This window comes from Weeksella sp. HMSC059D05 (assembly GCF_001809725.1).
Taxonomy (GTDB): Bacteria; Bacteroidota; Bacteroidia; order Flavobacteriales; family Weeksellaceae; genus Weeksella; species Weeksella virosa.
This window is the reverse complement of record NZ_KV798546.1, coordinates 178,048-220,336: the sequence shown is the minus strand read 5'-3', so window position 1 is coordinate 220,336 and position 42,289 is coordinate 178,048. Positions and strand designations below refer to the sequence as shown.

Below are 42,289 nucleotides of genomic sequence, written 5' to 3'. Positions count from 1 at the left end.
AAAGAAGCCTATCACGATACCTTCAATGAAAACGAACTCAATGTTTTGTTTTCCAACGAGTTCAAAACCATAATGATACAAGAAAAATGAAACTATATTCCATTTACAGTAAACTGCTCAATTCAGAGGCTTACATAGAGCTGATGAATCGCGATAGAACGGAGATAAAATTTTATTTCTTATATGATGAAGGCGAACTAAATACCAAGCCTAAATTTAGGGGACAGGAAGGTTTTAACACTAAGAATATTAAACTTACTGATAAATATGACAGCATAGATAGTCTGTTGGTGTTTTCTACTGATTTTTATGAAAAAATGAATCTTCTACTCAAAGACGAAATGCAGTTTTTTGAAGCAGAGCTAATGGTAGATAATGAAATCATTAATTGTTATATTGGGAAAATAACCAACATTCAAAGTATTTTAAATGAAGAGAAATCAGAATATGATGAGTGGTTGGGGGATGAAGATGAGCCTTTTGTAGAAACGCCAGTATTTATGAAAGAGATTCACAATACTGTTTATTGTGTTAAAAACACATCCAGACAAAATATTGTAGGATTTACAGAGTTGTTCAAACAACAGGTAGAAAATCAAGGTTTAAAAATTGATTTTCGGGAGGTTAAACAATAATTTCAACTTTTTGATTTAACGGGATTTAATCAATGCCAAACTTTTCATAAGTCTCACACTGATATGGTAATTGCTTCTCATTTGCTTACATAGTGCTGATGAATCACGATAGAACGGAGATAAAACTTTAACTTCTAAATTAAAAAAATAATGACGCACAAATTTTGGGGAACGATAAAAGAAGATGATTGGGCAGAGTTTACTTCCGATATTACTTTTTCTCACCCGTTTTTTAACGAACAAAATATTGAAATTTTTTTGGGCGATGAAGACGGCGAAGAAATAGAAGATTTCCCTACCGAACAGCAACTGACGGAATTTGCAGAAACCTACCAAATGTTTATTGAGGATATTGAGAGTAAACTCCAAAGCATCCAGAATAAAGCGTTTGAAAGATATTTAGAATTATATGCACATTTCTACGAAAATCCTGATAAATCTGGGAAACCAGCACTAAATATCGACAGTGTAGAAAAACACAACGACGCCATTAAAGACATGACGGCTTTGAGAGTTTCGGGTGGCAAAATACTCCGGTTATCCATCAGATACCTTTTGGATACAGAACATGGGCTTGAATTCAAATTCGTGGATAATCAATTGGTAAAGATGGGTGGAATTGCAGAAACATAACGATAAAACGGAAATAAAATTTTGAATACTAAAAAGGAAAAATATGGAAAACAAAATAAACTTCTGCGAAGAAGACATCAGCGAATTAAAAGACGGTTTAACTCCTTTTCCCGAAGAGGTATTCGTGGCAGAACAATCCTGGTTGAACGATTGTTTCCTGCCCTTGATTTCGGTGGATTTAGGAATATTACGCACCGATTTGGCAGGAACGGTAGTGCATTTTCTTAATCCGGTTGAGCCAGCAGACGGGCTTCTCGGCGAAGAAACAGAAGAATTTCACAATGAGTTTTGTGCAGAAAATTGGATTGCATTCAAACTGACCACGGATAATAAATATAATTTTTTAGCCGATAAAGACTATTTCCTTTCTTTATCGGAATGCGACGAAGATTTGGCAGAACACATACAAACCATGCGGGATACCTTCCAAACCGTAAAATCCAAATACAAGGAAAAAGGACAACTGCTGTCTTGGCAAGACTATCCCGACGCTCTGAATTTTATCGACAGACTGGGCGGCGAAATTTTAGGGGGCAATTGGGTAGATACCGTAGATATTCCGTCTGCATTTGAAATGAATTTCGAAACTCCACCCGAAGATTCAGACAGCGACGGCATCTCGATTTCTTATCAGGGAAAAGAGTTGATGTATGTTGGGGAAGTTGCCGGATATAACTACTGCTCGGAAGGTGCCGATGCTATTATGATATTTTACGAACCCGAAAACCGGATTGTATTATTCACTTACGATTGGTCATAAAATCATTTTCAAAAATCATAATTGGGGATTTTAATGCTTTCCTTCCGTTCGTAACTGTTTCGTAGAAATTACCCATACAGCAATAACATCGAACACAGAAAAATCAAAACACTATAAAGAATTTATAATAATAAAACATGAAACGAAATATTGCTATTGTATTTTTTATTGGTGGATTTTTGGCAGTGACTTCCTCCGACAAAATAAAAGAAGCCTATCACGATACCTTCAATGAAGACAAACAAACCAAACTGGAACGAATATATAATACGCCTGGTTTTGTTGATAATGAAGAGAAAGAAAAATTAGCCGAGTACCTCTACAACGAAGCTCTGAAACTCATGCAGGAAAAAGAATTGGAGGATCCTACAACTTTGAGAATTTTACAGGAATATAAAGAAATCAATTTTGTGGAACCCATGAAAAATAGAATAAACGAGTTGAAAGAAGCTCCAAAAAACTTTCTTGCCGATCCCGATAAGCTCAAAGCCATTCAGCAGGAACTGCAAGATCTTTTCCCAAACAAGCAGCTGCAGATTTCGGGAGGTGCTATCATGATTAATCAAAACATGGTTTATTTGGATTTGGTTGACCCCGAAAATCCAGAATATGTAGATAATTATACCTACAGGAAAGTAAAAAACGAATTCAAATGGGTAAAGGGCGATCCTGTAAAATCACACCGTATATCTAAAAAGACCCAACCGCTTGTTGATTTTTCCACTGCCAACATACTGTTTTTGGTTGCCAAAGAAAAGATGAAAACCATAGAAGGAGCCAATAAACCAAAAAATGTTTACTATTATCTGCACAACCAGAAATGGCAAACAACCATTGATGCGGCCCGTGAAGACTATATAGTGCAAACCGACACCAATGGAAATCTTACCGAATTTAAGAAATTATAAGAAGTTGTTTTTTTGTTCATGTAAAAAACAATACTGGTCAAAAGAAATGTTTACAATAAACGTAAAGAAAACGATTGGTATAGAAAATACAGAATAATTTCTTTGTTCTGTCTATACTATAATAATGTTTTATGGGTTTATACGATTTAATCTTTAATTAGCTTTTGGATAGTAGTACCCTTCTTAGAAAGAATTTTTATCAGGTATAGACCACGAGTAAGTTTGCTAACATTTATTTTGTTTTCGCCAGAATTAAGGTTTTCTGTGTGTACTAATTTTCCGTCGAGAGTATAAATACTAAGCGTTGCATTTTTTTCATTTTTTGCATCAACAATTACAAAATTCTTAGCAGGATTCGGGTAAATTTTTGTCTCTATTTTTTCGACAGAATTTTCAGACGTACCCATCGAACTCATCACAATACGTTTAATAAGCTGGGAACCGAATTCTACTACCAAGATATCACCATTCGCTTCGATGGCTACAGAAGATGGATAATTGAGGTCATTTGCCAGAATTTCAATGTTGCTTCCATCGGCATTCATTCGTTTCACTTGCCTGTTGAAGGTGTCGGCTACTACGATTTTGCCATCAGGTTGTATAGCTATACTATAAGGATACGAGAAGCCGTGGCCTATTTTTTCTAGATTGCTGCCGTCTTCGTTCATACGAATAATTTCGCTGTTGCCGGTATTGCATACTAGAATTTTGCCATCATTTTCTATTGCTGTTTTTCTTGGACTAAAGAATTGATCTTGGAGTATTTGAATGTTGCTTCCGTCGATATTCATCCGTTTCACTTGGGTATTGAAGTTGTCAGTTATTAGCAGTCTGTTTTGGTTGTCCACAGTCACAGAATAGGGATTATAGAATCCTGATCCGATTGTTTGGATATCTGTTCCATCTGCATTCATTAGTTTTACGGCGTTTCCATTATAATCTGCTACGGCAATTTTGTCGTTCTTCGTGTAGGCTACATCCCATGGATTTTTGAAACCAGAGCCAACTGTTTCCAAATTGGTTCCGTCTCCATCCATCCGAAGTATTCCGAGTTCTTGATCTGCTATAATGATTTTACCGTCTGGCTGAAGTGTTATGCTTGTAGGTGTATTATAGCCTTCGCCCAAGATTTCTACTTTATAGATTTGTGCAATGGCAAAATTAGAATATAAAAAAATAACCAGTGCCAAGGAGTAAAGTTTTTTCATCGTTAAAGTTTTTATTTGGTACCTGATAAGGTAGGAATATGTTTTTTATTAACAATGGATTTTATGAATTTTTTTTAAATAAAAAAGTATATAAACTTACATTAGTCTGTTTAGTAGGAGATGAAGAATAAAAAAAAAAAGCGTTTACAAAAAGTAAACGCTTTTTTCAGGAAGTGGTCCCAGTTGGGCTCGAACCAACGACTTGCTGATTATGAGTCAGCTACTCTAACCAGCTGAGTTATGGGACCTGAATTTTAGCGGTAAACAACCCCAGCCACTTGGGGTCTGATGCTTAATTCGAGTGCAATATTATAACATATTTTTTTAATTACAAAATTATTTTTTATCCATACAGAGTTCAACCAATACTCCATTGGTGGTTTTTGGGTGTAAAAAAACGACTAACTTATTGTCTGCTCCCTCTTTAGGCGTTTCGTTGATAAATTCGAAACCTTCTTTTTTTAGTCGATTAATTTCGTATTCTAGATTTTCAACCCCGAAGGCTAGATGATGTACACCTTCTCGATTTTTTGTAAGGTATTTTGCAATTGCACTCTTTTCGTTCGTTGCTTCAAGTAACTCTATTTTGGTGTTTCCTACCGAAAAAAATGACGTTAATACATGTTCCGATTCTACAAGTTCTTCTTTATATGGTGTATGTCCGAGAAGTTTAGAGAATAAGTCGTTAGATTGTTCTAGAGACTGAATAGCAATTCCGATGTGTTCTAGTTTCATTTTTTTGCGTTTAAGAGTTTAGATTATTTTCGGCATCTACCAAATGTTTTTGTTCCCATTTGCTGATAGAAGCTGTTGACAAAGCATTTCCTAAAACATTCGTCATACTTCTTGCCATATCACAAAAATGGTCGATAGGTAGGATTAGTGCAATTCCTTCTGGCGGAATTCCGAACATAGAACAGGTTGCAATGACAACGATCAACGAGGCACGAGGTACTCCTGCAACACCTTTACTTGTCAGCATCAATACCATTAGCATCAAGATTTGTTTTTCTATTGGCATGTGGATGTTGTAAACTTGTGCTATGAATATACTTGCAAATGTCATATACATCATACTTCCATCTAAGTTGAATGAATAGCCAAGCGGAAGGGTGAAGGATATAACTTTTTTATCGGCTCCGTAATCTTCTAGTACTTCTACTAGTTTAGGGAAAACGGCCTCACTACTTGTGGTAGAAAATGCTATTAACAGGGGTTCTTTGATATGTAGTAGCAAAGATACTAGCTTTTGTTTTCCTAAAATTAGATAGCCCACAAAAATCAGGACTATCCATAGTAGCGCTATACCTAGAACAAATGCTACTAAGAATTTTCCATACATGATGAATACACCGAATCCATGTTTGGCAATAGCAGCTGCAATTGCACCAAAAACACCTAGTGGGGCAGTCCACATGATGTATTCGACCATTTTTAGGACTACATGAGATACTTTTTCCAATGCATTGGTTAGCATTTCACCTTCTTTGCCATAGGCTGCTAGGGCAACACCAAAGAAGATAGAGAATACAACTATTTGTAGAATTTCATTGGTTGCGAAGGCTTCGAAAACACTTTTCGGAATCGTATGTGCCACAAAATGTTCTAGTGTTAGGGCAGAGGTAGAGTTCTTGAGCAAGTCGGCAGCATCTAGACTACTTATCGAGAGGTTCATATTATTACCTGGTTGTACTAAGTTGACAATGATTAAACCTATTGTTAATGAAACCAATGAGGCAGTAAGGAACCAACCCATTGCTTTTCCACCGACACGTCCTACAAGTTTCATGTCGCCCATTTTGGCAATTCCGACAACGAGGGTAGAAAATACCAAGGGTGCAATAATCATTTGGACCAAACGAATAAATATAGTACCTAAGAGTTTAATGTTTTTAGAAAAAGAATCTGCACTTTCTGGGAATACATAGAAAACGCCTCCTCCTAAGATTATACCGCCAATGAGACTGAAAATAATGGCTAAAAAAAGTTTGTTGTTTTTCATAATATAATTTCTGTGCGTGAAATTAAGAAATTGTTGTAGAATTTCGTTAATTATTTATTTTTTCTTCAAAAGGGATTTCTGGATTTAATATTTCTCGGATTAGATTTTGGAAATAAGTCAAGCTGTCTTCTACAATTTTATAAGTTATCATTGTACTTTTGTTGTAATGGAGGTAAATAGGTTCTTTGTTTAGAAATTTGATCGGGTAGATACTCAACTGAATTTCTTCTTCTTGTTGTTGAATTTCATTATAGTACAGGTGTGCATAAGTTATCAATTGTAAATATTTGGCTTTATTATCCATCTCGAAAACCTCTTCTATCTTGTCCGAAGCTAAATTTAGGTTGTCGATTTTTCCTGTTTTATAATCGATTATTCGTTTTGTCCCATTTACAGAATCTATCCGGTCGATAAATCCTTTTACTTTTACTTTCCGATCACCAATATCCATCAAGAAATTGTATTTTTTCTCAAGAAATAAAATCACCAATTCATTCTCTTGTGCTATTTTTTTATCACGCTGTAAAACGCCTTCGACGATTTTTCTAGCTACATTTTTGATGAGTAAGTTTTCGCCTCTATCTAGTTCACCTTCTTTGTACTCTTTTTTTAAGTTGGCTTCTAAAACCTCATCAACTTTATTTTTTATTTCTTCAAAATCTTTTTCATGTAGAGCGATATTAAGATAATCTTGGTATAAAGTTTCTAGAGTACCGTGTACGATTTTTCCCAGTGTCTTCGCACTAATTGTTTCTTCGGCCTCTTCTGTTTCATCGTTCGATAAAATTACTCGTTCATAAAACTCAATCGGATTACGAATATAGGTTGATAGTAAGGTGGGTGAAATTCCGATATTTTCTGCCCAGTCGATAAGTTTCTCCATCGTTTTGGGCGTTTTTGGTATCACTAATTTATTTTTTGGGATAATTTCGAAATGCGGTTTTGCGTAATTAATCACAACTTCGTGTGAGCTTTCATAAGCAATTTGTTCTAAAAATCGACTTTTTTCTCCTGATCCCATCGCATCCGAATCTGTATTGTAAAGGAAATGTACTGTTTTTGCACGTGATAATAAGCGGTAAAAATGATACGCATAAATCGCATCATTTTCTGTAAATGTATTAAGGCCTTTTTCCTTTCGGATATCGTACGGAATAAATGTATTGTTTTGTCGCCCGAGTGGCAATATACCATCATTTACAGAGGTCATAATTAGATGATCAAAATTAATTAATCGTGTTTCTAATAAACCCATAACTTGCAATCCATCAAGTGGTTCTCCTATGAAACTTAAAGTTTCACTTTGTAATAGTTTTTGATACAAAAGATACAATGTTCTAAAACTAGTTGAAGCTTTTAGAGTAGCAATTTCTGTGCGTAAACTTGTGAAAATTTGTTGAAAATAGAATAAATATTCGCGCATCAAGTCATTGTCTATTTTGGGGTTTACGAATAAGTCTGCTATGAACTTTTCTATAATAGACAATAAATCGTTTAGATTGTTTGGTCTCGAAAATAAGGGGCTAAAAATCGAATCAATTAAAAAATCTTGTAAGAATTTCACTGAACTGAAAACTTTGTTTTGGGAATGTATAATTGCAATTAATTGCTCGTCATTTTTGCAATGAAAAATTTTTAGCGACGGATTCTCTAGAATATCCAATATGTTTTTGAAGTAAAAAGCTGTAGAGTTTCCTAGTTTTTCTCGGTTCATATGCAACTCTAAAATAGACTTGAAAAAATGAGCTAAAGGAATGTTCTTCAGTGGAATTCCCATCGATATATTGATGTGTTTTACATTGTTTGGCATTGCATTTAGCAAAGCAGGTAACAACATTTCATCTGCCAAAATTAAAGCAGTATTTTTTAGTTCTTCTTCGGTTTTATGTCTGAGTAGTTCGTTAACATATTTTGCTTGTGCAACGTTTTTACTAATTCCTGTGACTTGGATTTGTTTTGGAGAAGCGAAATCATTAAATGTCCATGACCATTGTTTTTTTGTTTTCTTTTTGTGTCTTCGTAAAAATGCACCAGACTCTTGCTGTGGCTGTAAATAATATTCATCAGCATCCCAGAATATTTTTGCTTTTTGTTCATTTTCCAATCCAAATAATATGGCCTCTTCTGCTTTTGTAAGTGCATTGAAGCCAGCAAAAACATATTCTATAGGCGAGTTTATAGCTTGATTAATTTGCTCGGCCGCAAGTCTATTTGCTAATCCATAATAGGCTTTTTTTTCGGTCAATAAATCTTTTCTAAATTGATTATAAAACAATTTTACACGTTCATTAAACTCTAAGTGACGCTGAATTAATGTGTGTTTATCGGCTTCTCCAATTTCCAGTCCCCAATTTTTTATTCGTTCTATCGAAACCATGTATTCAAAAAAATGATCCGTATCGACTAAAGAGGCATCAAGATCATCAAAGTCCTTGAGGGTTGTAGGTGCCCACTTCAAGAAATCATCAAAAGTTTCTAAATCTGGAAAAACTTTTTCGTAGGAATTGTAAGCAAAAAACCAAAGCGATAAACCAGAAATTAGTTGCACATTCGCCATTTCGGAAACAAATTCTTCTATGCTAATCATTTTAGGTAGAACGACTTGTGATGTTTTTTGCTGAAAAGCTTTTTTAAAAAACAGCATTGGTCTTTTTCCGGGTAGAACCAATGTCGTCTGTAATAATTTTTCAGTATCCTTGAGCAGTTCATCAACTACTTTATCTATAAATTTTGACATTTCTGTATGCTTTCTAAAAAGGTGAATTTACTCTAAAATAATCATAAAATAGTACAAAAACCTCTATTATCTTTTGTGGTGTTTTTATTAGAATGGATAAAAAAAACAATCGAAGGAAAAATAAATGTCAATTCATATTGTTAGATGATTCTAATTTTGTAATTTTGCTAAACTAAGTAAAGTATAAAAAGCAATCAAAACAATGCATTTAGGATTATTAGAAAAAGGACAAGTCGGGATTATTCAAAATTTAAGTACCGAGTGCAGGCAAGAAGTTCGCCAACGCTTACTCGATTTAGGTTTTGTTCGCGGTGCAGAGATTTCTATCCGGTATATTAGTCCACTCGGTGATCCGATAGCTTATTCTATCCATGATACTTTGATTTCATTGAGGAAAGAAGATGCAGTAAAAGTATTGATTGATCTGAAAAAGTAAACTATGAAGCCCAATATAGCCTGTGAAATTTGCGAATTTAACTATTCATCTGATCTAAAAAAACTTGGTGATTTTTCGGGTAAGTTCGACTTTACCATTGCTTTAGCCGGAAACCCAAATACAGGGAAAAGTACAGTTTTCAATTCACTCACCGGCCTAAAACAACATACTGGCAATTGGCCCGGCAAAACAGTAACCCGCGCCGAAGGGAGTTTTTCTTATCATAACAAAACCTATAAAATTATAGATCTCCCTGGAACTTATTCGTTGTTATCAACTTCTGATGATGAACAAATTGCTCGTGATTTTGTACTATTTGGACAGCCAGATGTTACGGTTGTTGTAGTGGATGCAAGCCGTCTAGAGCGAAATTTATCGTTGGTTTTGCAGATTCTAGAAATTACCAACAAAGTTGTATTGTGTGTAAATTTGATGGATGAAGCACGTCGTCATCATATAGAAATTGATAGCCGCACGTTGTCGAAAGATTTAGGAATTCCGGTTGTGGAAACAAGTGCCCGATCTAAAGAAGGAATTCCAGAATTATTAGTAGCAATTCGTCAAGTTGCCGAAGGAGATTTTATTGCAAGAAAAATACCACGCTTTCAATTGTCAGATAATACAGAAAAAGCCGTTAATGATTTATCGGGGCGTTTAGAAAAACTTTTTCCTACTTTGCCCAATACGCATTGGCTGGCAATGAGATTGATCGAAGGTGATGCGAGTATTTTGAGTTTTTTGGAAGAAAAAATCGATTCGAAAAATGAATTGTATGATTTGATTTCGCAAGCCGAAAAATATAAAAAAGAATTGGGCGATGATTACCGAAATGATGTAGTGGAAGCGATCTATAGCAAGGCAGCAAAATTGGTAAACGATAATGTGACGACAGATAAAAATCGTCGTTCTTTCCGTTTAGATCGTTCGATAGATAGAATAGTTACACACCGATTTTGGGGTTTCCCAATTATGCTTTTTTTATTAGGTGTTGTTCTTTGGTTAACGATTGTTGGGTCTAATTATCCATCAGAATTGCTATCGAAGTTATTGTTAGAGAATGTTTATCCATTCCTAAAACAAGGTGCCGCTTCGCTAAAATTTCCGTGGTGGCTTAGTGGTTTTTTAATCGACGGCGTCTATATGTCAACGGCTTGGGTAGTTTCGGTCATGTTACCTCCGATGGCTATTTTTTTCCCATTGTTTACATTGTTAGAAGATTTTGGATACTTACCTCGCGTAGCTTTCAATTTGGATCGACTATTCAAAAAATCTGGCGCACATGGAAAACAAGCCCTAACCATGACCATGGGTTTTGGGTGTAATGCAGCAGGTGTAGTAGCTACAAGAATTATCAATAGCCCAAGAGAAAAATTAATTGCAATTATTACCAATAACTTTTCATTATGCAATGGTCGATGGCCAATGCAAATATTGATTGCGACTATCTTTTTAGGAGTTTTAGTTCCAGCAAAATGGTCGGGAACTATTTCTATGTTGGCTGTAATTTTTATAGCTGTTTTAGGAATTGCCTTTACTTTTTTCACTTCATGGTTGTTATCCAAAACATTGCTAAAAGGTCAGGCTTCTTTCTTTACATTAGAATTGCCACCGTATCGTCCGCCACGTTTTTTTCAAACCATTTATACCTCAATTATCGATCGTACTTTGATTGTTCTTTGGCGTGCGATTGTTTTTGCAGCGCCTGCAGGTGCAGTTATTTGGTTGATTTCTAATATTCAGATTGCGGATCATAGTTTAGCAGTTTGGATGATAGACGGACTCAATCCCTTTGGACTATTTATTGGGCTGAATGGGGTTATTCTCTTAGCCTATATTGTCGCAATACCAGCCAATGAGATTGTGATACCGACCATTCTAATGTTATCTGTTTTAGTGTTAGGCGATAGTACTCTAGGTGAAGGAGCAGGGGTGATGTTTGAAGGTTCTTCTGGGGAGATAGCTACTTTATTGCATACTGCTGGATGGACAACCTTGACTGCTGTTAACTTAATGCTTTTTAGTTTACTACACAACCCGTGTAGCACGACGATTTATACCATTTATAAAGAAACCGGAAGTAGGAAGTGGACTGTTGTAGCAACTTTTCTACCAATAATCTATGGTTTTATTGTTTGTTTTTTAGTCACTAGAATTTGGCATTTATATAGTTAATTATTTTTATTTGTTCAGGAGCATTTCGTTTAGAGGCAATTTTACATTTCTTTTTTAGAAGGTAAATGAGCTTTTAAACGATTTGCGTATCTTTGTTAATCAAAAAAAAATCCTATTTGTTTTTGAGTAGGATATAAACAGAAAGTCATCATATGAAAGTTCTACTATTTAATGGAGCTCTCGATAGAAGAGAAAATTCAGTTTCAGAAAGAATTTGTAAATATTTTCAGACTCAACTTACCCAAAAAAATATAGAAGCGACAATCTTCAATATTGCCGAATCTAATATCCCTATCCTCGATTTTTCGATAAAAGAAACACCAAGAGAAGTTTTGGAGATGAATAAAATTTTTGTGGAAACAGATTTACAAATTTGGTTTACACCGCTCTATCACGGAAGTCTAACAGGTGCTATGAAAAATGCTATCGATTGGTTGGAAATTAGTGCTAAATTGCCAAGACCTTATCTTACTGGTAAACGAATTGGGCTTGTAAGTTGGGCAGATGGGATGCAAGCAATGCAAGGCATTAATGCGATGGAATCTATTGTAAAAGCACTTAGAGCCTGGCCTTTGCCTTATAGTGTTCCGGTACAAAGACCAGATTTATTTACAGAAAATCAAGAGATTAATGCAAAATACGAGACACGCTTCAAATTATTAATCGATGTGCTTTTAGAAGGACCTAATCAAATAGGATAGTCGTACTTTCTGTCTTTTGTCACAAGGCAAAGTTTTGGTGTGCTATCTTTTTATAATGTTGATCGTACACCACAATTCTTACTTCTTTGATATTTTTGGGTAGACGAGTCGTAAGTTTTCCAGAATAACTTTTTTCTTGATTTTTTCTTGTTTTTCTACCTTCCAAAAGGTGATGTTTTATAATTAATTCATCATCATTAATATCGATTTCTCTAGAGAAATTAGAAGCTTTTACCGAAATAGGAGTTTTGGTTTCTTTTGCTTCAACAGAATAATATAATGTACGCTTTTCTATAGCTAATAGTTGTATGGTTACTTGTTTTGGATCAGAAATTGTGTCGATATAATTTGATGGGTAAAGAGGTTTTTCTTCAGGAAATTGTGTCGTACAGTTTATCAACGTAGCAAAAGATAGTAAAAAAAATAAAGAGACAAGAAATCGAAAAGATGATTCTTTTTTACATACATTTTTCATTGATAAGATTGCATAAACGGTTTAGTTCTAGTTCTATTTTCTTGGCTTCTTGCATCGCTTGTTCAATAATCAATTTATCGAAGAGAGAGTTCAATTCTGCTTTCTGAACAAGAATTTTTTCATAAATCCGATTTTTATAATTAATCTGATCAAAATATCGAATAATATCTTCTAACCCATCATAATTAGAGGAGTCTATTGGGTTTTGCAGATAGTAATTCCATAAAACCTTTTGTTCGCCTTGTATTTTATTTTCTATTTCTTGAATTGTTACTTTGTCTTGGTTATTATTCTTGTTTTTTTGTTCATTAATCAGTTCTGCTCTAAGAAATTCTAAATATTTTATTTTTTTTGTCTTCAAGGTTTTTATAATTATTATAAATACTTCTTATAAATACTTCTTCATTCAAGCTATCACGAAGTTAGTTGTTATAATATTAGCACTATTTATCAGGCTACTAGAGTTATCTTATCTTAACTAGGATATGAATTTTTACATTTCCGATAAAGGAAATGAACAAGGCCTACAAAGATGAAGATTATTAGCTGTTTTAACAAAAAAAACAATAAATTTTATCTAAAGATTCGTGTTTGAATCAAAAAAGACTATCAACTCTGGCCGATAGTCTTTTTTAAAGAAATATTATTGTATTTTGAAAAATTTCTACTGATTATTTTCCTAAATAAATCTGGAAACCTAGTGCAACACCCAATCCATTTTGAGCTTTTGCGTTCGATGCATCAGACTTTGAGTAGTTGTATCCAACTGTTCCTTCCAATGCTACGTTACGAGAAAGAAAATGTGCATAACCCCCGTTTACACCAAAACCAAATGAGGTGTCTTTTTTAGATCCATGATTAGTTCCACCTCTGTCTGCTCCAGTAATACCAGCTTCGAGTTGACCAAAGAACCTTCCTGTAGAGCTTGCTCCCTCTGGGAAATAGTAACGAGCAAATGGCATTAATCGATAGTTCCAGATATTTTTATCATCTTTCACGGTTTGAAGTCCGAAACTTGTTGTCAAACCAACAGCTATACCATCCGAAATAAAATAACCTGCTTGTGGATTTAGGTTAATATTGAAATTTTCACCCTCGAATGAATATCCCAACGATCCAATAGAACCTCCTACTAGCCAATTTCCTTGTTTTATCGGAGAAGAACCTACTTCAGCAGATGTAGAAGGGGTAGAGATGTCTTGCCCAAATGCAAAAATTGAAGCAGATAGTAAACTGAATGTTAAAATTATTTTTTTCATGATAATAGCGTTTTTTATTATTTATTGTCTTGTGGTAATTGTACAATTTATGTACCAGAGTTATTAATTTTTATTTTTTTTCATTCCAAATTCTATCATATTTCTTCTAAATCGTTTATTGAAATAAAATTTTTTTAATAATACGAACCAACCTTTTTTATGTAAATTGCATCTAGACGATAGAATTAAAAAAAACAAAACAATGAGACATTTAATCCTATTATTTGCATTAATAGTAAGCTCATATACCATGGCACAAAACACATTAGACAAAATTTGGAGAGAAATAGAGCGAGAGTTTGATGAAGGGAAATTCAAGTCTTTGGAACCAAAAATTAATCAAGCTATCGATTTGGCTAGAAAAGAAAATAATACTCCTTTTGTCGCCAAAGGTATGTTTGCAAGGGCTAAAATCCAGATTGTGACCCAAGATGAAATGGATGATGTGAATTTTGTTTTACGAGATTTCGAAAAAGAAATTAATCATACAAGTGGAGTAGAAAAAGTTATTTTAACAGAATATTTACGCCAATTGTACTCTATCTATTGGGTAGAAAATTCTTGGAAATTCAGAAATAGAACCAACGTACAAAATTCACCTTCTGAAGATATTCGTTTTTGGAGCCAAGTGAATTTTATCGATAAAAATAATGAGTTGTATGCTCAAATTAAAGCACAGAAAAATCTTTTGCAAAAAGAAAAAAGCAATAATTGGCTTTCACTTTTTGCGTATGATTCTACGAAAGAACAAAAACAACTAGAAGCTAGTTTACGCTTATTACCAACACTTTGGGATGTTTTGGCCAATAATCAATTGCAATATTTACAACAAAATAATGCAGCTTTGGCAAACGAGTTTATAGATGAGTGGTTGGCTTCCGATGCTCGATTAACAACAGAACAAAAAATGTTTCTGGAAGAATTGAAAATTAATCATCAAGAGGATTTATTGGGAGAATTAAACTATAAAGAAGCCTTACGAAAACTGATTGTAAAGTATCCGAAAAATTGGTACTCGTATGAAGTTATGTATCACTTGGTTTCTAAACTCTACAATAATCAGATTTCGGAGCAAGAACAATACAATGAGATTTTAGGCTATCTCAAGCAAATCCTGTCAGAATCAAAAGATAAAGAGTTACAAAAAAATGCAAAATTATTTCTAGACGTCATCAATAATCCATCTATTTCTTTGGTTACGGATGAGTTTATTACTCCCAATCAGGTGAATCCTATCCAAATTGCTCATAGAAATACTTCGAGATTTTATATAAGAATCTACGATTATAATATTGGTGCAAAAGATATCCAGTCGCAAGAATTACGGAATCATTTATTGCAAGATTATCAAGAAGGTAATAGTTATGAAAAATTTCTTTCGAAACTAAAAATAGTAGATTCTTATGAGGTTGATTTAAAGAAATTTACAGATAATTTAGAGCATTCTACTTTGTTTGCGCTGAAGCCTTTACCAAAAGGAAGATATATTCTAGTGGCGAGTTTAGAAGATAATTTTAAAAGAAATTCTACCAATAAAATTAATATTTTAGAGCTGAAAGTTACAGATTATTCGATATTGTACGATTCTGATCAACAAGTTTTTCAGGTTGTTAACCGACAAACGGGTAAAAAACAAGCCAACAAGCCGATCGAAATCTATACAATAAAATATGTCAATCGACAACCCGAAATGGTATTAGACTCGACGGTAATTACCAACAATAAAGGATTCGTTAAGAAAAAAATAAAGAACTCATTTTATTATCGTTTAGCCGATGAAAATATTTTCTATTTGGATTATAACTACGGCAAATTTTCACCTAAAAGAGACACGACAGTACAAAAAAAAGTAGAATTGTTCACTGATCGCGCAATTTATCGACCTGGCCAAACGGTATATTTTAAGGCAATTGCTTATACAGTGGATAAAAAAAATAAAACAACTGCAGTAATACCAAAACAAAAGTTATTGATAAAATTGCTGGATGCTAACCAAAAAGAAATTCAGAAAGTAGAACTTACTTCTAATGAGTTTGGATCGGTAAACGGTACATTTTCTCTTCCGGCTTCTGTGCTCACAGGTTTATTTACCATTAATATAGAAAATTTAGGTTCTAAGACAATTTCTGTAGAAGAATACAAACGGCCAAAATTTTTGGTACAATTGGATGATTTGACGCAAACGTATCAGCTAAACTCAGCCGTGAAAATCTCTGGTAAAGCCGAAACTTTTTCTGGAGGAAGCATGAATAATGCTAGAGTGAAATACAGAGTTTACCGCCAGGCAATATTCCCCTATTGGTTTTATAACGCTCGTCGACCGAACTATGAGGCAGAGGAAGAATTGATTTTCGGGCAAATAGAAACAAACAATCAAGGAGAATTTGTTTTTCATTTTCCGGCAACTCCGGCAAGAGAGCGAAACGGGAAAAACGATGTTAGGACCTATACCTTTCGGGTAATTGTAGAGGTTACAGACATCAATGGTGAAACTCACTCTACCGAAAAAAGGATTATGATAGGAGATAAAAATCTAATGCTTCAAGCGAGTTTAGACGACAAAGTTTCGGTGAAGGATTTAGAGAAATTCGTGGTAAGCTCAACCGACCTTAATGCTAATAAAATCCCTACCCAAGGTGTTTTGACAATTACAGAATTAGAAGCACCGAAAAGAGCATTGAGAAAAAATAATTTCACAACGAATTACGAGTTATATACCCGTGCCGAGTTCGAGAAACTTTTCCCACACGATGCATTTGCCAATGAAGACAAGCCACAAAATTGGCAAACTGGGAAACAAGTTTTCTCAACTAAATTCAACACTCAACTTTCAGATTCAATCCAAGTTACAAATGTCTCGAACTGGAAAGAGGGTTATTATACAATTCGGATGAATGTTTTGGTCAATGGTGAGCAAGAAGAGTTTTATCAGATGATTTATTTATCCAACCCGAAAAAGAAAGGTGATGTGATAGAATTATTTCAATACATGTTGAACCAAGAAAGCTTCCAACCGAAGGATAAAGTAGTCATTAATTTCGCAACAAATGCCGATTATCTTGATCTGAAAATTCGATTAGAAGTAGACGAAGAAATCAAAGATGAAGAGATCTTATCCGTAACCAAAAAAGGAAAATCGTATTCGTTTCCTGTAGAAGCAAGTTACAGAGATAAGGTGTTTGTGCATTACGAATTTGTGAAGTATAACTCGTCACAGCAAGGTACAATTGTGATCAATATACCCTCTGAAAATAAAAATCTAGAAATCAACACCAAAACTGTACGTGATTTATTATCGCCTGCAACCAAAGAAAAATGGACCTTTACCATAAAAGGAAGTGAAAAAGACAAAATTTTGTCAGAATTTCTTGCCACAATGTACGATGCTTCATTAGATCAATTTACAAAACATTCGTTGAGAATGCTTCCATACAACTTCAGCTCGTCGCCAAAAAGAGGTTTTGCTTTCAATAAAAGTTTTAATATGTCTAGATCTGGACAATGGACCAAGAATGATTTGTATCCAATCTTCGTATATAATTATTATCTATACCCAATCAATACATTTGATTTTAGTTTTAGGTCTTCTATACATAATAGAATGTTTGCATCCGTTGCACTAGAAGGGAAAACAACAGGCTTACCAACGGTCACAAAAAATGCACAAATGAAAGTAACTGACGCTGCAGATGCTGTACAATATGATCAAACCGATAACGAACAACTAATTGAGCAAGCAGCAGAAGAAAACTTTCAAGAGAAAGGTCAGGTGACTGCTACTCGTAGTAATCTGCAGGAAACAGCATTTTTCTATCCTTCGTTAAAAACGGATGAAGAAGGTAATATACAGTTCGAGTTTACCGTGCCAGAAAGTTTAACGAAATGGAAGATGATGGGGCTTGCACACACAAAAGACATGAAGATAGGATATTACGAAAAAGAAATTGTAACCCAAAAAGAATTGATGGTAGTGCCGAATATGCCACGATTTTTGCGAGCAGGAGACAATATGAAAATCTCGACTAAAATCATGAATCTTTCGGATAAAAATCTTGTAGGAAAAGCTAAATTGATATTACAAGATGCTTTTACCCAACAACCACTGGATGTGGTTTTTGAGAATACCCAAAGTACGAAAGACTTTTTGGCCAATAAAGGACAATCGACAGAAGTAAACTGGGAAATTAACATCCCAGAACATGTACAGCTTGTGACTTATAAAGTAACAGCAGAAGCAAACGGTTTCACAGATGGAGAAGAATCTACTTTGCCAATTGTCACAAATCGTATGTTGGTTACCGAAACTCTCCCTTTGTATGTGAGAGAAAATCAGATAAAAAGTTTCGAGTTCAAAAATCTACTCCATCAGCACTCAACAACACTCGACAACTATCAATTAACGTTAGAGTGGACGAATAATCCGATTTGGTATGCGATATTTTCGTTGCCTTATCTCAAAGAAAACCCAAACGAATCCTCAGAGCAAACCTTTAGTTCTTTATACGCCAATTTACTTTCAGAAAAACTTCTAACATCTAATCCGAAAATAAAAGCAGTTTTTGATGATTGGAATAAAAAAGGACAATTAAAATCCAAACTAGCACTCAACCAAGAACTAAAATCTATCATACTCGAAGAAACACCTTGGGTACAAAACTCTATGAGCGAAGAAGAGCAAATGAAGCGTATTGCCGTTTTGTTTGACCTGAATACGATGCAACAACAAATTAAAACTAGTTTCGAGAAGTTGATGCAAAAACAAAAAGCTTCGGGTGGTTTTTCTTGGTATGATGGCGGATTAGAAAGCGAGTTTTTTACTACTTATATTTTGAGTGGATTTGGAAGCATGAAGAAAATGGGAGTAGATTTAGCTAAATTTAATCTTTCGGTAGAAAAAAACATATCAGAAATGATTAAATTCATAGATCATCAACAACTTAATTATTTCAACGCGCTAAAAGCTAAAAAACTACATATCCCAGATTGGAACAATGGAGTCCATTATCTCTATGCAAGAAGTTTCTTTCTAGATAACTATCCTTTTCCTAAAGAATTAGACGAACTGAAAGCAAATTATATAAATAATCTAAAGAACAATTCGCATCAATTGTCCCTTCAGGCACAAGCTATGGCTGCCTTAGTCCTAGAAAGAATAGGAGAGAAAGACCAAGCCAAACGCATCCTAGACTACCTAAAAGAAACTAGCGTAAACAGTGATGAAATGGGTATGTATTGGAAGAAAAATGTGTCAGGTTGGGCTTGGCATGCGACACCAGTAGAAACGCAAGCGACATTAATAGAAGCTTTCTCAGAAATTAACCAAGACGAAGAGTCGGTAGAAAAAATGAAAGTTTGGTTATTGAAGAATAGACAAACCAATCAGTGGAATTCTACCAAAGCAACTACCAAAGCAGTCTATGCACTATTAGGTACAGGTAAATCTTGGCTAGATGCAGAGAATAATACTCGAATTTCTATAGGAAACAAACCAGTTGACTTTTCAACTTCTAGCACACAAAGTGGAACCGGAATGGTGAAAAAAGTTTGGACAAATAAAGAAATTCTTCCAGAAATGGGAAATGTCGAAATCGAGAAAAAATCACCAGGTGTTGCTTGGGGAGCTTTGTATTGGCAATATTTCGAAGATTTGGATAAAATACAAACAGCCGAAACCGGAATTGCTTTTCAGAAAGATTTGTATAGAAAAGAAAATACAACTAATGGTCCAATGCTGATGAATATCACCGAGCATACTCCTATCAAAATAGGAGATGTTGTAGTTGTACGGTTACGAATTTCTATCGATCGTCCGATGCAGTTTGTCCATATAAAAGATATGCGAGCAGCTGGTTTCGAGCCTGTAAATTCACTTTCGGGTTACCGTTATAATGGTGAATTTGGCTATTATCAGAGTACGAGAGACTTGGCCACTAATTTTTATGCTGATTATATGCCGCGTGGGACTTACGTATTCGAATACGAATTGATTGCCAATAACGAAGGTGATTTCTCGAACGGAATTACCACAATGCAAAACATGTATGCTCCGGAGCTAAGTGCACATAGCAAAGGGATTAGAGTGCAAATCAAACAATAAGAAATTGTATGTATTGATAATAAATAAATCCCGCTAATCAAGACGAAAAGCGGGATTTTTTATTGAATGTATTTTGTCTTAAACTTTTAGGTCTGTATTGAGGTTTCCTAAAAGATCCTTGTATTTATCAAGAATCGGTTGAACTTCGATTTTCAAGAAATCTTCGGTTTGTTCTGGTGCAAAACCAATGAAATTCATTGGATCCATAATTTCTTTGATTTTTTGTTCGTCCATTTTCATGTTTTCATCTTTCAATAAACGCTCAATCAAATCATTCGATTTTCCTTCCATTTTTACTTGTTTAGCAGCTTCCATCGAGTGTGTACGGATAATTTCATGCAGCTCTTGGCGGTCGCCTCCTTGTTTCACACCCTCCATAATAATATATTCGGTCGCCATGAAGGGTAATTCTTCTTGGATTCTGCGTTCGATACTTTTCGGATATACCACCAACCCTTCTAAAATATTGTTCCAAATCAAAAGAATAGAATCTATAGCCAAGAAAGCTTGTGGGATCGATAAACGTTTGTTTGCAGAATCGTCTAATGTTCGCTCGAACCATTGTGTAGCAGCCACCATCTGCGGAGAAGAAGCCAAAGAAATCACAAATTTGGCCAAAGAAGCTATACGTTCAGAACGCATCGGATTTCTTTTGTAGGCCATTGCCGAAGAGCCTATTTGGTTCTTTTCGAACGGTTCTTCTATTTCTTTTAAGTTTTGCAACAAACGCAAATCATTGGTGAATTTATGAGCAGATTGAGCAATATTTGCTAGAACTTCTAATGCGTACGCATCTACTTTTCGATCGTAAGTTTGTCCAGACACAGCAAATACATTTTTGAAGCCGAAACGTTCAGAAAGTTTTTTGTCTAAGATTTTTATTTTTTCATAATCACCATTGAATAACTCTTTGAAAGATGCAGCCGTCCCAGTGGTTCCCTTCACACCTCGAAAACGTAACGTTTCGATTCTGAATTCTAACTCTTCCATATCGAGCAAAACCGATTGTAACCAAAGCGTAGCACGTTTACCTACCGTGGTTAATTGAGCGGGTTGGTAATGAGTGAATCCTAAAGTTGGTAAATTTTTATAGGTATCGGCAAATTTAGCTAATCCATTTATTACGTTCACGAGCTGTTTTTTTACCAGCTCGAAACCATCTCGAATCTGAATCAAGTCGGTGTTGTCTCCTACAAAAGCAGAAGTTGCCCCAAGGTGAATGATTCCTTTTGCTATCGGCGCTACATCACCGTATGCATGTACGTGGGCCATTACATCATGACGGAATTTTTTTTCATAAGCAGCGGCAACTTCGTAATCGATATTGGTTTCATTGGCTTTTAACTCGTCTATTTGCTCTTGTGAAATATCCAAACCTAACTCTTTTTCTATTTCGGCCAAAGCGATCCAAAGTTTTCGCCAAGTGGTAAATTTTTTATCGGGTGAGAAGTTATACAACATTTCATCGCTTGCATAACGGCTCTCTAATGGGTTTTGATATTTGTTCATTTGATGTTGTTTTTAAAGTTTTTGTTTGATATTTTTTTGATTAAAGTTTTTTCAAGATTGATTGCACTTCATCCAAATAATATCCTTCGAATAGCAACGCGTGCAACATAAGCGGATAGAGTTGGGTGTAGGGTAAGCGTTCTTGCCAAGTTTCTTCTAGCGGATAAATCTCTTGATAGCTGTGGTAGAATTGCTGATCGAATCCACCAAAAAGTTTACTCATCGCCATATCTATTTCTCGATGTCCAAAGTATGAAGAAGGATCAATCAACGCGATTTGGTCATTGTCGATTGGTAGGATATTGCCCGACCAAAAATCACCATGCAAAAGAGAAGGTTGCTCGATCGGAAAAAAAGAATTGATTTGTTTGCAATATTTATCAAGTTGTTGGCTTTCTCGTCTTCCGATAAGGTTTTTGTCGCGTAACAGTTTTGCCATTGGAAGAATTCTATTTTCACTAAAAAATTCTTCCCATTGGGTAGATGAAATATTGGGTTGAAGCACAATTGCGCAATACGTGTCTTCTGTCCATCCAAAATTTTCTTGGTGAGTGCGATGAAGCTTTACCATGTTATTGGCTAAATGAATCCACGATTTTTCGGTAGGAGTTTTTTTCTCGAGCCATTCTAGAATTAGAAACTGAAAATTGTCTTGTGAAACTCCATAATCTATGACATTGGGAAGAATAAGTTGGTCGATATGTGAGAGGAAGTTTAGGTTGTCGGCTTCTTTGCGAAATAGTTCTGGAAGATTATCGGCAACGTTTAATTTTAGGAAAAAAGGTTTCCCGTCGCATTCTAAGCGGAATGCATCGTTGATATCTCCTCCCTTTATAGGTGTAGCTTCGTCGAATTTTAATTTCGATAAAGCAACTTTTTTTAAAACTTCATTCATATAGGAAAACAATAAAAGCCTGATGAATCATCAGACTTTTTATATAATTTAAAATAAGGTCGTACGAATAATATTTTGTGACCTTTCTGGCCCCACCGAAACCAGATAAACCTCTATCCCTAAATAATTTTCGATAAAATGAATATAATCTTGAGCCGTTTTTGGTAATTCATCGAACGTACTGATTTTTGATATATCCTCTGTCCAACCTTCTAACTCTTCGTACTGTGCTTCGTATAGCTCGAGTTTTGTGGTAGAAGAGGTGAAGTAGTCGATTATTTTTCCGTCCTCGGTTTTGTATGCTGTACATACTTTTATTTTATCTATGCCGGTTAACACGTCTAGTTTGGTAATCACTAGATGAGTAATTCCATTGATCATACAGGCGTGACGTAGAGCAACCAAATCTAGCCAACCAGTTCTACGAGGTCTTCCGGTTGATGCACCAAACTCAAACCCAATTTGTCTGATTTGCTCACCAAGTTCATCGTGTAATTCTGTCGGGAATGGTCCGTTACCTACACGTGTACAGTATGCTTTAGAAACCCCAATCAGGTTTTTTAGTTTTGTCGGAGGTACGCCAGCTCCCACACAAACTCCTCCTGTTGTTGGTGATGAAGAAGTAACATACGGATAGGTGCCAAAATCGATATCGAGCATTAATGCTTGAGCTCCTTCAAACAGAACTGATTTTCCTTCGTCGATCCCTTTGTTGATTTCTAACTCAGAATCTATTATGCGTTCTTTCAGTCGTTGACCGTAATCTAAATATTTCTGATAGATGTCTTCTAATTTTAATGGTTCTTTCTCGAATAGCTTTTCGAAAAGGGCATTCTTTACCAAAAGATTTTCTTCTATTTTTGCTTTTAGAACCTCCGGGTTTAATAAATCAATCGCACGGATTCCGACACGTGCAACTTTGTCTTCATAACAAGGCCCAATGCCTCGTTTGGTGGTGCCGATTTGTAAATCTTTGCCAGCAAACTCTTCTCGATACTCGTCTAAAAGAACATGATAAGGCATTATGATATGTGCTCTACGGCTAATGAAAACATGATCGGTACGTTGACCTCTGGCTTCTAATTTTTCAATTTCATTGAAAAAAGCTTCAGGGTTGACTACGACCCCGTTGGCAATAATACATTTACCCTTGCATTGTAAAACACCCGATGGTAAAAGATGCAAAACAAATTTATCATCACCTACATAAACCGTATGACCTGCATTGTTACCGCCTTGGTAACGAACAACATAGTCTGATTTCTCGGCTAAAACATCAGTGATTTTTCCTTTTCCTTCGTCGCCCCACTGAAGGCCGACCACTACATTTGTTGACATGTATGACTTGTTAAAATGTTTTGTTTGTTAACTGCAAATTTAAGTTAATGTTAAAGCTCTTCCAATTATTTATCATAAGTTTTTATAAAAATACAGAAACATCTATTTCAACGCTCTATGTTCGAGAAGATTTTTTTATTGTTTTTTCCTTTTCCAAGGATTTTGTTAGAAAGAAACCTGCAAAGAATAGTTAAATAAAGCCTGCATTAGCAGGCTGAAAATTGATTATTTTTTGATGAATTTTGATGTTAACTTGCCTTCTTCGGTTTCTAATAATAAAAAATAAGTTCCCTTTGGTAAATGATTTACCTGAACTTTTGTTCTTTTTGTCTGAACGCTGTTTTGCATTACTTTTCTACCCGAAGTATCAACTATTTGATAATTAGAGATAACAACGTCTGCTTCAATCATTATCAAGTTGGTTGTGATGCTTGGATAAACTTTCACTTTTGGTTGGGTTGCATAGTTGTGATTGGCCATATTTCCTTGTGCTTTTAGATAAGGATAGCCGTTGTTGATGTTTTGTGAAATTGTCCAAAGTTCTTCACTGTTTTGATTAAGAAGATCCACCATTGATTGAGATTTCATGAAAGTTGTATTTTTTCCTTGAATATCGATCGGCGTTTCTCCGTATTCGAAATCAGCATATGCATTCAGATCATTCAAATCTTCATTATAGTAAGATTTATTAATTTGTACCTGGCCAACTAATCCTGCAAATGCACCTGCATGGAGTGGTGATGTTACCTTGCCGACAGCATAAACATTTTCTATATGCATATTAAATTGTGGTGAACCGACAAAGCCTCCTGCACGTTCTAATGTAGCATTTACATCGACTATTGCATAAGAGTTTTTTATAGTATTGATTCGGTTTGGAGCAAAAGCCATGGTGCTAAAACCTGCAAAACCTCCTATGATATAGTCGCCAGAGACTTTCCTGTTGCAAAAGATTCGGTGATTATAGTGTTGTCCCATGGGGTACCAACAAATCCACCAATTTGGTTAACGCCGCTAATGACGCCATCTGACGAACAATTATGGATAGAAGAATCTGTTAATAATCCGCCTGCAAATCCGCCTGCATTATAGCCAGTAGCTACAATATCGACATTCTTTACATGGCAATTCTCAGCGGTACTGTTTGTTGAGAGGTTCCCGACGAAACCACCCATGGTATCTCGCCCTCTAAGGTAGACATTTTCTACGTTGGTGTTTTTTAAATGTCCATTATAAACTTGTCCAAAGAAGCCTATAAAATCGCCTTTATCACGAACTACTTTTATATTTTTTACAGTGTGATTTCCTCCATCGAAAGTACCCGAAAAAGCTTGTGTGGCAGAGTAACCAATCGGTGTCCAAAGGTGAGAAGCTAAATCTATGTCTTGTGTTAGGGTGATTGTTTTACCTTCAAAAGTTTTTCCGTTCATTACCAGCTTTGCCAATCCGGCCAATTGTTCTGCTGAGTTAATTTCGAAGGATGTTTGGGCATCGGTATACCAGCTAACATCAGCGTTATCGTGCCAATTACTGCTTGGTAAATCTTTTTTTACTACGAATGTTTTGTCTGTTGTTGTTGATTTGTACACGTTTGGTGCAAATTTCTGATTGTCTTGTGCATTTCCTATAAAAAAAGAAGCTATAGCAAAGAGAGTTAATAGAGTTTTTTTCATATTTGTATTTGTTTTGTGCAAACAAAGAAAACGAATTTTAAATTGATTATCCGATTATAAAATCAATTATTTCTGAATAATAATCGATATGTATATTCGTCGATGGACTTTAATGTGAGATTTATTCAATAATTAGAAGTTATTTTAGAATTTTATACTCGGGCTTAGTTGACAATTAGAAAAAGTTTCATCAAAACCATCCGTTTTTATATTTACAAAATCTTATCAATTTCGTAACAGCTTAATTTATAAAGAGTTTTATCTTTAAATAAACAAAATATTTTGTTATGGAGGAGAAGTATAAAACTTGGAAAAACCTTAATGGGGTTACTTATTCCGAATCAATCAAAGATTTGTTAGAAGATGCAATTTGTCGAGAACTATCTGCCGGTCATGAGCTGAAAGTCTGCATAGGTTCGGACTCTCATGTGTATGGTAATGAAGTGAATTATGCTACGGCTATTGTAGTGGTGAGAAAAGGAAAAGGAGCTTTTGCTTTTTTACACACCGAACGAGTGAAAGAAAAAATTACTCTGAAAGAACGTCTTCTCAACGAAGTAGTAAGATCGGTAGAGGTAACGTACAATGTGTATTCTATTCTAGATTTGTATCGTATAGATTTGGAGGTCCATGCCGATATAAACTCTGAAGAAGACCATAAATCTAGTATGGTACTGAAAGAAGCTATGGGGTACGTTTTGGGGATGGGGTACAAATTCATCGCCAAACCTTATGCTTTTGCAAGCTCATCTTGCGCTGATTGGGTTGCCTAAATAACTGTAATGTGTTAGGAAGCGAATGAAGATGAAGATGTTAGTAAAACAACGATAATTTATAGAAATTCTTGTGCACTCTACAATCTTCCTTATTTTTGTAAAAAAATAATCGATTGGAAGATTTTAAAATGATGGCGAAAACTTTTTTTGGTTTTGAAGAAGTTTTGGCACAAGAAATAAAAAGCATCGGAGGGCGAGATGTGCAAATCCGTAACCGTATGGTAGAGTTTTATGGAGATCTTGGATTTCTTTATAAAGCTAATTATAGTTTAAGAACTGCTCTAAGAATCTTAAAACCAATCATGAATTTTTCTGTAAAAAATGATGATCAACTCTACCAGAGACTATTAAAATTTCATTGGGAAAATTACCTACAAGTAGATCAAACTTTTGTTATCAATACAACAGTAAATTCAGATTATTTTCGTCATTCACACTATGCAGCCCTGAAAGTGAAAGATGCCATTGCCGATCGATTTACCAATAAATATGGGAAACGCCCAAGCGTAGACCGCTACAATGCCGATATTAGATTCAATTTGCATATAAGTCATGATAAAGTAACACTTTCACTCGATAGCAGTGGAGAATCATTACATAAAAGAGGATACCGAACAGAAACTGGTCCAGCACCAATCAATGAAGTTTTAGCAGCAGGTTTACTAAAAATAGCTGGTTGGGACGGGAAAGGAAACTTCCTAGATCCGATGTGTGGCTCGGGAACAATGCTGATAGAAGCAGCGATGGTGGCAAGCGAAATTCCGGCACAATTGCACCGAAAACACTTTGCTTTTCAGAACTGGAAAGATTATGATGAAACACTCTTTACATCAATTAGAAACTCGAGAATTAACCGGATTAAACCATTTGACTATAAAATTGTAGGTTACGACAATAGTCCGATGATGGTGAAAATTGCAGAACAAAACATTATTTCTGCCGATTTGGTTGATCTTATAGAGGTGAAACATCAAGATTTTTTTACATCCAGAAAAGAGCTTTTCCCAGTTTTATTGGTCTTCAACCCGCCATATGATGAGCGAATAGAAAATGATAATCAGATTTTTTATAAGCAAATAGGCGATCAATTGAAAAAGTTTTATCCCAATACCTTAGCTTGGTTTATAACATCAGATCTCGAGGCAAAAAAATATGTTGGTTTGCGTCCTTCTAAAAAATACAAAATTTTTAATGGAAAATTAGAATGCGATTTTCTACAATATGAAATGTATGAAGGTTCGAAGAAACAATCGAAAAATGATTAGTCCATGACCGAGATTCAGCTATTTATTCAAGAAGTTTTCCAAAACCAAGAAGTTGTTATTCTCCAATCTGATGAAGGTTTTGCTATAACATTTTCAGAATCATTTATGTATGAAGATGATTCGCCTTTAGAGGTAATTTGTTTTTGGAGCTCTGCCCAAAAGGCAAAAGAAGCCCAGCATGCAAGATGGCAACAACACAAAATAAAGACTATTTCGTTAAACGATTATATAGAACAGTGGTTAATCGGAATGATCGAAGAAGTTGTTTTGGTAGGAATTAATTTAGATGCAAAAGGCAAAGGGGAAGAAGCATTGCCGGTAGATTTTTTGTTAGACATGTGTAATTATGGTATCCAAAACTATCCAACCTTTTCTCTAAAACACTTTAAAACACTAGAAGCATTAAGACAAGAAATTATAAAATTCAAAGAAGAATCTAATTTTAACCAATAGTGGAAAATCTTTTTTTTTCTATCATAATTGCCGTTTACGAAAGACCCATCGAATTAATCGAATTACTACAAAGTTTGAGCAAACAAACTTATAAAAACTTCGAGGTTTTGGTGGTAGATGATGGCTCTAAAAATCCGTTAGAATACATCACTAATGATTTTTCTACACTGTTGACGATTCGCTATCTTTATAAAGAAAACTCTGGGCCAGGATTGAGCCGTAATTATGGAATGCAACAGGCAAAAGGAGAATACTTCATATTTCTCGATTCGGATACGATTGTTCCTAAAGACTACTTATCTATTGTCAATCAAGAGCTTAACGAAGACTATGTAGATGCTTTTGGTGGTCCAGATGATGCCGATAAGAGTTTTAATATTCTGCAAAAAGCTATAACATTTTCTATGACATCCTACCTTACAACAGGAGGGATTCGAGGGGGGAAAAAACAAGTAAATCGTTTTCAGCCCAGAAGTTTTAATATGGGGATAAGCCGAAAAGCGTATGAGTTGACCAATGGATTTTCTAAGTTAAGGGTAGGAGAAGATCCGGATCTTAGCATGCGAATTTGGGAGAAAGGATTGCAAACTAGGCTTTTTCTAGAAGCAAAAGTTTTGCACAAAAGAAGATCGACACTGAAAAGTTTTGCTAAACAAGTTTATCAGTTTGGCATTGCAAGACCCATACTGAACCAACGGCATCCGAACTATATAAAAATTAGTTTTTGGTTTCCAGCAGTCTTTTTGTTAGCGAATATTATTGCATTTCTGTTGGCTTTTTCTTCCCTGTTCGTACAAGGTTTTATGAAAAAAATTTTGTTATTACCACTACTTTTTTGGATGTTTTATCTTGTTTTGATTTTGGTTTTTGCTACAAAACGTTTCGGTAGTTTTATGGTCGGATTAATGTCTATACCCACAACCTTAATTCAATTTTATTGCTATGGTTTTGGCTTCTTAGAAGCACAAATCAAATTAAATATCCTTCAGCAAAAGCCAGAAAAAGCCTTTCCTCGACATTTTTATTTAAAGTGATTTTATCGATTTGCATGTATATTTTATGTAATTTTGCACATTCTTAAAAAACAATCCAATGCGTACGAAATCGGTCGGGAAAAAGAAAATAAATATTGTTACTTTAGGATGCTCTAAAAATGTATATGACTCCGAAGTTTTGATGGGGCAATTACAAGCCAATAAAAAGGAAGTTGTGCACGAAGGAGTAGGAGATATCGTAGTAATCAATACATGTGGATTTATCGATAACGCCAAAGAAGAAAGTATCAACACTATTCTAGAGTATGTCGATCTGAAAGAACAAGGAGAAGTAGAAAAAGTGTTTGTTACAGGATGTCTTTCAGAGCGTTATAAACCAGATTTAGAGGCAGAAATTCCGAATGTCGATCAGTATTTTGGTACTCGCGATTTACCTTTGTTACTAAAAGCTTTAGGAGCAGATTATAAGCACGAGTTAGTGGGTGAACGTTTAACAACAACACCACGTCATTACGCATATCTAAAGATTGCAGAAGGATGCGATCGACCATGTTCATTTTGTGCTATCCCGCTTATGCGTGGAGGAAACATTTCAAAACCGATAGAAGAACTTGTAATTGAAGCTAAAAAATTAGCAAAAAAAGGAACCAAAGAATTAATTCTCATAGCCCAAGATCTTACGTATTATGGCCTAGATCTCTATAAAAGAAGAGCTTTGGCAGATTTACTTAAAGAATTGGTAAAGGTAGATGGTATCGAATGGATTCGTTTGCACTACGCTTTTCCGTCTGGTTTTCCAGAGGATGTTTTAGAAGTGATTAAAAAAGAGAAAAAAGTGTGTAATTATCTCGACATACCTTTGCAACATATTTCTACCGATATTCTGAAATCGATGCGACGCGGAACCACCAAAGAAAAAACCAATGCTTTGCTCGATAAGTTTCGACAATATGTTCCCGATATGGCTATTAGAACAACACTTATTGTAGGTTATCCTGGTGAGACCGAAGAACATTTTAATGAGATGAAAGAGTGGGTGAAAGAACAACGATTCGATCGATTGGGATGCTTCACTTATTCACACGAAGAAAATACACATGCATATCTGCTAGAAGATGATGTTCCGCAAGAAGTAAAAGAACAACGTGTAGAAGAGATAATGGAAATCCAAACACAAATCTCTTACGAGTTGAATCAAGAAAAAATAGGTAAACAATTTCGCGTTTTAATAGATCGAAAAGAAGGTGATAATTTTGTCGGGAGAACAGAATATGATTCTCCGGACGTGGACAACGAAGTATTGATCAATGCAGAAGAAGTCTATTTGTCTATAGGAGATTTCGTACAAGTTGAGATAGTTGATGCGTATGAATTCGATTTAATTGGTAAATTAGTAGAATAATCTAAAAAAACAATCTATATTGTTATGAAAAAAATAGTTTTAAGTTTAAGTCTAACTATCCTAACTTCCTTTTATTTATTGTCTTGTAAATGTGATACAGAAACAACCTCTAATCATGTAGCCAAAACATCTGGTGATGTTGTTGAGGAAGTTGTTGTTGTAAATAACAATGGTACATTAGATGAAAACAACAATTATATATATTCTGTAGGAGAAATTTCAGATATTATTTTGCCTAATAATGATACATTAAATATCGGAGAGTTCTCGACAGAAAAGAAACTAATCAATCAACTAAATGATCAAAAATTTAGCGTTAATATCGATAAAACCAAGGATTGGATAACGCTCGATCGAGTTTATTTCGACATCAACAAGTCTGTAATTACAGATAATTCTTTAGTCCAAATCGATAATATAGCTAAAATACTAAAAGCATATCCTACCGCAACGCTAAAAATAGGAGGGTATACCGATAATACTGGCGATGCAGCAATCAATAAAAAAATTTCTACCAATCGTGCTGATGAAGTAGCCAAAGCATTGGTAAGCAAAGGGATATCTGCAAACCGAATATCAACAGAAGGTTACGGTGATCAACATTTTCTTTGTGAAGCGAATGATACCGATTTGTGTAGAGCGCAAAATCGTAGAGTCGATATCCGAATTACCAAAAAATAAAAATTTAAGCGTTTTTCATGCATTCGCTTTCGGCATTTTTAGCTAAAAAAGATGTACAGTTTTCTGCAAAGCGTTATTTTGTCGATGCAATGGGAGCAATGGCTTATGGTCTATTTGCTACTTTGTTGGTAGGTACAATCCTGAAAACTTTTGGCGACGAATTCCATGTCCATTTTTTGTCTACGGTAGTTTGGCCATTTGCTCAACAAGCTACAGGTCCTGCAATTGCATTGGCAATTGCGTATAGTTTGCGCGCCCCTCAGCTAGTTCTGTTTTCTTCTGCAGTTGTCGGTGTTGCTGCCTATCAGTTAGGTGGTCCATTAGGCGTATTTTTATCTTCGATAATTGCAGTAGAATGCGGTAAGTTAATTTCTAAAGAAACACGAATCGATATAGTTATTACACCAATTGTTACAGTATTGATTGGTATACTCATTGCCCAGTTTGCAGGCCCAAGTGTTCAGCAAATTATGCTTTGGCTAGGACAAATTATCGGACAGTCGACCAATGCTAATCCTATTCTTATGGGAATCGTTATTGCTGTTTTAGTAGGGATGACCTTAACGCTACCTATATCCTCAGCCGCTCTTTGCTTGATGCTCGAATTAGACGGCTTAGCTGCAGGAGCAGCCACTGCCGGTTGTTGTGCACAAATGATCGGTTTTGCAACGATAAGTTTCAGAGAGAATGGTATTCAGGGTTTCTTGGCGCAAGGTCTTGGTACAAGTATGTTGCAAATGCCAAACATTTATAAAAATTGGCGCATATGGATTCCACCCACACTTTCAGCTGCAATCTTGGGTCCGATTGCTACAACCGTCTTACTGATGGAAAATACAGCCTTAGAATCTGGTATGGGCACTTGTGGTTTAGTAGGGCAGATAGGAACTTGGAATGCAATGAAAAACGAATTTTCTACATCTTCAATCCTTTTAAAGATCTCGATATTACATTTTATCTTACCCGCAATTTTAGCGTATATTATTTATTGTATATTGAAAAAAATCAATTGGATACGAACAGGAGATTTAAAGATATTTTGATTTACGCTAAATAAGAAAAATAGTCTTTTAGGATAGTTGCATTTTTAATACGCATTGTATCAATCTCCAAAATTTTAGCTCGTCCTGTGTCTTGATTATAAAAAATATCTAAAATGTTATCTATTTCATTTTCATTGTCTAATTGCCAGTAATCTAAACCAAAGGTTTCGGCTAACCCGTAGGTTTTTAGATGGTGTTTCGTTTCGAAAAATTCTTCTACAACATCGGTCTCATTTGGTCCAGGAATGAAACGGAATATATTTCCTCCTCCATTGTTGATTAAAATGATCCTTAGATTTTTAGGCAGATTTTTATTCCATAACGCATTAGAATCATATAGAAAACTAATATCACCTGTGACTAGAATTGTTAAGTCTTTGCTTACTGTAGCACAACCTACCGCTGTAGAGGTAGAGCCATCGATTCCACTAGTTCCTCGATTGCAAAAATAGGAGCAAGACTTAGGATTGTCGAACAACAATGCATAACGGATAACAGAAGAATTACCATAATGAACATTGCTATTGGTCGGAAAGGTTTTGATTATTTTATCGAAAATCTTTAAATCACTATATGGAGCTTTTTCTATGTATGTTTCATGTTTAGATTCTTTTTCTTTTCTTATTCTATCCCAAAGATGATAATAATTACTTCCTTTTGGATTTATGTACGGAAGGAAATCTTCTAGAAACTGATTTTTATTAAAAAGAATTTTTTCATTTAAAACCTGAAAAGTATCTGGTTGCCAAAATTCATCCAAATGCCAATGTTCTTTTGGTGGATGATTTCGAATAAAATTTTTTATTTTTTTGGAGACAACATTTTGACCGATTGTTAATAAAATTTCAGGTTTTAAATTTTCTAATTCATCTGAACTTAAGTTGTAGATAATTTGGTCTATTTTATTGATAAATAAATTGTTATGAATATTAGATGTTACCTCTGTTAATACAACAACAGAAGGGTCGTTTGCCAAAGAATTTATCAATTGGTTGAAATGTTTGTCGGTAGGATGTAATCCGACCAAAACCAATTTTTTTTGTGCTATATTCCATTTTCTAGATAAGGCAAATATATCTATTTCTGGAAATTCTTTTTCAGGGATTAATAAAGTTTCGATAGTGATCAGTTGCTCGACTGTAGAACCGTAAAATGGTTCTGAAAAAGGCATGTTGATGTGTACAGGTCCCATACATTGTTTAGATTTTGTAAGAGCATCTTTCACCTTTAGCATGTTTTCGGTCAGGGTTTCGGTATCGTCTTTTTCACTCAACTGGGTACTGTAATAGCTATGAGATTGATATAGATTCTTTTGTCTAATCGTTTGTCCATCAAAATTATCAACCAAATGTTCTGGGCGATCAGCGGTAAGGATTATCAGGGGTATATTTTGGTAAAAAGCTTCAGTAACTGCTGGATAATAATTTGCAGCTGCAGAGCCAGAAGTGCAACAAATTACTACTGGTTGTCTCAATTTTTGTGCGATGCCTAAAGCAACAAAAGCGGCTGATCTCTCATCGATAATCGAATGCGTAATAAAACGATCATCGTTGGCAAATTGCATGGTCAGTGCACCATTTCTAGAACCAGGAGACAACACAATATGCTGTATATTTGCGGCTAAAAAAGTTTCAGCTACAAGTTGTACATTAAGTAGGTTTGACTTTTTTTTCAAAATAGAGATAAATTAAAATAGTAAAAGGTTCTGAAAGGGTAAATGTACCAAATCAAAACCTTTGTATCGTTTTGCTTTTATTTTTTTAGGTGTGTAAGCCTCCATCTACACTGATTACTTGTCCTGTAATGTAATTTGCTAGATCAGAAGCTAAGAAAAGACAAGCGTTGGCAATATCTTCTGGCTTTCCACCTCTTTTCAGAGGAATTCCGTTTCTCCATTCTTCAACGGTTTTTTCGTCCAGAACTTCGGTCATTTCAGTTTCTATAAATCCTGGTGCAATTACATTACAACGAATATTGCGTGAACCAAGTTCGAGGGCAACAGATTTAGAAAAACCTATTAATCCAGCCTTAGAAGCTGCATAGTTCGCCTGGCCGGCATTTCCTTTTAACCCTACGATAGAACTCATGTTGAGAATTACACCATTGCGTTGTTTCATCATAGGGCGAATAGCGGCTTTGGTAAGGTTAAATGCAGAATTGAGGTTGACTTGTACCACTTTGTCAAAATCTTCTAAAGACATTCTCATCAAAAGGTTGTCGCGCGTAATTCCTGCATTATTTACAACGATGTCTATTCTTCCGAATTCATTAATTACTTCTGCAACCAACTCTTGTGCGGCATCATAATCTGCTGCATCTGATTGATATCCTTTTATTGTTCCTAACTCTCTTAATTCTTTCTCTAGAGCACTTGCTTTTTCTACCGATGAAGCATAGGTAAAAATCACAGTTGCACCATGTTCTACAAAAGTTTGGGCGATGCTTTTTCCAATCCCTCTTGTTGCTCCAGTAACAATGGCTACTTTTCCTTCGAGTAATTTCATGTACTTCAATATTTAAGACAAACGGCTAATATAAACAAAACCGACGTATTTGCCGGTTTTACTTTTGAAATTTTTTAATTATAAATTGAATTCCTGCTGGATTTTTTCTACATAGTCTAATTTTTCCCATGTGAAAAGTTCAACTTCAACCGTTAAATCTTCCTCACTATTTGTGTTTTTAAAGGTTTTAGTAACTATTCTCGGGCTTCTACCCATGTGGCCGTAACTTGCTGTTTCTTCGTATATTGGGTTTCGTAATTTTAAGCGTTGCTCGATAGCAAATGGGCGCATATCAAATAACGTTTGGATTTTTCTAGAAATCTCAGAATCCGTTAAATTTACTTTAGAAGTTCCATTGGTATTGACCAAGAGAGAAACCGGAGCAGCAACTCCAATAGCATAAGAAACTTGTACCAAAACCTCATCGGCAACTCCTGCGGCAACCATGTTCTTGGCAATGTGTCGGGCAGCATAAGCAGCAGAACGGTCTACTTTCGATGGGTCTTTTCCAGAAAAAGCTCCTCCACCATGTGCGCCTTTACCACCGTAGGTGTCTACGATGATTTTTCTGCCGGTTAGCCCTGTGTCTCCATGTGGACCACCGATTACAAATTTTCCGGTAGGATTGATGTGGTAGGTTATATCATCATCGAAAAGATCTCGAATATGAATAGGCAATTGAGTTTTTACGCGTGGAATTAATATATTGATTATATCACTCTTGATTTTTTCTTGCATTGCATTTTCGTTCGCAAAGTCGTCGTGTTGTGTAGAAATTACGATAGTATCTATGCGAATTGGCTTATTATTATCATCGTATTCTATAGTTACTTGTGCCTTTGAGTCTGGCCTTAAATACGGTAATAATTCTGATTCATTCTTGCGAATATTGGCTAACTCTTCTAATAATTTATGCGATAAATCTAATGCTAGTGGCATAAAATTTTCGGTTTCATTCGTGGCATAACCAAACATCATTCCTTGGTCGCCAGCTCCTTGCTCTTCATCTGAATCGCGCTCTACACCTTGCGAAATTTCGGGAGATTGCTCATGGATTGCAGAGAGAATGCCACAAGAGTTTGCATCGAACATATACTCACTTTTGGTATAACCAATTTTAGAGATGGTTTGTCGGGTAATTTTTTGTAAGTCTATAAAGGCTTTTGTTTTCACTTCTCCGGCCAGTACCACTTGTCCTGTGGTTACCAAAGTTTCACAAGCAACCTTACTTTGCTTATCCAAAGCGAGGTAGTTGTCAAGAATAGCATCAGAAATTTGATCCGCAATTTTATCTGGATGTCCTTCAGAAACAGACTCTGAAGTAAATAAATAAGACATAAATTATATATTTTTTTTATTGGATAAAAAAGGGAGAAGGATTTCTGGTTTAGCAATTGTTTAATGAGGTTGCAATCAGACAAATCCTTCCTCCTGTAAAATTTTCTACAAATATAAGTTTTTTTACCTTTTTGGGAAAGCTTTTTTTGATTTTCGTTTTTTGTACCTAAATTTTCTGGATAGATGAATACTATTCGGATGAAATGCTGTACTTTTATCTTCAAAGAAAAAAAGAATTTATTTCTGATAGTTTAACTAAACTATTTTTAGTATGAAATTAGATACAATTGATGCAAAAATTTTAACTTTTTTGCAACAGGATAGTAAAATTACCTATAAGCAACTATCCGATAAGTTGAATTTATCTTCAACGGCAATACATGAAAGAATAAAAAAATTAGAAAAAAATAAAGTTATTGACAAATATGTTGCATTAGTCGATAGAAAAAAAATTAACAAAGAATTGTTGGTTTTGAGTCATATAAAACTTGCGCAGCATTCTCAAGAAAGTATCAAACAATTCGAAAAAGATATTTTAGAGCAGAAAGAGATTCTTAGTTGTTATCACGTGAGTGGCGATTATGATTATATCATTAAAATGGCTTTTGAAAATATGGATGATTATCGTGATTTTATGATAAATCGCCTAACAAAAATACAAAGCATAGGGAGCACACAAAGTACTTTTGTAATTAGTGAACTGAAAGAGACTTTAGAATATTATATCTGAAAAAATGTATAGACAATGACAAGAGAAGAAGCAATTTTTGGGGGTGGATGTTTTTGGTGTGTAGAACATATTTTCAATCTTTTAAAAGGGGTGGATGAGGCTATATCTGGTTATGCAGGAGGCTTAAGCGAAAATCCTACCTACGAGGAGGTTTGTACTGGGCAAACCATGCATGCCGAAGTTGTAAAAGTTATTTTCGATCCATCGATTATTTCCTATGCAACTTTATTAGAAGTTTTTTGGCAAATTCATGATCCTACGCAGCTCAACAAGCAAGGTAATGATATTGGCACACAGTACCGCTCGGTGATTTATTATCTGAATGATGAACAAAAACACCAGGCCGAAGAATCTAAGAAATTTTATGAACAAGAAAAAAATGTAAATTTTGTTACCGAAATAGAGCCGCTAGAAACATTTTATTCTGCCGAAGCATATCATCAGCGCTACTTCGAAAATAATCCAACACAGCCTTATTGCATGGCTGTCGTGAGCCCAAAAGTGAAAAAATTCTTGGATAACTATCATTATTTGTTGAAATAATCAAGAAAATTTGTTTTTGGTATAGGTTTTGTATTGTAGAAGTAACCAACTAAATATATATATACCAAATTAAATCTTAATTTGAAGTAACTTCTATCTAATTTTATTAGATAGAAGTTTTTTTAATTTGATTTCCAAAAGTAAGGCGTGAAGATAATGACGAATGTGAAAATCTCTAAACGTCCTAAAATCATCAATACGTTACATAACAGTTTAGCAGCGTTCGTTAGATTACTCATATTAGAAGTTGGCCCGTAAACACCAATTCCTGGCCCGACATTTCCTAAGGAAGAGGCTGTAACCGTGAGGCTCGATAAAATACTTTCGTAATCTTTACTTAGGTCGTCATTGATTAATGAAAAAAGGATTGCACTCGAAACCCAAATAAACATATACATCACAAAAAACGCTAAAATATTATAGACAATTTTCTGAGAAATTGCTTTACCTCCATAGCGAACAGGGATTACCGCATTAGGGTGTAGAATTCTTTTGTATTCTATAATACTATTTTTAAGTAGAATTACCTGACGAATTATTTTTATACCACCCGCCGTAGAACCTGCAGATCCTCCTACAAAAAATAAAGAAAACAAGAGTAAAGTAACCAAAGGTGTAATGGTTGTATAATCGGTAAAAATAAAACCGGTGGTTGATAAAATAGATGTAGTGTGAAAAATAGAAAATCGAAATGCATTTTCTAAATTATCAAAATTAAAAGAATCTTCTTTGTAATAATGAAAATAATATACTATAGAGATGATAGCTGAGATAATCAAGATGATTGCAAGGTAACTTTTAAACTCTTCATTTTGCCAAGCTTTCTTCCACTTTAGTCGAGATAAGAAGTAAAGAATAACGAAATTAGTACCCGAAAGAGCCATGAAAAAAGTGAGTATATATTGTATCAATTCGTTGTTTCGCCAGTATGCAATGCTATTGTCTTTGGTAGAAAAACCACCAGCAGACATGGTGCTAAATGAGTGGTTGATTGCATCAAAAAAATTCATTCCGGCAAAATAGAGCAAAATAGTTTCTGCAAAGGTGAGTACGATGTAGATAAGCCAAAGGTTTTTGGCAGTATCAGCGATTCTTGGGTGTATTTTGTCGGGCGAGACGTTTCCGGTATACTCGGCTGAGAACAGTTGCATTCCGCCAATACCTAAAAAAGGCATGATGGCAATAGTCAAAACGATAATTCCCATCCCACCGATCCAATGTGTAAGACTTCTCCAGAATAGTATTGTTTTGGGTAGATAGTCTATATTCTGAAAAATCGTTGTGCCGGTTGCTGTGTAACCAGAGACAGTTTCGTAGAAAAGGTTAATGGTAGTTATATCGTTGGAATAATAAACAGAAAGTGGGAGGTAAGATTCAGAAAAATAATAAGGTAACACTCCAGTAAGAATCAAAATCACCCAACCAAAAGAGACGACCAAATATCCTTCTCTTTTGCGAACGGTGCGCGATGCTTTTTTACCAGATATATACATGAAACCGCCAATGCTCCCTGTTATTAGGCCAGAAATTAGAAAACTGAACGAAAGGTCATCTTTCCAAATTAAACTCAATACCGAGCAAAGTAGCATAAAGAAGGTGTTGAGTAAAAGAAGAATTCCACTAAGGTGGAAAACGATTTTGAAATTGAATGATTTCATTAGAAGTAACGAGTTACGCGTTTTAGGGCGCTTGGAAAAGAAAAGATAATAACACGGTCACCTTTCTCCAAAACAAAGTCGGTTGTCGGAATGATGGCTTCACCTTTCCTAACTATGCCACCGATAACAGCTTCATCTTTAATATTCAATTCGCCTACGGTTTTATTGATGGCCATTGAATGCTCTTTGATTTTGAATTCTAAAACTTCTGCATCCAAATCAGAAATACCAAAAACATCCAAAACTTGACCTTGACGAACGTAACGGAAAATTCCGTCTGCAGTAAGGAGTTTTTTATTAATAAAAGCACTGATGCCTATCTCTTGACTTAGATGAATATAATCTATATTTTCTACCAAAGCGATGGTTTTTCTAACACCTTTTGATTTCGCAAAAAGACAAGACATGATGTTGGTTTCTGACGAACCTGTTACAGCAATAAAAGCGTCTGCTTCAGAAATTCCTTCATCTTCTAGTAAATCTCCATCACTTCCATCGCCATGTATTATAAGAATGTTGTTGAATTCATCAGCCAGATCGAAAGCTCGATCTCTATTTTTTTCTATAATTTTCACATTGTGTTTATCAGCTTTGAGAAGTCTAGCAGTTTTCTTGCCGATACTTCCTCCACCTAGTAGAATGACGTTGTGAAAATAATCTTGTTTTTTACCCAAAAGTTTATACAATTCTAATGTTGCATAATTCTTAGAAATAAAATATACTTGATCATTGTTTTCGAATACAGTTTCATCGGTCGGAATCAAGGTTTCGTAACCCGATTTCGGATTGTAACGAATGATCGCAATGGGCATGAAAAGCCTTTCTGTTCCTCCTTTTGAAGTGAGATAAACATCTTTGTATTTTTTGTTGATGATTTTACAATCGTGATCAAGGATTGTACCGAATAAATTTATTCGCCCTCCATCAAACGAATGCATTTCATTGAATGCAGATTGCTCTATAAGGCTTTTGATTTCATTAGCAGCTAATAATTCTGGGCTAATGAGTGCGTCAATCCCAAAACGCTGAACAGCTAATTGATTCTCACGCAATAAGTATTCTGGATTGCTTATGCGTGCTATTGTACGTTTGGTACCCATTTTTTTGGCAATCAATGCACTTGTAAGGTTGGTGTTTTGGAGTTGGCTTACTGAGATAAACATGTCTGCACTCTCTACGTTTACTTCTCGCAAAGATTTGAAAGAGGTGATATCTCCTCTGTACGTCATTACATCTAATGAGTTTTCTATATGGGACAAACGTTCTTTATCGGTGTCCATCACGATGATATCAAGCATTTCATTTGATAATAATTTTGCCAAATGAAAGCCAACCTCACCAGCACCACCAATAATGATTTTCATGATCTATTCGTTTTCGTGTTTTTGTCCCATCAACATGAGGTATGATTTCAGAAATTGATCGATATCACCGTTCATTACAGCATCTACGTTTCCGGTTTCGGTCCCGGTACGGACATCTTTCACCAATTTGTAGGGATGCATCACATAGTTTCTTATCTGAGAACCCCATTCAATCTTCATTTTATTAGATTCTATTTCATTTCTAGCAGCCATTTTTTTGTCGAGTTCTATTTTGTAGAGTTCAGATTTCAACATTTCCATGGCTCGTTCTCTGTTGGCAAGCTGAGAACGTTCTATCTGACATATCACCACAATCCCAGTTGGCTTGTGAGTTAGTTGGACTTTGGTTTCCACTTTGTTTACATTCTGTCCACCAGCACCTCCCGAACGAGAAGTTTGCATTTCTATATCGGCAGGATTGATATCTATCTCTATTGTCTCATCTACCATCGGTGAGACATATACCGATACAAAACTTGTGTGTCGTTTTGCATTACTATCAAACGGCGAAATACGCACCAAGCGATGTACACCATTTTCGCCTTTCAACCATCCGAAAGCAAATTCTCCATCAATTTCCAGTGTTACTGTTTTTACACCTGCAACATCGCCAGCCTGAAAGTTGAGTTCGCGAACTTTATATCCATGACTTTCAGCCCACATCAAATACATACGCATCAACATACTTGCCCAGTCGCAAGATTCTGTACCACCAGCTCCGGCAGTGATTTGTAGAATCGCACCCAAATTATCTCCTTCATCCGAGAGCATGTTTTTGAATTCGATATTTTCTAATAGTTTAATAGTTTTGGAATAATGCTCCTGAACTTCTTCATCGCTCACTTCTCCTTCTTTGTTAAACTCAATTAGGACTTCCAAGTCATTAGCCGCTTGCTCTACAGATTCGTAATCTTCTATCCACTTCTTTATAGATCGTAATTCTTTCATAAACATCTCCGCTTTTTTTGGATCATCCCAAAAATCTGGCGAAGCTGTTTTTTCCTCGTCATTGGTTACCTGAATTCTTTTTTGTTCGATCTCTAAATAGGTATAGAGAGCTTGTATTCTTTTTTGGATATCTTTGTACTGGTCGATATTAAACATAACGACAAAGGTATAAAATCTTTCTGTTTTTTATAAACGCACTTTATATTTCCATTCTATAAATCTGAAAAAATTGTAGAGTTTATACTCAAGTAATAGACCATAGTCGACATTAGAGTCGTAATCGATGTGGACTGCATACAAGTTTGGATTGTAGGCATGGGGTTGTGCATGGCGATGGTTCCACGAATCCACATAGTACGTGTTTTTATTTTTATAGAAAGTGATAGAATAATAATTCTTCGGCATAGCGATGCTGCGTAAGTAGGTTTCGTATTCTGGATCAAAAACGATTATATCGTATTCTCCATCATCATTTGGTTCGAGAGCCAAGCGATTATTTTTTGTATTGTTTTCTGTAAGATAGTTATTGGTTGAGCATGCTAATAGGCAATAGCTGAATAATAGAAAGATTAATAATTTTTTCATCATACCAAATGTATTTTATTATTAAAAATAGTCTTTTTTGGTAGGATGGCAAAAAGAATGCTAAAAAATGATTTTCAGTAATGCTGGGAGATTTAAACGAGAATTCAGTTCGATTTTCTCGAACTGAATTCTCGTTTTAGAGTAAAATTACAAAAGTAGTAACTCATGAACGATGATTTCTGCATTTGTTCTTTTTACACCGTTAGCATCTTCGTAACTATTATAAGTTAACTTACCTTCGATCACCAACTCTTTACCTTTTGTAACATGTTGTTCTACAACTTCGGCCAATTTCCCCCAAACAACGAGTGAATGCCATTCGGTTTGGGTGATTTTTTCTCCTTGTTGATTGGTATAAGAATCGTTGGTTGCTAAACTAAATTTAGCCATTTTTCGATTATTAGCCATTTGCTTCACTTCTGGGGTGTTGCCTACATGGCCAATTAACTGGACTTTGTTTCTTAGACTTTTCATGGCGATAAAAAAAATGGTTATTGTTTGTCTAATATAAGAAATAAAATAACAAAAATCAATGTTTTATGAAAGATATTCTTTTTCTAATTCGA

The 42,289-nt window shown here is 35.1% G+C and carries 38 protein-coding genes and 1 tRNA gene (1 of these 39 cut by a window edge); 17 read left to right on the top strand and 22 right to left on the bottom strand.

From position 1 onward, the window contains the following. Positions 1-86 precede the first annotated feature (86 nt). The 4 genes from HMPREF2660_RS07780 (at position 87) to HMPREF2660_RS07765 (ending at position 2,936) form a co-directional block, all read left to right on the top strand. Positions 87-635, top strand: a complete 549-nt coding sequence (locus tag HMPREF2660_RS07780) for a hypothetical protein (RefSeq protein WP_013597167.1) — start codon at positions 87-89, stop codon at positions 633-635. Between the two features lie 150 nt (positions 636-785). Continuing rightward, a complete protein-coding gene (locus HMPREF2660_RS07775) occupies positions 786-1,268 on the top strand; it encodes a DUF6985 domain-containing protein (RefSeq protein ID WP_013597166.1) in 483 nt (160 codons plus the stop codon). 124 nt (positions 1,269-1,392) lie between these two features. Beyond that, on the top strand, positions 1,393-2,028 hold the full coding sequence (locus HMPREF2660_RS07770; RefSeq protein ID WP_141743568.1) for an enolase: 636 nt from the start codon (positions 1,393-1,395) through the stop codon (positions 2,026-2,028). Between the two features lie 137 nt (positions 2,029-2,165). Continuing rightward, positions 2,166-2,936: a hypothetical protein gene (locus tag HMPREF2660_RS07765; RefSeq protein WP_070486494.1), complete on the top strand. Its 771-nt coding sequence runs from the start codon at positions 2,166-2,168 to the stop codon at positions 2,934-2,936. 146 nt (positions 2,937-3,082) lie between these two features. On the opposite strand, the gene HMPREF2660_RS07760 is transcribed toward HMPREF2660_RS07765, so the two are convergent. The 5 genes from HMPREF2660_RS07760 to HMPREF2660_RS07740 all read right to left on the bottom strand — a co-directional run bounded on the left by HMPREF2660_RS07760 (position 3,083) and on the right by HMPREF2660_RS07740 (position 8,883). Further along, a complete protein-coding gene (locus HMPREF2660_RS07760) occupies positions 3,083-4,144 on the bottom strand; it encodes a T9SS type A sorting domain-containing protein (protein ID WP_070486492.1) in 1,062 nt (353 codons plus the stop codon). 174 nt (positions 4,145-4,318) lie between these two features. After that, positions 4,319-4,392: transfer RNA gene (locus HMPREF2660_RS07755), tRNA-Ile, on the bottom strand. An 88-nt stretch (positions 4,393-4,480) separates the two neighbouring features. Beyond that, positions 4,481-4,879: a methylmalonyl-CoA epimerase gene (gene mce, locus HMPREF2660_RS07750; RefSeq protein WP_013597161.1), complete on the bottom strand. Its 399-nt coding sequence runs from the start codon at positions 4,877-4,879 to the stop codon at positions 4,481-4,483. Positions 4,880-4,889: 10 nt separating this feature from the next. Next, positions 4,890-6,146: a dicarboxylate/amino acid:cation symporter gene (locus HMPREF2660_RS07745; protein WP_070486490.1), complete on the bottom strand. Its 1,257-nt coding sequence runs from the start codon at positions 6,144-6,146 to the stop codon at positions 4,890-4,892. Positions 6,147-6,192: 46 nt separating this feature from the next. Then, a complete protein-coding gene (locus HMPREF2660_RS07740; protein ID WP_013597159.1) occupies positions 6,193-8,883 on the bottom strand; it encodes a PD-(D/E)XK nuclease family protein in 2,691 nt (896 codons plus the stop codon). Between the two features lie 202 nt (positions 8,884-9,085). Here HMPREF2660_RS07740 and HMPREF2660_RS07735 point away from each other — a divergent pair, with 202 nt between their 5' ends. The 3 genes from HMPREF2660_RS07735 to HMPREF2660_RS07725 all read left to right on the top strand — a co-directional run bounded on the left by HMPREF2660_RS07735 (position 9,086) and on the right by HMPREF2660_RS07725 (position 12,192). Beyond that, positions 9,086-9,319, top strand: coding sequence for a FeoA family protein (locus HMPREF2660_RS07735; RefSeq protein ID WP_013597158.1), 234 nt, complete (start codon positions 9,086-9,088; stop codon positions 9,317-9,319). 3 nt (positions 9,320-9,322) lie between these two features. Further along, on the top strand, positions 9,323-11,491 hold the full coding sequence (gene feoB, locus HMPREF2660_RS07730; RefSeq protein WP_070486488.1) for a ferrous iron transport protein B: 2,169 nt from the start codon (positions 9,323-9,325) through the stop codon (positions 11,489-11,491). A 152-nt stretch (positions 11,492-11,643) separates the two neighbouring features. Then, positions 11,644-12,192, top strand: a complete 549-nt coding sequence (locus HMPREF2660_RS07725) for an NADPH-dependent FMN reductase (protein WP_013597156.1) — start codon at positions 11,644-11,646, stop codon at positions 12,190-12,192. 19 nt (positions 12,193-12,211) lie between these two features. Here the strand turns inward: HMPREF2660_RS07725 and HMPREF2660_RS07720 are convergent, their stop codons facing one another. From HMPREF2660_RS07720 to HMPREF2660_RS07710, 3 genes are all read right to left on the bottom strand, one after another. Then, complete coding sequence (locus HMPREF2660_RS07720; RefSeq protein WP_013597155.1) at positions 12,212-12,667, bottom strand: hypothetical protein; 456 nt, start codon at positions 12,665-12,667, stop codon at positions 12,212-12,214. Then, positions 12,651-13,028: a hypothetical protein gene (locus HMPREF2660_RS07715; protein WP_070486486.1), complete on the bottom strand. Its 378-nt coding sequence runs from the start codon at positions 13,026-13,028 to the stop codon at positions 12,651-12,653. The genes HMPREF2660_RS07720 and HMPREF2660_RS07715 overlap by 17 nt, the downstream gene beginning before the upstream one ends. Positions 13,029-13,338: 310 nt before the next feature. Further along, positions 13,339-13,926: an outer membrane beta-barrel protein gene (locus HMPREF2660_RS07710; RefSeq protein ID WP_013597153.1), complete on the bottom strand. Its 588-nt coding sequence runs from the start codon at positions 13,924-13,926 to the stop codon at positions 13,339-13,341. Between the two features lie 202 nt (positions 13,927-14,128). Between HMPREF2660_RS07710 and HMPREF2660_RS07700 the strand changes: the two genes are divergently transcribed. Further along, positions 14,129-20,023 carry an alpha-2-macroglobulin family protein gene (locus HMPREF2660_RS07700; protein WP_141743567.1) on the top strand — a complete coding sequence of 1,965 codons (5,895 nt, stop codon included), beginning with the start codon at positions 14,129-14,131 and terminating at the stop codon, positions 20,021-20,023. 78 nt (positions 20,024-20,101) lie between these two features. On the opposite strand, the gene purB is transcribed toward HMPREF2660_RS07700, so the two are convergent. From purB to HMPREF2660_RS07675, 5 genes are all read right to left on the bottom strand, one after another. Continuing rightward, complete coding sequence (gene purB, locus HMPREF2660_RS07695) at positions 20,102-21,532, bottom strand: adenylosuccinate lyase (protein ID WP_070486482.1); 1,431 nt, start codon at positions 21,530-21,532, stop codon at positions 20,102-20,104. 40 nt (positions 21,533-21,572) lie between these two features. Continuing rightward, complete coding sequence (locus HMPREF2660_RS07690; RefSeq protein WP_070486480.1) at positions 21,573-22,427, bottom strand: fructosamine kinase family protein; 855 nt, start codon at positions 22,425-22,427, stop codon at positions 21,573-21,575. Positions 22,428-22,475: 48 nt separating this feature from the next. Continuing rightward, complete coding sequence (locus HMPREF2660_RS07685) at positions 22,476-23,765, bottom strand: adenylosuccinate synthase (protein ID WP_013597149.1); 1,290 nt, start codon at positions 23,763-23,765, stop codon at positions 22,476-22,478. 225 nt (positions 23,766-23,990) lie between these two features. Further along, positions 23,991-24,743, bottom strand: coding sequence for a T9SS type A sorting domain-containing protein (locus HMPREF2660_RS07680; RefSeq protein WP_083299091.1), 753 nt, complete (start codon positions 24,741-24,743; stop codon positions 23,991-23,993). After that, positions 24,680-25,438, bottom strand: a complete 759-nt coding sequence (locus tag HMPREF2660_RS07675; RefSeq protein ID WP_070486476.1) for a GLUG motif-containing protein — start codon at positions 25,436-25,438, stop codon at positions 24,680-24,682. The genes HMPREF2660_RS07680 and HMPREF2660_RS07675 overlap by 64 nt, the downstream gene beginning before the upstream one ends. Before the next feature lie 287 nt (positions 25,439-25,725). On the opposite strand from HMPREF2660_RS07675, the gene HMPREF2660_RS07670 reads away from it, so the two are divergent. The 7 genes from HMPREF2660_RS07670 (at position 25,726) to HMPREF2660_RS07640 (ending at position 32,053) form a co-directional block, all read left to right on the top strand. Further along, positions 25,726-26,211 carry a ribonuclease H-like YkuK family protein gene (locus HMPREF2660_RS07670; protein ID WP_070486474.1) on the top strand — a complete coding sequence of 162 codons (486 nt, stop codon included), beginning with the start codon at positions 25,726-25,728 and terminating at the stop codon, positions 26,209-26,211. A gap of 131 nt (positions 26,212-26,342) precedes the next feature. Further along, positions 26,343-27,479: a THUMP domain-containing class I SAM-dependent RNA methyltransferase gene (locus HMPREF2660_RS07665; RefSeq protein WP_070486472.1), complete on the top strand. Its 1,137-nt coding sequence runs from the start codon at positions 26,343-26,345 to the stop codon at positions 27,477-27,479. Positions 27,480-27,482: 3 nt separating this feature from the next. Further along, positions 27,483-27,932 (top strand): DUF2750 domain-containing protein, encoded by a 450-nt coding sequence (locus HMPREF2660_RS07660; protein ID WP_013597146.1) that lies wholly within the window; start codon positions 27,483-27,485, stop codon positions 27,930-27,932. Further along, complete coding sequence (locus tag HMPREF2660_RS07655; protein ID WP_070486470.1) at positions 27,932-28,966, top strand: glycosyltransferase family 2 protein; 1,035 nt, start codon at positions 27,932-27,934, stop codon at positions 28,964-28,966. Before HMPREF2660_RS07660 ends, HMPREF2660_RS07655 begins: the two co-directional genes overlap by 1 nt. 58 nt (positions 28,967-29,024) lie before the next feature. Next, positions 29,025-30,329, top strand: a complete 1,305-nt coding sequence (gene rimO, locus HMPREF2660_RS07650) for a 30S ribosomal protein S12 methylthiotransferase RimO (RefSeq protein ID WP_070486468.1) — start codon at positions 29,025-29,027, stop codon at positions 30,327-30,329. A 24-nt stretch (positions 30,330-30,353) separates the two neighbouring features. Continuing rightward, a complete protein-coding gene (locus HMPREF2660_RS07645) occupies positions 30,354-31,010 on the top strand; it encodes an OmpA family protein (RefSeq protein ID WP_070486466.1) in 657 nt (218 codons plus the stop codon). A gap of 17 nt (positions 31,011-31,027) precedes the next feature. After that, positions 31,028-32,053, top strand: coding sequence for a PTS sugar transporter subunit IIC (locus HMPREF2660_RS07640; protein ID WP_070486464.1), 1,026 nt, complete (start codon positions 31,028-31,030; stop codon positions 32,051-32,053). Position 32,054: 1 nt separating this feature from the next. Here the strand turns inward: HMPREF2660_RS07640 and menD are convergent, their stop codons facing one another. The 3 genes from menD to metK all read right to left on the bottom strand — a co-directional run bounded on the left by menD (position 32,055) and on the right by metK (position 35,895). Beyond that, positions 32,055-33,728, bottom strand: coding sequence for a 2-succinyl-5-enolpyruvyl-6-hydroxy-3-cyclohexene-1-carboxylic-acid synthase (menD, locus tag HMPREF2660_RS07635; RefSeq protein ID WP_070486462.1), 1,674 nt, complete (start codon positions 33,726-33,728; stop codon positions 32,055-32,057). A gap of 85 nt (positions 33,729-33,813) precedes the next feature. Continuing rightward, positions 33,814-34,557 (bottom strand): 3-oxoacyl-[acyl-carrier-protein] reductase, encoded by a 744-nt coding sequence (fabG, locus tag HMPREF2660_RS07630; RefSeq protein WP_070486460.1) that lies wholly within the window; start codon positions 34,555-34,557, stop codon positions 33,814-33,816. Between the two features lie 78 nt (positions 34,558-34,635). Then, positions 34,636-35,895 carry a methionine adenosyltransferase gene (gene metK / locus HMPREF2660_RS07625; protein ID WP_013597139.1) on the bottom strand — a complete coding sequence of 420 codons (1,260 nt, stop codon included), beginning with the start codon at positions 35,893-35,895 and terminating at the stop codon, positions 34,636-34,638. Between the two features lie 271 nt (positions 35,896-36,166). Between metK and HMPREF2660_RS07620 the strand changes: the two genes are divergently transcribed. Together HMPREF2660_RS07620 and msrA are read left to right on the top strand one after the other, a co-directional pair. Continuing rightward, on the top strand, positions 36,167-36,625 hold the full coding sequence (locus HMPREF2660_RS07620) for an Lrp/AsnC family transcriptional regulator (RefSeq protein WP_070486458.1): 459 nt from the start codon (positions 36,167-36,169) through the stop codon (positions 36,623-36,625). Between the two features lie 15 nt (positions 36,626-36,640). Continuing rightward, entirely contained in the window at positions 36,641-37,168 is a 528-nt protein-coding gene (msrA, locus tag HMPREF2660_RS07615; RefSeq protein WP_013597137.1) for a peptide-methionine (S)-S-oxide reductase MsrA, read from the top strand. 122 nt (positions 37,169-37,290) lie between these two features. Here msrA and HMPREF2660_RS07610 read toward each other — a convergent pair whose 3' ends face one another. From HMPREF2660_RS07610 to HMPREF2660_RS07585, 6 genes are all read right to left on the bottom strand, one after another. Further along, the gene (locus HMPREF2660_RS07610; protein ID WP_070486456.1) at positions 37,291-38,826 is read right to left on the bottom strand and encodes a TrkH family potassium uptake protein; all 1,536 of its coding nucleotides are present in this window, start codon (positions 38,824-38,826) and stop codon (positions 37,291-37,293) included. After that, on the bottom strand, positions 38,826-40,190 hold the full coding sequence (gene trkA, locus HMPREF2660_RS07605; protein WP_013597135.1) for a Trk system potassium transporter TrkA: 1,365 nt from the start codon (positions 40,188-40,190) through the stop codon (positions 38,826-38,828). The genes HMPREF2660_RS07610 and trkA overlap by 1 nt, the downstream gene beginning before the upstream one ends. 3 nt (positions 40,191-40,193) lie before the next feature. Beyond that, positions 40,194-41,294 (bottom strand): peptide chain release factor 2, encoded by a 1,101-nt coding sequence (gene prfB / locus HMPREF2660_RS07600; protein ID WP_070486454.1) that lies wholly within the window; start codon positions 41,292-41,294, stop codon positions 40,194-40,196. Positions 41,295-41,324: 30 nt separating this feature from the next. Then, complete coding sequence (locus tag HMPREF2660_RS07595) at positions 41,325-41,726, bottom strand: DUF6146 family protein (RefSeq protein WP_255356437.1); 402 nt, start codon at positions 41,724-41,726, stop codon at positions 41,325-41,327. A 144-nt stretch (positions 41,727-41,870) separates the two neighbouring features. Continuing rightward, positions 41,871-42,197 (bottom strand): single-stranded DNA-binding protein, encoded by a 327-nt coding sequence (locus HMPREF2660_RS07590; protein ID WP_013597132.1) that lies wholly within the window; start codon positions 42,195-42,197, stop codon positions 41,871-41,873. A gap of 63 nt (positions 42,198-42,260) precedes the next feature. After that, a protein-coding gene (locus tag HMPREF2660_RS07585) for a DUF3037 domain-containing protein (protein ID WP_013597131.1) crosses the window boundary here: on the bottom strand, positions 42,261-42,289 show its final stretch. 355 nt of this gene lie beyond the right edge of the window; the window shows 29 of its 384 coding nt (coding positions 356-384); its start codon lies beyond the right edge, outside the window; the stop codon is at positions 42,261-42,263.

Excerpts from the sequence above, each read along its gene's own strand:
- HMPREF2660_RS07780 (WP_013597167.1), top strand. The coding sequence starts at position 87 with ATGAAACTATATTCCATTTACAGTAAACTGCTCAATTCAGAGGCTTAC.
- HMPREF2660_RS07775 (WP_013597166.1), top strand. The coding sequence starts at position 786 with ATGACGCACAAATTTTGGGGAACGATAAAAGAAGATGATTGGGCAGAG.
- HMPREF2660_RS07765 (WP_070486494.1), top strand. The coding sequence starts at position 2,166 with ATGAAACGAAATATTGCTATTGTATTTTTTATTGGTGGATTTTTGGCA.
- HMPREF2660_RS07760 (WP_070486492.1), bottom strand. The coding sequence starts at position 4,144 with ATGAAAAAACTTTACTCCTTGGCACTGGTTATTTTTTTATATTCTAAT.
- mce (WP_013597161.1), bottom strand. The coding sequence starts at position 4,879 with ATGAAACTAGAACACATCGGAATTGCTATTCAGTCTCTAGAACAATCT.
- HMPREF2660_RS07745 (WP_070486490.1), bottom strand. The coding sequence starts at position 6,146 with ATGAAAAACAACAAACTTTTTTTAGCCATTATTTTCAGTCTCATTGGC.
- HMPREF2660_RS07740 (WP_013597159.1), bottom strand. The coding sequence starts at position 8,883 with ATGTCAAAATTTATAGATAAAGTAGTTGATGAACTGCTCAAGGATACT.
- HMPREF2660_RS07735 (WP_013597158.1), top strand. The coding sequence starts at position 9,086 with ATGCATTTAGGATTATTAGAAAAAGGACAAGTCGGGATTATTCAAAAT.
- feoB (WP_070486488.1), top strand. The coding sequence starts at position 9,323 with ATGAAGCCCAATATAGCCTGTGAAATTTGCGAATTTAACTATTCATCT.
- HMPREF2660_RS07725 (WP_013597156.1), top strand. The coding sequence starts at position 11,644 with ATGAAAGTTCTACTATTTAATGGAGCTCTCGATAGAAGAGAAAATTCA.
- HMPREF2660_RS07720 (WP_013597155.1), bottom strand. The coding sequence starts at position 12,667 with ATGAAAAATGTATGTAAAAAAGAATCATCTTTTCGATTTCTTGTCTCT.
- HMPREF2660_RS07710 (WP_013597153.1), bottom strand. The coding sequence starts at position 13,926 with ATGAAAAAAATAATTTTAACATTCAGTTTACTATCTGCTTCAATTTTT.
- HMPREF2660_RS07700 (WP_141743567.1), top strand. The coding sequence starts at position 14,129 with ATGAGACATTTAATCCTATTATTTGCATTAATAGTAAGCTCATATACC.
- purB (WP_070486482.1), bottom strand. The coding sequence starts at position 21,532 with ATGAACAAATATCAAAACCCATTAGAGAGCCGTTATGCAAGCGATGAA.
- HMPREF2660_RS07690 (WP_070486480.1), bottom strand. The coding sequence starts at position 22,427 with ATGAATGAAGTTTTAAAAAAAGTTGCTTTATCGAAATTAAAATTCGAC.
- HMPREF2660_RS07685 (WP_013597149.1), bottom strand. The coding sequence starts at position 23,765 with ATGTCAACAAATGTAGTGGTCGGCCTTCAGTGGGGCGACGAAGGAAAA.
- HMPREF2660_RS07680 (WP_083299091.1), bottom strand. The coding sequence starts at position 24,743 with ATGGGACAACACTATAATCACCGAATCTTTTGCAACAGGAAAGTCTCT.
- HMPREF2660_RS07675 (WP_070486476.1), bottom strand. The coding sequence starts at position 25,438 with ATGAAAAAAACTCTATTAACTCTCTTTGCTATAGCTTCTTTTTTTATA.
- HMPREF2660_RS07670 (WP_070486474.1), top strand. The coding sequence starts at position 25,726 with ATGGAGGAGAAGTATAAAACTTGGAAAAACCTTAATGGGGTTACTTAT.
- HMPREF2660_RS07665 (WP_070486472.1), top strand. The coding sequence starts at position 26,343 with ATGATGGCGAAAACTTTTTTTGGTTTTGAAGAAGTTTTGGCACAAGAA.
- HMPREF2660_RS07660 (WP_013597146.1), top strand. The coding sequence starts at position 27,483 with ATGACCGAGATTCAGCTATTTATTCAAGAAGTTTTCCAAAACCAAGAA.
- rimO (WP_070486468.1), top strand. The coding sequence starts at position 29,025 with ATGCGTACGAAATCGGTCGGGAAAAAGAAAATAAATATTGTTACTTTA.
- HMPREF2660_RS07645 (WP_070486466.1), top strand. The coding sequence starts at position 30,354 with ATGAAAAAAATAGTTTTAAGTTTAAGTCTAACTATCCTAACTTCCTTT.
- HMPREF2660_RS07640 (WP_070486464.1), top strand. The coding sequence starts at position 31,028 with ATGCATTCGCTTTCGGCATTTTTAGCTAAAAAAGATGTACAGTTTTCT.
- fabG (WP_070486460.1), bottom strand. The coding sequence starts at position 34,557 with ATGAAATTACTCGAAGGAAAAGTAGCCATTGTTACTGGAGCAACAAGA.
- metK (WP_013597139.1), bottom strand. The coding sequence starts at position 35,895 with ATGTCTTATTTATTTACTTCAGAGTCTGTTTCTGAAGGACATCCAGAT.
- HMPREF2660_RS07620 (WP_070486458.1), top strand. The coding sequence starts at position 36,167 with ATGAAATTAGATACAATTGATGCAAAAATTTTAACTTTTTTGCAACAG.
- msrA (WP_013597137.1), top strand. The coding sequence starts at position 36,641 with ATGACAAGAGAAGAAGCAATTTTTGGGGGTGGATGTTTTTGGTGTGTA.
- HMPREF2660_RS07610 (WP_070486456.1), bottom strand. The coding sequence starts at position 38,826 with ATGAAATCATTCAATTTCAAAATCGTTTTCCACCTTAGTGGAATTCTT.
- trkA (WP_013597135.1), bottom strand. The coding sequence starts at position 40,190 with ATGAAAATCATTATTGGTGGTGCTGGTGAGGTTGGCTTTCATTTGGCA.
- prfB (WP_070486454.1), bottom strand. The coding sequence starts at position 41,294 with ATGTTTAATATCGACCAGTACAAAGATATCCAAAAAAGAATACAAGCT.
- HMPREF2660_RS07595 (WP_255356437.1), bottom strand. The coding sequence starts at position 41,726 with ATGATGAAAAAATTATTAATCTTTCTATTATTCAGCTATTGCCTATTA.
- HMPREF2660_RS07590 (WP_013597132.1), bottom strand. The coding sequence starts at position 42,197 with ATGAAAAGTCTAAGAAACAAAGTCCAGTTAATTGGCCATGTAGGCAAC.